We start from the raw sequence: 55,835 nt of genomic DNA on the forward strand, positions 1-55,835 counted from the left end.
GGGTGACGCCGAAGGCGTCCAGCTCCGCGGCCCGCTTGAGTGCGAACTCGCGGCGCCGGTGCAGGTCGGTGATCGGCTCGAGGATCTCGAGCTTGCGCTGTTCGGTGCGCATCGCGGTGTGCGCGGAGTCGAGGTCGTCGAAGTGCTCGATGGCGCGATCGGCGGCGGCATAGGTCGCCGGCCGCTCCAGCACCATCTCCTTGTAGAGCTCGTCGACGCTGCGGACCTGGTTGCCGGCCTGGATCCGGGCGAGCAGCCGCAGCGCCTTGGCGCCGTCTCCGTTGGCGCCGATGCCGAGCCGGGCGTGCAGGACGGCGGCGAACTCGGCATAGGTGCGGTGCACCCGCAGTCCCGGGAAGAGCTTCTTGAGGGTGTTGGCGTGGAACCGGTCGCCCACCGCGACCTCGAGGGCGGCCAGGTCGAGCTGGCCCTCGAGGCTGAGCAGGGCCATCTGCACCTCGCTGGAGCGGGTCGCGCGACGCGGCACGTAGTAGGTCCGAGCGGCGGTGAAGCGGGCGCCCTTGTCGTTGACGAACGTCATCGCGACGGCGCCCCACGTGTCGGCGCCCTTGCCGCGCAGGAGCTGCTCGACGGGACGGCCGGTCTTGGGGTCGTCGACCACGTCGACGGCACCGCGCAGGTACGAGAGCAGGTTGCGCTGGCCCGCGCTGCGGGCCCGGCCGGCGACGGCGTCGTTGGAGGCGCCGTTGAACTTGGTGTCCGACGGCATCATCAGCGCGGTGTAGGCGTCGAGGATGGTCGACTTCCCGACACCGGAGGCGCCGGAGATCATGGTCGCGTCGCCGCCGAGGGGCACCACGGTGACGCCGGCGAAGCCGCCCCAGTTGACCAGCTGCAGGGTGGTCGCCCGCCACTGCACGGTCTCGTCGGAGGGCAGCGCGACGCTCTCCTCGGCGAACAGGCCGTCGCCCGCGGCCGACTCGTCGGTCTCGATGACGCTCACGACTCGTCCTCCTCGTCACTCTCGTCGAACAGCCCCGGCTCACCCGAGACGGCCGGGTCGCCGGTGGCGTACGGGTCCTCGCTGCTGTTCGCCTGCTGCAGCGCGGTGAGCAGCTCGGCGAGCAGCTCCAGCGGCAGCAGCGGCTCGATCGCCTCGCTGATCTCATAGCGCTCGTCGCCGACGGCGCCGATGAGCAGGCCGCTCTTGACGACCGAGGCGAGCGCCGCCCGGGCCCGCTTCTCGTCGCCGGACTCGTCGGTGGCGTGGGTGGGACGGAAGGTCGCGACGTGGTCGACGACGTCCTCGCGGTCGATGAAGATCCGGGTGTCCCCGGCGGCCCGCCCGGCACGGAAGCGGTCGCGCAGGTGGACCAGGACGAGCGTCTCCTCGCGCGACCAGGTCGCATCGTAGAGCAGCGTCGGGAAGCGGGCGCCGGTCTCGGAGACGGCCTGGCGCTTCCAGGCGACCTCCCGGTCGCGGTCGATCATCAGGTCGAGGAAGAGGTCGTTGAGCCGACTGCGGAGGAGACGCTCGTGCTGGACCAGCACGGGCCAGTCGCGCGGGTGGGTGCGGGCGCTGATGAAGCGCTGCTTGAGCAGCGTCACCAGGGTCTGGCGCTGCGCCATCTCCAGGCCGCCCTCGTCACCCTCGAAGAGCGAGACCGAGCCGACGTACTCGTCGACCAGCTCCTCCTCGTCCGCTGTCGTGTCCTCGACGGAGGCCTCGAAGTCGTCGATGCTCATCAGCGCTTCTCGCGATCAAGGTCGGGGTCGGGCAGGGGCGTACGCGGTACGGCGAAGACCCGCGTGGTGCCATCGGGGCGCACCGTCGGGTAGGCCTCGGCGGTCTCCTCGACGTCCCAGTCGCGGGCGGCGGCCAGGTGCAGCAGGCCGAAGATCTCCACGGGGCGGCGCAGCGACGGCTCGAGCTCGGCGAACATCTCCCCCAGCGAGGCCGGCGGGATGAGCGCGTGCAACGCGGTGTCGAGCCGCTCGCGCAGCTCGCCGAGCTGGGGGCCGCCCTGGGCGAGCACGTCGGAGAGGGAGAGCGCCACGTCGGGGTCGGTGGCGGAGATCCGCTCCGGCAGGACGTCGTCGGCGGGGTCGTAGAACCGCTCACGCAGGTGATCGACGCCGGCCCGAGGGGGCAGCAGCGGGACGTCGTGGCTGGCCCGGGGGCCGGTCGTGGCCATCCACGTCATCAGCTCGGACTCGACCTGGCGCAGGGTCTGCTCCAGCTCGCGGTCGCGGGCGGCGTCGTGGGAGACGATGTACTCCTTGAGCGTGGCGGTCACCCGTGAGCGCTGCGACAGCACCCGGTCGAGGCCGTCGCGCACCAAGCGCACCGTGCCGCGCAGCTCGGCGCGGTCGGCCTCGCCGAGCACGCCCTCGGAGGCCGGGTGCTCGAGGAGCGCGTTGAGGTCCTCACGCAGCTGGGTGACCAGGCCGTCGTCGCGCAGCAGCGCGAAGGCGCCCTCGAACGCTCGCCCCTCCTGGGTGGCGGTCATCAGGGCGTCGGCGCGGGCGAGGTAGGCGTCGATCACCTCGCCGGCGGGCCTGTCCTCGGCGCGGAACGCCGACAGGATCTCGGTACGGATCTGGGCGAACCGCTCCTCCACCCGGGCGAAGTCGCTGGGCAGCGCGGAGATCAGCGAGAGCAGCTCGGTGAAGCCCTCGACCATGTAGTCCTGGGTCGCGCCGACCAGCTCGGCGCCGTCGACGAGCCTGTCGCGTTCGGCCTGCAGCCGGGCGATCTCCTCGTTGAGGATCGTGACCCGGGCGGTCCGGTCGGGGTTGGCCTCGGAGTTGAACCGGCGGACGGTGCCGAGGATGGTGGCGATCCGGTGCTCACTCAGCGTCGCGCGGTCACGGGTGAGGCTCTTCACCAGCTCCAGCGCCTGCTGAGCGTGGGAGGTCAGCGTGTAGACCTCGCGGCCGATCTCGTCGAGCGAGCGGACCAGCCACTGCCCACGCATCCAGCGCTGGCAGATCTCGCGGCCCGTGCCCGCCGGGACCTCGGTCTCGCCGGCGAGCCGCATGTCCGCGAGGTGCTCCTCGACCTGGGTGTGCAGCCGCGCGGTCGGGATCGGGTTGTTGTTGCGACCGAAGGCGGCGCGGAAGATCGTGATCACGACCGGGGCCTGGCGCTGGTGCAGCAGCTGGAGGGTGGGCTGCGCGAAGGCGCCCTTGACCCGCGCCAGCTCGGCGGCGATCTGGTTCACGGGCCTCCCCTCGGTGCGTCGGTGCAGAGGGGCAAAGCATGCCAGAGAGCACCGTCAGTTCCGTGGTCGAACCTTCCCCGTCGTCCGTGAGGCGATCCAGGCGCTGTCGCTGTAGCCGTGGTGGGAGCCCCGCACCCGCACGCTGATCCGCTGGCCGATCAGCGCGCGAGTGACCCGCATGCTCGCCCCCGTGGCACCGGGGATCGGGCGGGCGCCGGCGTACCAGCGGTAGGAGAAGGACGTCCCGTACGTCCAGCCGGCCGCCACGGCGCTCAGCCGCCTCCCGACCCGGGCCGTGCCGACGAGGCCGGGCCGCGCGCTGGTGACCGCCGGCGCCGGCTTCGTGCCGTACGGGCGGTCGCTGGCCGGGATGCCGCCCGGCTCGGTGACCTGGCGCAGGCCGATCGGGGCGGCGAGCGTCACCTCGATCGGCGCGTGCATGGCGATCGACGGGCAGTTGTCGACGCCGGGCACGGTGCCGGCGAGGACGGTGATCGTGATCGTCGTCGACGTCTCCTGCGCCGTCGCGGTGGTGCCCTCGCACGAGGGTGCGCCGGTCCAGGCGAAGACGCGGAGGGAGGTGCTGGAGATCGGCTCCCACGCGTCCCAGGCGATCGGGTGCAGATCGACCAGCCCGCCCGGCGGGCTCGCCACCGACGGCAGCGCGGCGCCACCGACCAGTCCGGCCGTCGCGCATGCGAGCGCCAGCGCGGCCTTGCGCAACGTCCCCACGGCTGTCTCCTCGGCTCGGCTCCCTCGATCGTAGAGCCCGGCGCTGGTCGGTCACTCGCGCGACCGCTGCGCCTGCCTCACGCCTCCTGGTTCCCCGTTTGCGGCCGGCTCAGCCCAGCTGGCGGGTGAACTCCTGCGCGGGGACCGGCCTGCTGATGAGGTAGCCCTGGAGCTGCTGGCAGCCGATCGCGGCGAGGATCGCGCGCTGCTCGGGTGTCTCGACGCCCTCGGCGACGACGCAGAGACCGAAGGCGCGGGCCAACGCGATGGTGGCGTGCACGATGGCGGTGTCGCCGGCGTTGCTGCCGAGCCCGGCGATGAAGGACTGGTCGATCTTGAGCGTGGTGACGTCGAAGCGCCGCAGGTAGTCCAGGGACGAGTAGCCGGTGCCGAAGTCGTCGATCGCGATCTTCACCCCGAGGGCCCGCAGCTGCCGGATCACCGTCACCGCCGCCTCGACGTCCTGGGCGAGCTGGGACTCGGTCAGCTCGAGCTCGAGCAGGTCGGCCGGGAAGCCCGTACGGCTCAGCGTCCCCGCCACCCAGTCGACCGCCCCGCGCTGCAGCAGCTGGGCGGCGGCGATGTTCACCGCGACGGTGATGCGCGGCCGACCGGCATCGAGCCATGTCCGGCCCTGACGGCACGCCATCTCCAGGACCCACTCGCCGATCGGCAGGATCAGGCCGGACTCCTCTGCGACCGGGATGAACTCCTCCGGCGAGACCGCCCCGAAGAGGGGGTGGCTCCAGCGCAGCAGCGCCTCGCAGCCGATGACGGCGCCGGTCTTGGCCTCGACCTTGGGCTGGTACGCCAAGGAGAGCTCGCCGTTCGCGACGGCGTCCTGGAGACCGGTCTCCAGCTCCGTGCGTCGCTGGATCGCCTGCGCCATCGCCGGCTCGAAGAGCCGGTAGTCGCTGCGTCCGGCGGCCTTGGCCTGGTACATCGCCATGTCGGCGCCATCGATCAGGTCGGCGACCGTCGTACCGGCGTCCGGGTAGAGGCTCACCCCGACGCTGGTCGTGAGGCGGATCCTGCGGCCGTCCACGACGAAGGGCTCGTTGAACGCCGCGATGATCGCCCGCGCCATCGCGTCGACGCGGTGATCGTCGGCGCCCAGGTAGGCGAACAGGACGAACTCGTCGCCACCCATCCGGGCGGCGAGCTCCTGCGGGATGGGGAGGTGGCGGATCCGGGATGCGACGGCCTGCAGCACCCGGTCGCCGTAGGAGTGGCCGAAGCCGTCGTTGAGGCTCTTGAACCGGTCCAGGTCGAGGCCGAAGACCACGACGCGGCGACCGGTCCGCTCGGCGGCGGCGATCGCGTGGGCGAGTCGGTCGTGCAGCAGGGCTCGGTTGGCCAGGCCGGTGAGCGCGTCGTGGGTCGCCTGGTGGACCAACTGGCGCTGCAGCTCCGCCTGTTCGGCGCGGCCGAGCGCCCGCTGGAGCTCGAACGCCTGCAGGAGCGCCCGCTTGTCGTCGGGCCAGAAGTCCTCGAGATGCCCCACCTCGATCATGCTCTCCCCCTCCGAGCCGTCGCCGCGCTCACGCCTGGTGGCTATGCGGCAGCCACCAGGCCGGTTTGAGGAGATTGCAACCGAACAGTAACGAGAATCCGGCTCATTGACCCGAGTAGGTGGCGTCCGCCTGGGGCGCTGGTCCTGGGCAGTCCCGGGTCAGTGGTGCCCGAAGATGCTGCTGGAGCGGGTGCCCGCGGTGGCGTGCAGGTCGTACGCCGACTCGGCGTGGACGACCAGGTCGATGCCCTGGACCTCGTGCTCGGGGTCGATCCGGAAGCCCATCGCCTTGTCGATCACCAGCCCGAGCACGCCCGAGACCACGAACGCGTAGACCAGCACCACCAGCGCACCGAGCGACTGACGGCCGAGCTGGGTCAGACCGCCGCCGTAGAACAGTCCGTCGACGGCGGTCGGGGCCGCCGAGCTGCCGAGCAGGCCGATCAGGATCGTGCCGACCAGGCCGCCGACGAGGTGGACCCCGACGACGTCGAGCGAGTCGTCGAACCTGAAGCGATACTTCAGCGCGATGGCGCAGGCGCAGACGGCACCGGCGACGAGGCCGACCACGATCGCGCCGAGCGGGGTCACCGAGCCGCAGGACGGGGTGATCGCGACCAGGCCGGCGACCATGCCCGACGCGGCGCCCAGGGATGTGGCGTGCCCGTCGCGCAGCTGCTCGACGACCAGCCAGCTGCCGGCGCCGGCCGCACCCGAGACGAGGGTCGCGGCGAACACCACCGCGGCGCTCTGGTCGGCGCGGAACGCGGAGCCGGCGTTGAAGCCGAACCAGCCGACCCAGAGCAGGCCGGCGCCGAGCATCACCAGGGTCAGGTTGTGCGGACGCATCGCGTCGTGACCGAAGCCGACGCGCTTGCCGAGGACGAGCGCGAGCGCGAGGCCGGAGGCGCCGGAGCAGATCTCGACGGCGGTGCCCCCGGCGAAGTCGACGAGGTGGATCCGGTTGATCAGCCAGCCGCCGACATGGCCCGTACGCGAGCCGTCGAAGACCCAGTGCGCGATCGGGGCGTAGACCAGCACCGTCCAGACCGCGCAGAACACCATCCACGCGCCGAACCGGGCGCGGTCGGCGATGGCACCGGCCACCAGCCCGCCGGTGATCACCGCGAACAGGCCCTGGAAGCAGGCGAAGAGGATCGTCGGCACGCTGAGCCAGTCGTGCTCGCCGCCGACCAGCGACTGCAGACCGAAGTATTGGCTCGGACTGCCGAGCAGACCCCCGCCGAGGTCGTCGCCGAACGCCAGCGAGTAGCCGACCAGCACCCACGCCAGCGTGATCACCCCGAGCGCGGAGAAGGTCATCATCATCATGTTGAGCACGCTCTTGGACCGCACCATGCCGCCGTAGAAGAGCGCCAGGCCCGGGACCATCAGCATCACCAGGGCCGTGGCTGCGAGCAGCCAAGCGGTATCACCAGCGTCGATCACAAGAGGAAGCACGGTGGTCGAGGATCCGTGAGTTTTGTTTCCGGCTGGGTCCGCCTCGTGTTACGGCGAGGTAAACGCACCCTGGACGGCCTCCTCGGTCAGCCCGTAGTCGGCCAGCGCGTAGGCGTGCGCGGGCTTCGCCCTGCCCGTACGGGACTCGGCGTCGATCTCCTTCACGTTGCGCTGCGCCTCGTCGCTCCAGCCGATGCCGAACGCGTCGTAGATCGCGGCCACGGTGCCGACCGGGTCGGCGACGAAGGCGCGGTAGTCGACGTCGACGAACTGGCTCGGCTCGTAGGCCGGACGGGCGGCGGCGAAGGTGCGCCACGATCGGCTCAGCATCTCCAGCTGGGTGCGGCCGATGCCCTCGCCCACGAAGGTGGTCGACGTGCCGGCGGTGGCCTCGGCCGACAGCGAGCAGGCCGACGCGATCGAGGCGACCGGGTCGCGGTGGCAGACCACGACCAGCGCGTCGGGATAGACCGTCATCAGGGCGTCGAGCGCGACCAGGTGCGAGGGGTTCTTCAGCACCCAGCGCTTCTCCGCGTCGTGGAGGCCGACCAGCTGCAGGTTGCGCCGGTGCCGCTCGTACGCGTCGGTCCAGTCCTGCGCCGCCAGCCAGGCGGAGTAGCGCGGGATGCGCGCCAGCGACTCGAAGCCGATCGACTTGCCGGTCTGGCGCAGGATCCGCCAGCACTCCTCCACCGAGGTGGCGTCCATGTAGTGGATCCCCATGAACTCGGGGTTGGCCACGTGGTGCTCCTGGTAGGCACTCTGCAGCGCCCGGAAGATCGGGTCCTCCGCCCACGACTCGCGCGGCGGCCGGGGCTGGGGGAACTCGGTCAGCCACGCCTCCAGCCCCTGGTGGTCGGGGTCGGCGCAGAGCAGCCGGTGCAGGGCGGTGGTGCCGGTGCGCGGGAGCCCGGTGACGAAGATCGGTCGCTCGATCCGTACGTCGCGGTGCTCGGGGTGCTGCGCGAACCGGGCCTCGGTCAGCAGCCGTCCGACCAGGGCGCTCTTCACCTGGGCGCGGTGGAAGGAGTTGCCGTGCGGGGTCAGCCCGGCCTCGGGAGAGGCCAGGTCCTCGACCAGGATCCGCAGGCCCTCCTCGTACGCGGTGTCGCCGAAGTCGCTCAGCCCGGTGGTGCGGGCCGCGGCCTCCTGGATCTCCTCGAAGGTTCCGACGCTGTCACGCTCCCGCATGGAACTCCCCACAGTCGACGTTCATGATCTGCCCCGTGACCGCGGAGGCCAGGTCGGAGGCGTAGAAGAGCGCGGCACGGGCGACCTCCTCGGGGGTCGCGAGCCGCTTGAGGTCGGTCGGCGCGGCCTTCTCGGCATAGACCTCCTCGTGGGTCCGCCCGGACTCGGAGGCGAGCCAGTCGAAGTACGCCTTGTTGACGTCCTCGTAGATGTAGGACGGCGCCACACTGTTGACCCGGATGCCGCGCGGCCCGAGCTCGGTGGCCAGGCTGGAGGCGAGATGGGCGAGCCCGCCCTTGGACAGCTTGTAGCCGGCGAACTCCGGCTGGCTCTGGTAGAGCACGGCGGAGTTGATCATGATGATCGATCCCCCGGGCCGCTCATCGGTCGCGGCGAGGGCCTCGGCGAACAGTGCGGAGAGGCGCAGCGGCGCGAAGACGTTGGTCTCCTGGGCGAGCCGCAGCGCGTCGAGACCGATGGTGGTGAGCGGGTCCATCGGTGGGATGCCGAAGGCGTTGTTGATCAGGCAGTCGACCCGGCCGTACTCGCTCAGGGCCGCCTCGACCAGGCGTGTGCGGTCGTCCTCACTGGTGATGTCGGTGGGTACGGCGAGCGCGCGCCGGCCGTGCTCCCGTACGGCGGCAGCCATCTTCTCCAGGCGCTTCTCGGTGCGGCTGGCGAGCACGAGGTCGGCCCCCAGCAGCGCGGCCTGCTCCCCCAGCGCCCGGCCCAGCCCGGGGCCGACGCCGGAGAGGACGATCACCTTGTCCCTCAGGAGGCCCGCCCCGGAGATCGAGCCACCGGAGATCGAGCCCCCGGAGATCGAGCCACCGGAGATCGAGCCACCGGAGATCGAGCCCCCGGAGATCGAGCCACCGGAGATCGAGCCCCCGGAGATCGAGCTTGTCGAGATCGAGCCCCCGGAGATCGAGCTTGTCGAGATCAACTGATCATCCTTCGGGCGACGGCGCGCTGGCGCGCGGCGATCCGGTCTGCGTACTGCTCGTCGGTGAGCGGCTGGTAGTGCGGGAGGCGCGCGGCCACCTCGGCGGCCTGGACGATCTCCACGCTCGGGCCGGGCACGTCGTCCTCCCTGCCGGCGTCGATCCGCTGCCAGCGCAGCATCATCGGGCCGGTGCGGTGGCCGGTGGTCTCGAGCCAGTTGGCGATCGGCCGAGGAATCCCATCCGGACCGCGCGGAGGCTGCTCGGCGATGACGAAGCGCATCACGCCGTCGGGGTCGGTGAGCGCCTGTGCCTTGGTCAGCGAGGTCTGATGGGTCTCGTAGTCGGTCGAGGCGTACCAGTCCGAGCCGATCTGGATGCCCTGGTAGCCGCAGGCCTCGAAGCGCGGGACCGAGACGATCATCGCCTCGTCGGGGCCGAGCTCGTAGTGACCGATCGAGGAGCGCTGGCTGGCCAGTCCTCCGGGCGTCGAGCGCGGCGCGGTCAGGGTGTTGACCGGCTCCTTGTACTGGAAGAAGTGCGGGAAGGCGATCCAGGTCTGGATGGAGCCGACGAGGCTGCGGGCGGCGACGTCGTACCGCTTCTGGAGGGTCTCGCGGGTGAGCGGCGATCGGGCGCGTCCGCGGGTGTCGGGCCGCTCGATGGTGAGCGTGCCGCGCTCCTCGACGTCCCAGTCGTTGAAGACCTCGCGCACGATCAGCGTCTTGGCGCCCGGCTCGGCGACATGGCGGAGCTCGAAGGTCCCATCGGGTGCGATGTCGAGCCCCCGGTCGTCGAAGGCCAGCAGGTTGGTCGCGGCCGCATCGGCGGAGTACGCGCCACCCATCACCTGGAACGACAGGTCGGCGCTGGTGCCGCGCCGCCCCCGGATCACGTACTCGACGCCCTCCTTGAGGTAGGCGTGGAAGTAGATCGCGTCGGGGTTGTCGAGCCCCTGGCGGGAGAACTGGTGGGTCGGGTTGATGATGAGCGGCTGCTCGAGGTCGTAGTCGAAGGCGGTCTGCAGCGCCATCCGGATCCGGCCGGCGAGGTAGTCGTAGCCCTCGAGGAGGTCCTGCTCGGTCCTGATGAACGGAGCGGACTCGATGAGCTTCTCGGCCTCCGCGATCGCGTCCTGGAGGGCGTCGGTGATCACGGGCCGACCTGCGCGATCACGCTCTCGGCATACCGGTCGAGATGCTCGACCTTCTTCGCCAGCGGCTCCTCGTCGCGGCCGACGATGTAGGGCACCCGGAAGCCGACGATGCAGTCGGTGACGCCCTTCTCCTCGAGCCGCCTGACCCCGTCCGGGGTGTAGGCGTCGTACGAGATGACGTGCACCTCGAACTCGTCCGGTCCGCGGGTGTCGCCCTCCGCCTTGCGGATGTCCGCGAGCCGGCCCAGCAGCCGGTCGAGCTCCTCGCCGTCTCCACCGGCGTGCATCCAGCCGTCGCCGAGGAGGACCGCGCGCCGCAGGGCGGCATCGCTGTGACCGCCGACGAGCAACGGGATCCGCTTCGCCGGAGCCGGGCACTGCTGCAGCGGATCGAAGCGGTAGAACTCGCCCTCGTAGCCGAAGTAGCCCTGCTTGGTGCCCTCGGCGACCGGCGCGGTGAGCCCGCGCAGGATCTCCATGCACTCGTCCATCCGCCTGCCCCGGCGCTCCCACGGCACGCCGAGGGTGGCGAAGTCCTCCGGCCACGGGCTGAGCCCCACGCCGAGGCCGAGCCGGTCGCCCGAGAGCGCGGCCAGGCTGGAGGCCTGCTTGGCCACCAGGACCGGCGGGCGTACGGGCAGCTTGAGCACGAACGGTGTCAGCCGCAGCGTGGTCGTGGCGGCGAAGAGGTGGGCGCACAGGATCATCGCCTCGATGAACTCCTTGCCCTGCAGGAACTCCCGCTCGCCGGTGTCGGTGTAGGGGTAGGTGGAGTCCGACTCCTCGGGATAGATGAGGCTGTCGGCCACCGTCATGCTGGTGTAGCCCGCTGCCTCCGCGGCCTGGGCCAGCGGGGCGTAGTAGGACGCATGGGTCATCGCCTCGGCGTAGGTGAACCGCATATTCGAAGAGTAGAACGTGTTCTAGGTTTGTGCCAGAGTGATCGCCATGCCGCTGCCCTCCGAACGACCGCCGGGTCTCGACTCGCCCTGGACCCGCCGGCTCATCAAGTACGGCGCGAAGGCCAACGCCGCGATCTTCCGCGCGACGAACGGCCGCGTCGGCGGCACGTGGCGGGTCTCGGCCGGCTGGCGCGATCCGGTGCCGATCCTGCTGCTGGAGCACGTCGGCCGCACCAGCGGCAAGCGGTTCACCGCGCCCCTGGTCTATCTCGCCGACGAGGCGCGGCTGATCGTGGTCGCCTCACAGGGCGGCCTGCCGACCCACCCGCAGTGGCTCCGCAACCTGCAGGCCTCCCCCGAGACGACGGTGGTCCTCAAGCGCGAGGGCCGTCGCGCGGTGCGCGCCCGGGTGGCCTCCCCGGAGGAGAAGGCCGAGCTGTGGCCGCGGATGGTGGACCTCTACGCCGACTTCGACACCTACCAGGGCTGGACCGACCGGGACATCCCGATCGTCGTCCTCGACCCGCGCTGACGAAGGAGCCGCTGATGGATCTTCCGGATCTGCTGGACCGCGCCGAGATCACCGACGCGCTGCATCGCTACACCCGCGCGATCGACACCGCGTCCTGGGACGCGCTCGACACCGTCTTCACCCCCGACGCGCGGATCGACTACTCCGAGTCGGGCGGCACCCGGGGCGCCCTTCCCGAGGTGCGGACGTGGCTCGCGGAGAACCTCTACGCCTTCGCGATCCGCACGATGCACACCCTGGGACAGGTCGTCATCGATCCCGCCTCCGATCGGCAGTCGGCCGAGGTGTCGGCCTACTTCGACAACCCGATGGTGATCGCGGACGGCGACGGCGGCGAGCGTGTCGTCGAGGTCGGCGGGATCTACCACCACACCTTCGTCCGTACGCCCGACGGCTGGCGCTCGTGCCGGCTGCGCGAAGAGGTGATCTGGACCCGCGGCTTCTGAGCCCGGCTCCGGCAGGGCGCACAATCGGTCTATGCCGACCGAGCGTGCCGCGAGCCGTACTGCCGTGCTGGTCTGCCAGGGGCGCGCCGTCGCCGACGAGCGGCTGGGCGTGGGGACGTTCTCCGACCCGGTGGCGATCGAGCTGCTGCGCGACGACGAGCGGGCCGTCGTCGAGGCGGTCCGCAGCGGGACGCTGCCGGAGGCTTGGAACGACCGGGTCGCCTACGAGTCGGTGTCGGCGTGCGCCGACGTCGTCGTGCCCCGCACGGTGGCGATCGACGAGGCGATCCGGGTGCACGGGCATCCCCAGCTGGTGATCCTGGGCGCCGGGCTCGACTCGCGCTCGTGGCGGATGCCGGAGCTGGCCGAGGTCGACGTCACCGAGGTCGACCACCCGGCCTCACAGGGCGACAAGCAGGAGCGGATCGGATCGCGGCCCCCGCTCGCACGGACCCACCGCTTCCAGCCGGCGGACCTTGCGATCACCGACCTCGACGAGGCGCTGGAGGCGGCCGGGCACGATCCCGACGCCCCGACGACCTGGCTGTGGGAGGGCGTCGTGCCCTACCTGCGGCGCTCCGACGTGGTGCGTACGCTCCGGGCGCTGGCGAAGCGGTCGGCGCGCGGCAGCACCCTGATCGTGAACTACCAGACCCCATCGCTCAAGGCACGCTCCGGCCGGCTGCTCGCGGGCGCCTTCGCCCGCCTCGGCGGCGCCCCGACGATCACCGCCGGCGAGCCGTGGCGCACTCTGCTCACCCCCGCTGCGATGGCGCACCTGCTCGCCGACGCCGGGTTCGGGCCACAGGTCGACGACGACCTCCTCACCATCTCCGAGACCCTGGGCCTGCGCTGCACGCGACCCACCTCGCTGCGCAACGGCCGCATCGCCGTCGCCGCCCGGCACTGAGGCGGCTCGGCCGATCAGTTGTAGGTGATGCTGACCTTGTCGGTGACCGGGACGGACTGACAGCCCAGGCGGATGCCCTCGTCGAGGTCCTCGGCCTCCAGGACGTCGTTGCGGCGCATCGCCACCTCGCCGCCGAGGAGGCGGAAGGCGCAGGCCGAGCACTCGCCCTCGCGACACGAGTACGGCGCCTTGATGCCCTTGGACTCCAGGTGTTCGAGGACGGTCGTGTCCGGGGACCAGTCGTCGAAGTCGTACGTCTGCCCGTCCAGCTCGGCGCTGAGTCGGACCGGCGCATGGGTCTCGACAGGCTCGACCTCCGGGGCGCGGGTCTCGACAAGCTCGACCTCCGGGGCGCGGGTCTCGACAGGCTCGACCTCCGGGGCCCGGGTCTCGACAGGCTCGACCTCCGGGGCCCGGGTCTCGACAGGCTCGACCTCCGGCGCTTGGGTCTCGACAAGCTCGACCTCCGGAGCACGGGTCTCGACAAGCTCGACCTCAGCGGGGGTCTCGACAAGCTCGACCTCCGGGCCGAACGGGTTGCCGCCGAGCGAGACGAACTTCTCCTGGTGACGGCGCTCGCGCGGGAAGTCGAGCTCGCGCAGCGCCCCGGTCACCAGCTTCATGAACGGGGCGGGACCGCAGACGAACGCGTCGTACGAGGCGAAGCGGCCCGCGAAGGCGCGGAGCTGCTCCTGCGACGGCAGACCCTGGACCGACTCGAGCCAGTGGATCACCTCGAGGCGGTCGGGATGTGCGGCGGCAAGCTCGGCCCAGCGCTCGGCGAAGATCACGGACCGCTCGTCGCGGTTGGCGTAGAGGACCACGATCCGCCCTGTTCCGCGCGCCAGGGCGGTACGGGCGATCGACATGATGGGCGTGACCCCCGAGCCGCCGGCGAAGAGCAGCAGATCGGCATCGAGCGAGGCCGGCGTGAAGATGCCGGAGGGCTCCAGCACGCGCATCGTGTCCCCCGCGCGGAGGTTGTCGCTGATCCACCCGGACGCGTAGCCGTCGGCGGTCCGCTTCACCGTGACCGTCAGCGGCTCGCCGGGCACGCTGCACAGCGAGTAGCAGCGCGCGACGACGCCGGTGCGATCGCTGGGAACGGCCAGGGTGAGGAACTGCCCGGGCCGGAAGTCGAGTCGTGAGTCGAAGACCACCGAGACGGCGTCCTCCGTCTCACGCACGACCTCCAGGACGGTGAGCTCGATCCCGGAGACGGTCTCAGAACCCATCGCCCGCTCCGATCGGCACCTCGCCCGCCCGTACGGCCTGCTCGATCGAGGCCCGCAGCCGCGGGCAGCCGGCGTGCAGCTCGCGGGGCCGGCGAGACATCTCCGGGCAGGCCGCGAGCGCGCCGGCGCTCCACTGGATCGAGGTGTGGTGCTCGGAGTTCTTCTGCACGCCGACCCGCGCGAGGCAGTCCTGGCAGGCGACCTCGGTCAGCCAGCCCGACGTGTAGAGCCGCTGGTCGGCCAGCGTCTCCTCGCTGGTCGGAACGAACGACGCCATCAGTGCTCCGCGCCTTCGAGAGCCGCCTTCTGCCGGAGGTTCTCGGCGACCTCCTCGTGCCAGAACTCGTTGGCCTTGGTGGTGTCGACCTCGAACTCGAAGCGCGCCACCATGTCGGGCGCGATGTCGGCGACGTCGACGTAGAACTGCTCGTACCAGCGGCGCAGCTGGTAGACGGGGCCGTCCTCCTCGCAGAGCAGCGGGTTCTGCACCGGCGCCTTGTTCTGCCAGATGTGCACGTCCTGCAGGAAGCCCTGGCCGAACATCTCGGCGTACTTCTTCGCGATGTACTGGGCGGTCTTGTCGTCCAGCCCCTCGGGCTTCTTGACCGTGATGCCGTACTGCAGGGTGAAGGAGTCGGGGCCGGTGGGCAGGTGGCAGTTGATCAGGATGACCTCGGTGATGAAGCCCTTGTAGTCCACCTCCAGCCAGTTGATCATGTACGCCGGTCCGTAGTAGGTCGCCTCGGACTTGAGGACCATGTCGGCCCCTTCCGCGCCGCCGCCGTAGCCCTCTGTCTTGTCGGGACGGCCGGTGGACTGCATGAACTGGGTGGCCTGGGTGCCCTCGAAGACGTTGCGGAAGCTCGTCGGGAACGCGAAGTGCACGTAGTAGAAGTGCGCCATGTCCACGACGTTGTCGATCAGCTCGCGACAGTGCGAGCCGTTGATCGGGACGCTCTCCCAGAACCAGTCGGTGTAGTCGTCGGTGCCGACGCCGGGCAGCTCGGGCGGCAGCAGGGCATGGTCGGCGGCCGAGCCCTCGGGGTCGTGCCAGAACAGCAGCTGCCCGTTGCGCACGACGGTCTCGTAGCGCTGGGTGCGTGCCCGCAGCGGGACGCGCCGGGCGTACGGGATCTGCTTGCAGCGCCCGTCGGCACCCCAGCGCCAGTCGTGGAACGGACAGGCCACCTCGTTGCCCTTGACCTCGCCCTGGGTGAGGTCGCCGCCCATGTGGCGACAGTAGCCGTCGAGGACGCCCAGCTCGCCGTCTCCGGCCTGGAACACGACGAGCTTGCCGCCGAAGGTCTCGACCGCGTGCGGTCGGCCGTCGCGGTAGGCGTCGGCGAGGCCGAGGCAGTGCCAGCCGCGCGCGTAGCGCTCGGGAGTGGTTCCTCGGTCGAGCGCGCGAGCGCCCGTGTTGGCGACGGTCATCCCTGCTCCGTTCATCTCAGCCTCCCATGGACGCAAATGAGAACATGTTCTAGTTTTATCACATGCGGATCGCCTTGACACCCGAGCAGGAGAGCCTGCGCGCGGAGCTGCGTGCCTACTTCAACGAGCTGGTCACCCCGGAGCGACGGCTCGCCCTCTCCGGCGCTACCGGCGAGTTCCCTTCGACGGACCCACGAGGGCCCGGCAACGGTCTCGGCGCGGGCGGCGAGCACGGCGAGGCCGGCGTCTACCGCGAGGTGATCCGGCAGATCGGCGAGGACGGCTGGCTCGGGATCGGCTGGCCGAAGGAGTGGGGCGGCCAGGACCGATCGATGGTCGAGCAGCTGATCTTCACCGACGTCGCGGCGGTGGCAGGGGTGCCGATCCCCTACCTCACGCTGAACACCATCGGGCCGACGATCATGCAGTACGGCACCGACGCGCAGAAGTCGTTCTTCCTGCCCCGGATCCTGCGCGGCGAGCTGCACTTCTCCGTCGGGTACTCCGAGCCGGGATCGGGCACCGACCTCGCCTCCCTGCAGACCCGCGCGGTGCTGGACGAGGCGGCCGACGAGTGGGTCATCAACGGCCAGAAGATGTGGACCTCGCTGATCCAGTACGCGGACTGGATCTGGCTGGCCTGCCGCACCGAGCCGGATCAGCCGCGGCACCAGGGGCTCTCGATGATCCTGGTCCCGGCCGACGCTCCGGGCGTGACCTACACGCCCGTGCAGACGGTCGCCGGCGTCGGCACCTCGGCCACGTACTACTCCGACGTTCGTGTGCCCGCCGAGAACGTCGTCGGCGGCCGCGGCGGCGGCTGGCGGCTGATCACCAACCAGCTCAACCGCGAGCGGGTCGCCCTGACGTCCTCGGCCGCCACGGTGCACTCCCTGGACCTCGTCCGGTCCTGGGCGGCCTCCACGAGGCGGGCGGACGGCTCGCGGGTGATCGACTCCGAGTGGGTGCAGCTGCTGCTCGGCCGGGCACACGCGCGGATCGAGGCCCTCACCCTGATCCAGTGGAGGCTCGCCGCCGAGATCGACACCATGTCGCCGGCCGACGCCTCCGCCACCAAGGTCTACGGCTCCGAGCTCAACACCGAGATCTACCGCACGCTCATGGAGGTCGTCGGACCGCAGGCGTCGCTGACCGGCGACTCCGCGGGCGCCGTCCTCGCCGGGCGACTCGAGCGCTACGCCCGCTCGTCGCTGGTGATGACCTTCGGCGGCGGCACCAACGAGATCCAGCGCGACATCATCGGCATGGTCGGTCTCGGTCAGCCGGCGGCACGCCGATGACGCCGGCACCGCTCGGGGTGCGAGCGCAGAACCCTAAACCCGCCCACCACGCAGGAGACTGACATGGACTTCACCTTCACCCCGGAGCAGGACGAGGCCGCCGCGCTCGCCGCGAAAATCCTCACAGGCGAGGTCACCCAGGAGCGCCAGCGCGCGGTCGAGGCGTCGGGCTCCCGGCTGGACACACGACTGTGGGCGACCCTGGGCGAGGCCTTCGACTGGGCCGAACTCGACCTGATCACCACCGCGCGCGTTCTGGTCGAGGTGGGCCGCGTGCTCGCACCGGTCCCGCTCGCCACCCACGCCGCCTGCGTCGGGTTTCTCACCTCGATCGGCGTCGACACGCCCGCCGGCCTCTATGCCGCCGCGGTCGCCGAGCCGCTGGCGCACCTGCCCGCCTCCCCCACGGTCGTCGCGGACGAGGGCGGGCGGCTGACCGGGACCAAGACGCTCGTACGGGCCGGCCTGGCCGCCGACGCTCTGCTGGTCACGGCGACCGGCCGGGAGGGAGTCGGGGTCTACCTGCTCGACGCGGCCGCCGCATCGCGGGCCGAGCAGCACACCAGCGACGGCGACGCGACAGCGCAGGTCATCCTCTCCTCGACGCCCGCGACCCGGATCGCCGACGCGGCCGCGGCGGCGCGCCTGGGTGCGCTGCTCACCGCCCTGGCCTGCGCGGAGCAGCTCGGCGTGGTGGAGGGTGCCCTCGCGGAGACGGCCGACTACGCACGTACGCGCGAGCAGTTCGACCGTCCGATCGGCACCTTCCAGGCGGTCTCGCAGCGCCTCGCCGACGGCTACATCGACACCCTGTGCCTGCGGCTGACCACCTGGCAGGCGATCTGGCGCCTCGCCGAGGGCCTGCCCGCCGAGGTCGAGGTCGCCACCGCGAAGCTCTGGGCCGCCGACACCGGCCACCGCCTGGCCCACACCGCCGTCCACGTCCACGGCGGCGTCGGCATCGACCTCGACGGAGTCACCCATCGCTACTTCACCGCCGCGAAGCGGTTCGAGATGGCGTACGGCGGGGCGACCGAGCAGGCTCTGCGGATCGGTCGGGCCCTGGCCGGCCAAGCTTGAGAGGTCACTTCTCGCACGTCGAGGGGTCACATATCGCGGGTCGAGTGGTCGTGGCTGACCACTCGACCCGCGAAATGTGACCCCTCGAGCCGCAGGAAGTGACCCCTCAACCTTGAAGGGTGGTGAGCCGCTTGATCGCCTCGTCGTATTCACTCAGCAGCGAGGCGATGACGTCGGCGACAGGGCGTACGTCGTTCATCCGGCCGACGATCTGGCCGACCGGCATCGAGACGACATCGGGGTCGCCGGCGGCGTTGATCCGGTTGTGCGCGTCGGCGACCAGGAGGTTCTGCAGGGGCATCGGGAGCGGGTCCGGGGCATCCTCGGCCTCCCAGGCGTCGGTCCACTTCGAGCGGAGCAGCCGGGCCGGCTTGCCGGTGTAGATCTTGACCCGCCGGGTGTCGGAGGAGGTGGCGCGGGTGAAGGCCTCGACCCAGCCGGCGTGGCTGTTGAGCTGCTGATACTCCTCGGTGCCGAGCCAGATCGAGCCGGTCCACACACCCTGGCAACCCAGGGCGAGCGAGGCGGCGATCTGGCGACCGGAGCCGATCCCGCCGGCACCCAGCACGGGCACGTCGGGTCCGACCGCGTCGACGATGTCGGGCTGCAGGACCATCGAGGCGACCTCGCCGGTGTGGCCGCCCGCCTCGTACCCCTGCGCGACGATGATGTCGACGCCGTTCGCGACGTGCGAGAGCGCGTGCTTGGCGGCACCCGCGAGCGCGGCGACGGCGATGCCGTGCTCGTGCGCCTTCTCGATGACGTCGACCGGCGGGGAGCCGAGAGCGTTGGCGAGCAGCACCGGGCGGTGCTGCAGCGCGACGTCGAGGTGGGAGCGGGCGACGGAGTGCAGCCAGCCGAGCACGCCCTCGCGCCCCTCGCCCTCCGGCAGCGGCGGCACCCCGAGCGAGAGCAGCGTCTTGTCGACGAACTCCCGATGCCCCTCGGGGATGTAGGAGGACAGGTCGACGGCCGTCCCCTCGGTGGGCACCTTCATCGGCATCACGATGTCGACGCCGTACGGCTTGCCGTCGGTGTTGTCGTCGAGCCAGCTCAGCGTGCGGTCGAGCTCCTCGGCGTCGTTGAAGCGGACGCAGCCCAGCACCCCGAGGCCGCCGGCGCGCGAGACCGCGGCGGCGACGTGCTCGGAGGGGGTGAAGGCGAAGATCGGATACTCGATCCCGAACCGCTCGCACAGGTCGGTCCTCATGCGTTGGCCCCTTCCGTGGAGACGCTCATCGACGCCAGCGCGATCTGCTTGGCCGCGGGGTACTGCGCCTTGCCGGCGGCGTTGCGCGGCACCTCGTCGACCACAGCGAGCAGGCGCGGCAGCTTGTAGCCGGACAGGTGGGCGCGCAGGAACTCGCGCAGCCCGTCGAGGTCGACGTCGGCCCCCTCGCGCAGCTGTACGACGGCAGCGACCGCCTGGCCCCAGCGCTCGTCGGGCACCCCGACGACCAGGGCGTCGTAGACGCTCGGGTGGGCCTTGACCGCCGCCTCGACCTCCTCCGGGTAGACCTTCTCGCCGCCGGTGTTGATGCTGCTCGAGCCGCGCCCGAGCAGCGTGATCCGGTTGCCCTCCTCGATGCGGGCGTAGTCGCCCGGCACCGAGTAGCGCGCGCCGTCGATCTCGATGAAGGTCGCTGCCGACTTGGCCGGGTCCTTGTAGTAGCCGACCGGCACGTGGCCGCCGCGGGCCGTACGGCCGATCCTGCCGATGTCGGTCACCGGGTCGAGGAGCGTGCCGTCGTCGGCGATGATCACGGTGTGCGGACCGAGCCCGATCACCGGGCCGTCGTTGGAGATGGCGCTGGCGTCTTGCAGGCCGGTGCCCTGGAAGCCGGTCTCGGTGGAGCCGACCGAGTCGGTGAAGACCGCGTTGGGGAAGCGCGCCATCCAGCGCTCCTTGACCGCCTTGGAGAAGATCGCCGCCGAGGAGGCGACAGCGAACAGGGTCTGGCCGGAGAACGGGCGGTCGGTCTCGAGGCTGGCCTCATAGGCCTCGATCAGCGGGCGCGCCATCGCGTCGCCGGTCATGAAGACCATGTGCACGCCCTCCTGGTCGACGATCTCCCAGGTGCGCACCGGGTCGAAGCGCGGCTCGAGGATCGTCACCGTGCCGGCGAACAGGTGCATCAGCAGCGAGGCCTGCGCCCCGCCGTGCATCAGCGGCGAGAGCGGCAGCGTGACGAGCCCGGGCTCCTTGGCCTTCTCGGCCTGGTCGAACTCGCTGAGGTACGCGCCCGTCATGAAGTCGATGCCGCCGCCGAGCACGCGCCAGAAGTCCTCGTGGCGCCACATCACGCCCTTCGGGAAACCGGTGGTGCCGCCGGTGTAGATGATGTGGATGTCGTCGTTGCTGCGCGGCCCGAAGTCGCGCGTCTCGCTCTGGCCCGCGAGCGCGTCGGCGAGCAGCGCACCGTCGTACCCCTCGATCAGGCGGGCTTCTTCCTCGGTCTCCTCGTCCAGGACGTTCGGTACGGCGACCACGACGCGCAGCTGCGGCGTCCGGGGCAGCACCTCGGCGACGAGCGGCGCGTAGACGCGGTCGTGGACGAGCCCGACCAGGTCGGCGTTGTCGAAGAGGTACTCCAGCTCGCCGGCGACGTAGCGGTAGTTCACGTTGATCGCGACCGCGCGCACCTTGAAGATCGCCATCAGGGCGATCACGTGCTCGACGCTGTTCTTGGCATAGAGCCCGATGTGATCGCCCGGCCCGATGCCCTGGGCGAGGAAGTAGTGCGCGAGCCGGTTGGACGCGCGCTCCAGCTCGGCATAGGTGACGGCTCGGTCGCCCACCTGTACGGCGGGCTTGTCCGGCGCAGCGTCGACGGCGTGCTCGAAGAGATCGGCGATGTTCAGGGCCACGATCGCGACACTAGAACACGTTTCAGTTTTTCGCTAGCGTCACCCCCATGGCCGATGCACTGGTGGAGCAGGACGGGCACAAGCTCGTCGTCACGATGAACCGTCCCGAGCGCCGCAACGCGCTCTCCCAGGAGATGCTGCGGATCATGGAGTCCGCCTGGGACCGGGTCAACGAGGACCCGGAGATCCGGGTCTGCATCCTGACCGGCGCCGGGGGCTACTTCTGCGCCGGCATGGACCTCCAGAGCCTCGACGCGACCGGCGTCAGCGCCGACTTCGACGCGAGCGTCATCAAGGGACTGCTCAAGGGCTTCCGGCTGACCAAGCCGTTGATCGCCGCCGTCGAGGGCCCGGCCATCGCCGGCGGCACCGAGATCCTGCAGGGCACCGACATCCGGGTGGCCGGCACGTCCGCCCGCTTCGGGGTCGCCGAGGCGCGCTGGTCGCTCTACCCGCTCGGCGGCTCGGCCGTCCGGCTCCCCCGCCAGATCCCGTACACGATCGCGGCCGAGCTGCTGCTCACCGGGCGATCGCTCGACGCGGCCGAGGCCAAGGAGATCGGCCTGATCGGGCATGTCGTCCCGGACGGCGAGGCGCTCACCAGGGCGCACGAGCTCGCCGACATGATCGCCGCCAACGGCCCGCTGGCGGTCCAGGCGATCCTGCGCACCATGCGCGACTCCGAGGGCAAGCACGAGGACGACTGCTGGAAGGACGACGCCCGCGTCGGCGGGGCGGTGTTCACCTCCGACGACGCCAAGGAGGGTCCGCGGGCGTTCCTGGAGAAGCGCGCGCCCGTCTTCCTCGGTCGCTGACCCGGCCGGTCTCGGTGGCGGGGTGCGAGCAGCGAGCCCCGAAATCTAGGCGTGTGTCGCGCGCAGAGCCTTCTTGTCCGGCTTGCCGAGCGCCGTCATCGGGATCGCATCGGCCGGGATGACCCGCTTGGGGACGTGCACCGAACCCTTGCGGACCTTCACCACGTCCTGGATCTCCGCGACGACGGCATCGGTGAGCTCGGCTCCGGGCCGGACGACCACGACGGCGGTCACGGTCTCGCCCCACTTCTCGTCGGGCGTGCCGATGACGGCCACCTGGGCGACTGCGGGGTGGGTGGCGACAGCGTCCTCGACCTCGCGCGGGAAGACGTTGAAGCCACCGGTGACGATCATGTCCTTGGTCCGGTCGACGATGTGCCAGAAGCCGTCCTCGTCCTCGCGGGCGACGTCGCCGGTGTGCATCCAGCCGTCCCGGAACGCGGCGGCGGTCTCTTCCGGCTTGTCGAAGTAGCCGCCGGCGAGCAGAGGGCCGGCCACGCAGATCTCCCCCGGCTCCCCCGGGGCGACGGGCTTGCCCTCCGGGTCGAGGAGCGCCGTGCGGAGGTACGCGGACGGGCGCCCGCACGAGCTCAGTCTCCCCACGATCGGCCTCCCCTCGTCGTCGACATGGTCGTCCTTGGCGAGGTAGCTGATCACCATCGGCGCCTCGGACTGGCCGTAGTACTGCGCGAAGATCGGACCGAACCGCTCGATCGCCTCTGCTAGCCGGACCGGGTTGATCGCCGATGCGCCGTAGTAGACCGTCTCCAGCGAGCCGAGATCGCGGGTACGGGAGTCGGGATGGTCCAGCAGCGCGTACAGCATCGTCGGCACCACCATCAGCGAGTCGATCCGGTGCTCCTCGATCATCCGCAGCACCTCGGCCGGGTCGAAGCGCGGCGCCACGAACAGGGTCCCGCCCTTCAGGACGACCGGGACGAAGAAGGCGGCTCCGGCGTGCGAGAGCGGGGTGCACATCAGGAAGCGCGGCCTGCCCGGCCACTCCCACTCGGCCATCTGGATCTGTGCCATCGTCGCGAACGACTGCGCCATCCCGATCACGCCCTTGGGCTTGCCGGTCGTGCCGCCGGTGTAGGTGATCGAGGTGACGTGATCGGGCGGCAGGAGACGGGCCGCGAGGCGGGCCGGCGCGAAGGTGGCGGCGACCTCCGTCAGGTCGGTCCCCACCCCGTCGAGCCCGTCGGGGACGGGTCCGATGGTCAGCACCCTGGTCAGACCGGGGCAGAGCGTGAGCAGCTGGGCAGCGCGGTCGGCGAAGTACGGGTCGACGATGAGGACGGAGATGCCGGCATCGTTGATGACGTACGCCTGATCCTCGGCGGAGCCGAGCGGATGCAGCGAGGTCCGCCGATAGCCCTGGGTCTGCCCGGCGCCGAGGATGAAGAGCACCTCGGGGCGGTTGGGTGCCAGCAGTGCGGCACCGACCTCCAGACCGGCACCGAGGGACTCGAAGGCCTGGACGTACTGGCTGATCCGCGCCTCCACCTCGGCGCCGGTGAGGGTGGTGTCGCCGAGGTGGATGACCGGGCGGTCGCGGTGGCGTCGCAGCGCGGCGACCATGACGTGACCGTTGTGGGTGCCGAGGCGCAGGGAGTCCATGCGCCCGAGCCTAGCCCGAAACTAGAACGTGTTCTAGGCCTCGTTTCGCACGAATCAGGCGAAGGGGTTGACGCCGGCATCGCCGGTCGCCTCGCGCTCGGCGAGCCGCTCCCGCGCCCAGCGCGGCACGATGAAGAGCCCCTGCGCCTCCACGCTCGCCTCCCACGTGCCGTCGGGCTGCTCGACCAGGATCCGCCCCTCGGCGACCGTCTTGATGCCGGAGTTGCTGGCGACCTCGGCCTCGGCGCGCAGGCGACCCAGCGGCGTCGGCCGGACGTAGCGCATCGACAGCGTGCCCGTCATGCCCGGATGACCCACGGAGGCGGCCGCCTCGCCCAGCATCTGGTCCAGGATCAGCGCGGAGATCCCGCCGTGCACGAAGCTCGGCGGCCCCTCGTACGCCGCGCCGAGGTCGAACTCGGCCCACACCCGCCCGCTCTCGCGCTGCACCGCGAGCGGCGGCGCGACGGGGTTGCGCTGACCGATCACGGCATTGCCCCAGTGGTGCCGCCCGGAGCCGTAACTGTAGGCGACGCCGTACGACGCGGGGAGCTGCTCCTTGCGCAGCCGCGCCGTCAGCGCCTCGATCTCGGCGCGGATCGCATCCTGCTCCTCGAGGTCGATCCGGCTGCGGACGGTCGCATCGATGAGGTCGCGCACCGCGTCGGTGAGTCCGCCCGCGATCTCACGCTCGCGCTCGCTCGCCGGATCGTTGCGGCGCTGGTCGGGTTCAGCCATGCATCGCATCCTGCCGCACGGCGGCGAGGTGGCAGCGGGTGCCCGCGTAGATCGTCGACATGCAGACGTTGCAGTGGATGCATGCCGACGCGGTGGCGCGGTCGGCGGCGATGCGACTCAGCAGGTCGGGCTCCCGCAGCAGGGCGCGCCCCATCGCGACGTACGCGAAGCCCTCGGCCATCGCCTGCTCCATCGCGGGCAGGTCGGTGATCCCGCCGAGCAGGATGAGGGGCAGGTCGAGCGCCGCGCGGAACCTGCGGGCGTGCTCGAGGAGGTAGAGCGGGGTCCACGGGTACTCCTTGAAGAAGGCGTGCCCGCTGGCGCGGATGCCGAACCGCAGGAGCGCAGGCATCGGCATCCGGGCGGCCATCTCCCCGACCGGGGCGCCGCCGCGGAAGAGGTACATGGGGTTCATCAGCGAGGAGCCGGCCGTCAGCTCGAGGGCGTGCAGGTGGCCGTCGGCTTCGAGCATCCGGGCGAACTCGACCGACTCGGGCAGGTCGAGGCCGCCGCGGTAGCCGTCGCGCATGTTCAGCTTGGCCGTCACGGCCATCGGGGCACCCGTCGCGGTGACGGCCTCCCGCACGGCGGCGACGATCCGGCGGGGGAACTCGGCACGGTGGGCGAGGCTGCCACCGAAGCGGTCGGTGCGCTTGTTGAGCCTCGGGCTCAGGAACGCGCTGGCGAGGTAGTTGTGCCCGAGGTGGACCTCGATGGCGTCGAAGCCGGCTTCGGCCGCCAGCGTCGCGGCGCGGCCGTGGTCGGCCACGATCCGGTCGAGATCGGACGCGGTCGGGACACGGTGGAACCGCATCGAGAGGGGACTGAAGCCGCGACTGGGCGCGATCGAGCGGGCGCGGTTGGACGTGCCGTTGGCCACCGGGCCGGCGTGGCCGATCTGGGCACTCACCTTCGCTCCGGTGTCGTGGATCGCGTCGGTCAGCCGGCGCAGGCCGGGGACGGCCTCCGGCCGCCAGTGGATCTGCTCGGCATGGGTCCGCCCCTCGGGCGAGGTCGCGAGATAGGCGACGGTGGTCATGCCGACGCCGCCCTCGGCGACGGCGAGGTGGTAGTCGATGAGCCCGTCGGTGACCAGGCCCTGCGGCGTGGCGCCCTCGAAGGTCGCGGCCTTGATCACGCGGTTGCGCAGCGCGATCGGGCCGAGCATCGCGGGGGCCAGCGGGTCCGGGGCTGCAGGGGCGTCCACGATCGGATTGAACCACGGAACGAGAACGTGTTCTAGTCTGCTCGCCATGGGCGTGTACGTCGTGACCGGGTCCTCCTCCGGCATGGGCAAGGAGGTGGTCGCACGGCTCGAGGCCGTCGGCCATCGGGTGATCACGGTCGACGTCGGGACCGCCGAGGTGGTCGCCGACCTGTCGACGGCGGAGGGTCGCCTGGCCGCGGCCGACGCGGTGCTGGAGCGGTGCGGCGGACGACTGGACGGCGCAGTGCTCGCCGCGGGTCTCGGCCCCTCGTGCGGGAGCGATCGGGCGCGGTTGATCACGCAGGTCAACTACTTCGGCGTGGTCGAGCTGCTGACGGCCTGGCGTCCGGCGCTGGCGGCCTCAGGCTCCTCGAAGGCAGTGGTCTTCGCCAGCAACTCGGCGACCACCGTGCCGATGGTCCCGCGCCGCGCGATCCGGGCGCTGCTGGCAGGCGACGAGGAGGCCGCGGTGGCGCCGTTCCGCCGGATCGGGAAGGCCGGGCCCGCGCTGGCGTACGCCGCCTCGAAGGTCGCGCTCGCCCGCTGGGTCCGCCGCACCGCGGTCACCCCGCGGTGGGCCGGCGCCGGCATCCGGCTCAACGCGATCGCCCCCGGCGCGGTGCTGACGCCCCTGCTGGAACAACAGCTCGCGACGCCCAGCGAGGCGCGACAGCTCCGGTCCTTCCCGGTCCCGATCGGCGGCTACGGCGACCCCGGCCACCTCGCCGACTGGGTCCTGATGATGCTCTCCCCCGCCGCCGACTTCCTGTGCGGCTCGGTGATCTACGTCGACGGCGGCTCGGACGCCTGGTTCCGCGCCGACGCCTGGCCGGCCCCCGTCCGGCGGCGTGACACGCTGCGGTATCTGCGGCGGATGAAGGAGTTCAGGACGCAGCGGCGGCGACCGTGATGGTTCGTCGAGGTATGCAGCCCGACCGACACTTCCCACGGTGAGTTCCGCACGGGAAGTGCGGGTTCGGCTGCATACCTTGCCGAACAGGCACGCCCGGCCGACCATGGCAGCATGCGGGCTCCACGGTCCCTGGAACGGTGCACGATGATCGGCCTCGTCGCGGTCGGCGTGCTCGGCTGCGCAGTCGGCCTGGTGCTCGGGCTGCGCGCCTACCCTCCGACCGCCTGGGCGGCCACCTTCGAGGTCGGGATCCCGGCTGCCATCCTCGGCGCCGTCCTCGGACTCGCGTACGGCGCCGCCGGCACCCTGCTCACCCGATCCCGCCGTCGTCCCTGATCCCGCGCGCCGGATCCATCGCCCAACGAGCCAACTGGTGCGGAATGGCGTGGTGCGCGGGCAGCCGCACGCCGGTTCACACCAGTTGCCGACGGCCGCATCGCCCGGGCACCAAACCACCAGCTACGGACGGTCTCGATACGCCCTCGCCTAGCGGCTCGGGCTACTCGACCAACGTCGCCAGCGGCAGCTATGCGAGCAGCGCGGCCACCTTCCGTACCTCCTCGGGCGACTGCAGCGACAACAGCAGCGTCGTCACGCCGGTGGCCTCCCACGCGGTGACCTTCTCCTTGACCTCCTCGGCGGTGCCGACGATGTGCATGTCATCGACCAGCTCGTCGGGCACCAGCGCGGCAGCCTCGTCCTTCTTGCCGTCGAGGTACAGCGTCTGCACCTCGGCGGCGAGCTCCTCGTAGCCCATCCGCACGAAGACGGCGTTGTGGAAGTTCTGGTCCTTGGCGCCCATGCCGCCCATGTAGAGCGCGACGAAGTGCTTGAGGAAGTCCAGGACACCCTGCTTCTCCTCGGCCGACTCCACGATCTGGAGGTGGCAGGTGGCCGCGATCTCGAAGCTCTCGCGGGTGTGGCGGGCGCCCGGGCGGGCGAAGCCCTCGTCGAGCCACGGCTGGTACATCGCCGCGGACTTCGGGGTGTAGAAGATCGGCACCCAGCCGTCGGCGATCTCGGCGGTCTGCGCGACGTTCTTCGGGCCCTCGGCACCGAGCCAGATCGGGATGTCGGCGCGCAGCGGGTGCACGATCGACTTGAGCGGCTTGCCGAGGCCGACCGACCCCTCTCCGCCGTACGGCAGCGGGTAGTGCGGCCCGTCGTTGGTCACCGGCGCCTCCCGGGCGAGGACCTTGCGGATGATGTCGACGACCTCCCGCGTCCGGGCGAGCGGCTTGCCGAACGGCTGGCCGTACCAGCCCTCGACGACCTGCGGGCCGCTGACGCCCATGCCCAGCACGACCCGTCCGTTCGAGAGGTGGTCGAGCGTCAGGGCGTGCATCGCGATCGAGGTCGGCGTCCGCCCGGACATCTGCACGATCGAGGTGCCGAGGCGCACGCGCGAGGTCTCGCGCCCCCACCAGGCCAGCGGCGTGAACGCATCGCTCCCCCAGGCCTCCGCGGTGAAGATCGCGTCGAACCCGGACTCCTCCGCGGCGGCGACCAGCTCGCCGACTCCGGCAGGGGGCTGAGCGCCCCAGTAGCCCAGCTGCAGACCCAGCTTCATCCTTACCTCCGTTGGTCGAGTAGCGGCCGAGGAACGAGGTCGCGTATCGACACCCGACCATTGCCAGAAATAGTAGAACGTGTTTCACTTTTGCGCATGACGCCCCCCTCCACGGCGGTGCTGCACCAACCGCTGACCCTAGAGTTCGACTACACCCGATCGCTAGGCCCGGTGCTCTCCCAGTACATGTCCGGGCTGGCCGCCAAGCAGGTCCTCGGCGGCGTCCTGTCGGATGGCCGCGTGGCCGTCCCGCCGCCCGAGTACGACCCGCTGACGCACGCCCAGCTGACCGAGATGAGGCCCGTCGCCGACGAGGGCGTCGTGGTGACCTGGTCCTGGGTCGCGATGCCCCTGCCGGACCAGCCGATCGACCACCCGTTCGCGTTCGCGCTCGTCCTCCTCGACGGTGCGGACACCCCGCTGCTGCACGCCGTCGATGCGGGCTCCCCGGACGCGATCCGGACCGGCATGCGGGTCCGCGCCCGCTGGGCCGCCGAGCGCGTCGGCTCGGTCCGGGACCTGGCGTGCTTCGAGCCGGCCTCGGAGGTCGAGCCCGTTGGGACCGTGGGGGTCTCGACAAGCTCGACCTCCGGGGTCTCGACAAGCTCGACCTCCGAGGTCTCGACGTCCGGGGTCTCGACAAGCTCGACCTCCGGGGTCTCGACGTCCGAGGTCTCGACCACCATCACACCCGTCAGACTCGCATACGACTACGCCGCCTCCCCCGAGGAGTCAGCGTTCGGGCGTGGCCTGAAGGAGGGCCGGATCCTGGCGCAGGCCTGCCCGGTCTGCCACAAGGTCTACGTGCCGCCGCGCGGTGCCTGTCCGGTCGACGGGGTGCCGACCAAGGACCCGATCGAGCTGTCCGACACCGGCATCGTCACGACGTTCTGCATCGTGAACGTGCCGTTCCTGGGCCAGCGGATCAAGCCGCCGTACGTCTCCGCGTACGTGCTCCTCGACGGCTCCGACATCGCCTTCCTCCACCTCATCCTCGGCGTCGAGGTGGGCGAGGTGCGGATGGGCATGCGGGTCAAGGCCGTGTGGAAGCCCGAGGGCGAGCGCAGCCACTCCATGGAGACGATCAGTCACTTCGAGCCGACCGGGGAGCCGGACGCCGACTACGAGAGCTATCGGAGGCACCTCTGATGAGAGACGTCGCAGTGGTGGGCTTCGCCCAGCGCCAGATGCGCGAGTTCGACGGCTCGCCGAACTGCATCGAGCTGCTCGTGCCGCTCCTCCAGGAGTTGTGGGAGCAGACCGGCTGGACCAAGGAGGACATCGGGTTCTGGTGCTCCGGCTCATCGGATTACCTGGCGGGACGCTCCTTCAGCTTCGTGACGGCGATCGACGCGCTCGGCGCGGTGCCGCCGATCAGCGAGTCCCACGTCGAGATGGACGGCGCGTGGGCGCTGTACGAGGCCTGGATCAAGATCCAGACCGGCGAGGCCGACACCGCGCTGGTCTATGGCTTCGGCAAGTCGTCGGCGAGCACGCTGCGCCGCACCCTGGCCCTGCAGCTCGACCCGTACACGCTCACCCCGCTGTGGCCCGACACGGTCTCGATCGCGGGCCTGCAGGCCCGCGCCGGCATCGAGCAGGGCGCCTGGAGTGAGAAGGAGATGGCCGAAGTCGCCGCCCGCTCCCGGACGAGCGCGACGAGCAACGAGTACGCCGTGCGCCGCGGCGAGACCAGCATCGACGACGTCCTCGCCCAGGACCTGTTCGCCGACCCGCTGCGGCGTTGGGACTGCGCCCCGGTGACCGACGGCGCCGCCGCCATCGTCATCGCCGCCACCGACGCGCTGCCGAGCACCGACAAGGTGGGCCGGCCCGCGGTGATCAGCGGGATCGCGCACAGCGTCGACAGCCCGAGCCTGGGCCTGCGCGACCTGACCCGCTCCCCCAGCGCCGCCCGCGCAGGTGCCGCCGCGGGAGCCGGCGCCGGCGGCCTCGGCGACGTCACCGTGGCCGAGCTGCACGCGCCGTTCAGCCACCAGGAGCTGATCCTGCGCCGCGAGCTCGGCCTGGGCGACGACGTCGCGATCAACCCGTCCGGCGGAGCGCTCGGCGGCAACCCGATGTTCAGCGCCGGCCTGATCCGGATCGGCGAGGCCGCCACCCGGATCTGGTCCGGCGAGGCGGACAAGGTGCTGGCGCACGCGACCAGCGGCGCCGCGCTCCAGCAGAACCTGGTGTGCGTGATGGCCTCTCGACAGGCTCGATGACCGGAGGATGAGATGAGCAAGACACCCGCAGCCGTGGTCGGCGTGGGCCAGACCCACTACCGCGCCAAGCGCGACGACGTCTCGATGCCCGGGCTGCTGCGCGAGGCGATCGACCGCGCCCTCGCCGACGCCCAGCTCACCTTCGCCGACATCGACGCGGTCGTGGTCGGCAAGGCGCCGGACTTGTTCGAGGGCGTGATGATGCCCGAGCTCTTCCTGGCCGACGCGATCGGCGCGAGCGGCAAGCCGATGATCCGGGTGCACACCGCCGGCTCGGTCGGCGGCTCGACAGCGATCGTGGCGGCCTCGCTCGTCCAGTCGGGCGTACACGAGCGCGTCCTCACCGTGGCCTTCGAGAAGCAGTCGGAGTCCAACGCGATGTGGGCGCTGTCCATCCCGGTGCCGTTCACGATGCCGGTGCACGCTGGCGCCGGCGGCTTCTTCGCCCCGCACGTGCGCTCCTACATCCGGCGCTCCGGCGCCCCGACCGAGGTCGGCGCGATGGTCGCCGCCAAGGACCGCCGCAACGCGCTGAGCAACCCGTACGCCCACCTCCGCAACCCGGACACCACCGTCGAGACGGTGCTCGCGTCGCAGGTGCTGTGGGACCCGATCCGCTACGACGAGACCTGCCCGTCCTCCGACGGAGCCTGCGCGATGGTGATCGCCTCCGAGGGGGCGGTGAAGGCCTCCGGCGTCACCAACCCGGCCTGGATCCACGGCCAGGTGATGCGCTCGGAGCCGCTCGCGTACGCCGAGCGCGACCAGGCCAACCCGTGGGCCGGTCGCGACGCCGCGGCCTACCTGTGGCGCTCGACCGGCGTCTCGGATCCGCGCACCGAGATCGACTGCGCCGAGATCTACGTGCCGTTCTCGTGGTTCGAGCCGATGTGGCTGGAGAACCTCGGCTTCGCCGGCGAGGGCGAGGGCTGGAAGCTCACCGAGAAGGGGGTCACGGCCCTCGACGGCGATCTGCCGATCAACATGTCGGGCGGGGTCCTCTCCTCGAACCCGATCGGGGCCAGCGGCATGATCCGGTTCGCCGAGGCCGCGCTGCAGGTGATGGGCGAGGCCGGCGAGCACCAGGTCGACGGGGCCCGTCGGGCGCTCGGGCACGCGTACGGCGGCGGATCCCAGTTCTTCGCGATGTGGGTGGTGGGTTCGGCGCCGCTCTAGTGGGAACCTCGACGGTGTGACCACAGACGCTACTCCCATCGTCATCGTCGGCGGCGGCCTGGCCGCCGGCACCGCCATCACCTCGCTGCGCGAGAAGGGGTACGACGGCCCGCTGGTCGTCTTCGCCGCCGAGGCACACCTGCCGTACGAGCGCCCGCCGCTCTCGAAGGGCTACCTGATGGGCAAGGACCCGGCCGAGAAGGCGCTGGTCCACGACGCGGCCTGGTATGCGGAGCACGACGTCGACGTCCGCACCGGCGTACGGGTCGAGGCGATCGACGTCGACGCCCACACCGTCACCGCGGGCGGCGAGAGCCTCGCGTACAGAAGCCTGCTGCTCGCGACCGGCGCCTCTCCCCGGCGCCTTCCGCTCGCCGACGAGGCGGGCGTGCCGGTGACCTACCTGCGCACTCTCGAGGACTCGACCGCGCTCAAGACCGAGCTGCGCGAGGGTCGGCGGATCGGCGTGATCGGCGGGGGCTGGATCGGCCTGGAGGTGGCGGCTGCCGCACGCGGCGCGGGTGCCGAGGTGACGGTGCTGGAGATGGCCGCCCAGCCGCTGCTCGCCGTGCTGGGCGCGGAGGTCGCCACGATCTTCGCCGACCTGCACCGCAGCCACGGCGTCGACCTGCGCACCGGGGTGAAGGTCGTCGCGATCGAGCGGACCGGGACGGGCGGTGCGCGCATCGGGCTCGAGGGCGGCGACGCCGTCGAGGTCGACCATCTGGTCGTCGGCGTCGGCGCCGTACCGGCGGTCGAGCTGGCCGAGGCCGCCGGGATCGTGGTGGGCGACGGCATCCGCACCGACGCGCACCTGCGTACCTCCTCACCCGAGGTCTACGCAGCCGGCGACGTCGCGAACGCCGACCACCCGGCGCTGGGGCGCCCGGTCCGCGTCGAGCACTGGGACACCGCCATCAAGCACGGCGAAGTGGCCGCCGCCAACCTGCTCGGCGGCGACGAGGTCGCCGACGCGCTGCCGTACTTCTTCACCGACCAGTACGACCTCGGCATGGAGTACGTCGGCAACTCCGGGCCGGACGGGTTCGACCGGGTCGAGATCCTCGGCGACGTCGCCGGGCTCACCTTCAAGGTCTGGTGGCTGCGCCGCGACGAGGCGAGCGGTCAGGACCGGGTGGTGGCGGGCATGCACGTCAACGACTGGGACGCCATCGACGAGATCCGGGCGACGGTCGGCACCCTGCGCTGACACCCGGCCCCACCCCCGAACCCCCGAATTTGCAGCTAGGACCGCCGAGTTTGCAGGTGTACCTGCAAACTCGGCGGTCCTAGCTGCAATCTCGGCGGGGGAACAACCGCCGGACCCGCGAGGGGGATGAAGCGAGTCCGACGGCCGCTCCTCGGCCCGTCACCCTCCGCGATAGGTGACGGGCAGCTCCTTGATCCCGTTGATCCAGGCGTGCCGCAGCCGGCGCGGCTCCCCGTTGGGCCGGATGTCGGGCATGCGGTCGGCGATCTTGTCGAAGATGATCTCGATCTCGAGGCGAGCCAGGTTGGCGCCGATGCAGTAGTGCGCCCCGTGCCCGCCGAACGCGAGGTGCGGGTTGGGGTCTCGGGTGATGTCGAACTTGTCGGGGTTCTCGAAGACATCCTCGTCGTGGTTGCCGCTGGCGTAGAAGAGGCCGACCCGGTCGCCCTTCTTCACGTCGATGCCGCAGATCTCGACATCGTTGATGGCGGTGCGCTGGAAGACCGTCACCGGGGTGGCCCAGCGGATCACCTCGTCGACCATCGTCGAGGGCCGGTCCCGCTTCCACAGGTCCCACTGCTCGGGGTTGTCGAAGAACGCCTTCATGCCGTGCGTGATGGCGTTGCGGGTGGTCTCGTTGCCGGCCACCGCGAGCAGGATGACGAAGAAGCCGAACTCGTCGTCATTGAGCGCGCCGTGACCGTCGACGTCGGCGTTGACGAGCTTGGAGATGATGTCGTCCTGGGGCTCGAGCTTGCGCTCGGCGGCCAGGCCCATCGCGTACCCGAGGATCTCGGCGGCCGCCAGGGCGGGATCGGCGTCGTACTCCGGGTCGTCGTAGGCCAGCATCTGGTTGGACCAGTCGAACAGCTTGCGCCGGTCCTCCTGCGGTACGCCGAGCAGCTCGGCGATCGCCTGCAGCGGCAGCTCGGCCGCGACGTCGAAGACGAAGTCGCCCTCTCCCTTGGCCAGCGCCTCGTCGATGATCTGGTCGGCACGCTCGACGAGGGTGTCGTGCAGGGCGTTGATCGAGCGCGGGGTGAAGCCCCGGCTGATGATCTGGCGCAGCTTGGTGTGGTCCGGCGGGTCGTGGTGGATCAGCATGGCCCGCTGCAGCTCGACCTGCTCGCGGGTCATGTCCGCGGCGAACCGGATGATCACGCCGTTCTCCGCGGTGGAGAAGTCCTTGTTGTTCTTCGAGATCGCGGCGATGTCAGCGTGCTTGCTGATCGCCCAGAAGCCGGTGTCGAGGAAGCCGGCCCGAGCCTCGGGCAGCTGCTCGACCCACCACACGGGGGCCGTCTTACGAAGCTCGAGAAACTCCTGCAGCGGCACGCGCTGCTCACCGATCTCGGGATCGGTGGGGTCGAAGCCGACGGGGAGTGCTGTCACCAGAGTGCTCCTCACGCACGAATTGAAACACGTTCTAGTTATCGTGACATGACCGAGCTGCCCCGACAACCCTTTCGGCCTCATGCTTGCCAAAAAATAGGAACACGTTCTACTTTTGCAGACATGGGCACCCCTGTGATCGTCGACGCTGTCCGCACCCCGATCGGCAAGCGCCGTGGCGGGCTCGCCGGAGTCCACCCCGCCGTCCTGCTCGGAGCCACCATGGTGGAGGTGATCAAGCGCGCAGGCGTCGACCCCGATCTCATCGATCAGGTCGTCGGCGGCTGCGTCACCCAGGCGGGCGAGCAGTCCAACAACATGGTCCGGCGCGCGTGGATGCACGCGGGGCTGCCGAACCGCACCGGCTCCACGGTGATCGATGCCCAGTGCGCGTCCGGCCAACAGGCCGCCCACCTGGTCAACGCGCTCATCGCCGGCGGGGCCGTGAAGGCGGGCATCGCCTGCGGCGTCGAGTCGATGTCACGCCTCCCCCTCGGCGCGAACGTCCCCGACGGGGCGGGCGACCCGCGACCCGCGGACTGGTCGATCGACCTGCCCAATCAGTTCCAGGGTGCCGACCGCATCGTCGCGAGCCGTGGCTTCTCGCGCGCCGAGGTCGACGCGTTCGGACTCTGGTCGCAGCAGAAGGCGCGAGCCGCCCAGGACGCGGGCCACTTCGAGCGCGAGATCTTCTCGCTCGAGACACCGGTGCTCGACGAGACCGGCAAGGCCACCGGCGAGCTGCGTACGGTCGCGCGCGACGAGGGCATCCGCGACACCTCCCTGGAGAAGCTCGCTGCACTCAACCCGGTGCTGCCCGACGGCACCCACACCGCCGGCACGTCCTCGCAGATCTCCGACGGCGCCGCCGCGCTGCTGATCATGGACTCCGACCTGGCCGCGTCGCTCGACCTCAGGCCCCGGGCCAGGATCGTCACCTCGTGCCTGGTCGGCGCCGACCCCTACTTCCATCTCGACGGCCCGGTGCAGGCCACCGAGCAGCTGCTCGCCGACTCCGGGATGAGCATCGGCGACCTGGACCTGTGCGAGGTCAACGAGGCCTTCGCCGGCGTGGTGATGTCGTGGGCGAAGGTCCACGCCGTCCCCGAGGACAGGATCAACGTGAACGGCGGCGCGATCGCGCTCGGCCACCCGGTCGGCGCCACCGGCGTCCGGCTCATCACCACCGCGCTGCACGAGCTGGAGCGGCGCGACGCCAGCACCGCCCTGATCGCGATGTGCGCCGGCGGAGCCCAGGCATCGGGCACCATCATCGAGCGGATCTGAGGAACCCATGGCGAAGGAAGCGATCGTGACCGAGGCCGAGTACGTCGTCGTCGGGGCAGGCAGCGCCGGCTGCGCGGTCGCCGGCAAGCTGGCCGCGGCCGGCAGGACCGTCGTCCTCATCGAGGCGGGCAAGAAGGACCAGCGCAACATCCTGGTCACCAAGCCCGGCATGATCGGGCCGCTGCACGCCGAGCCCAAGCTGAAGAAGCTCGTCGACTGGGGCTACCACACCGTCCCGCAGTCCCACGCGCTCGACCGCGAGCTCCCCCAGCCGCGCGGGAAGGTGGTCGGCGGCTCCAGCTCGATCAACGGCCTGCTCTGGGTGCGCGGGAACCGGGCCAACTACGACTCATGGGCCGACGAGATGGGCGAGGCCGGCAGCGCGTGGAACGCCGATGCCGTCAACGCGCAGTACCAGGGGATCGAGGACTTCGAGGACGGTGCCTCCGACTTCCGCGGCGCCGGCGGCCCGATCAAGGTCACCCGTCACACCCAGCCGACCGAGGCCTCGACGATGTTCAAGGAGGCGGCCGCCCAGACGCTCGACGTCAAGGTGCTGGCGGACTACAACGCCGGCGAGCAGGAGGGCTTCTCCACCTTCCAGCAGAGCGCCTACCGCGGTCAGCGCTACTCCGCCGCGAAGGGCTACCTGCACGAGCGCGACCTGCCGACGCTCTCGATCCTGACCCAGGTCCAGGCGACCCGGGTCGTGCTGGACGGCACCCGGGCGACCGGCGTCGAGGTGGTCGACGGGAGCGGCCGGCGACAGGTCGTACGCGCGACGACGGAGGTCGTGCTCTCGGCCGGCGTCTTCGGCTCCGCCCAGCTGCTCCAGCTCTCGGGGATCGGTCACGCCGCCGAGCTCGCGAAGCACGGCATCAGCACCGTGGTCGAGCTGCCGGTCGGCGACAACCTGCACGACCACATGTTCGTACCGACGACGTTCGAGATGCCCTCGGCCCTGCACCACGGCACGGCGGGCTACTTCGCCAAGGGCTTCGTCAAGGAGATGACGCGAGGCGGGTCGTTCCTGGAGAACACCGTCTTCGAGACCGTCGGGTTCGTCCGTACGTCCCAGGCCGGCAACGTCCCGGACCTACAGCTGCACGTGCTTCCGTGGGCGTACCCCTCCCCGAACCAGGACGCCCCGATCCGGCACGAGGTCGACAAGCGCTCCGCCCTGACGATCATGTCCTCGCTCATCTACCCGAGGTCGCGCGGCACGCTGCGGCTGCGCTCCGCTGATCCGCTGGCCGAGCCGTTGATCGACTTCAACTACCTCGCCGAGCCGCACGACCGACAGGTCCTGCTCGAGGGCATCGCGATGATCCGCGACATCATGGCCAATCCGCTGCTGAAGAGCCACGTGAAGTCGGAGATCCACCCGGGCGCCGCCATCGACATGGAGGCGATGAAGGCCGAGATCCCCAACCGGGCGACCTCGATCTACCACGGTGTCGGCACGTGCCGGATGGGCGTCGACGAGCGGGCGGTCGTCGATCCGCAGCTGCGGGTGGTCGGGATCGACGGCCTGCGGGTCGCCGATGCCTCGATCATGCCGTCGATCATCGGCGGCAACACGAACGCGCCGTCGGTCATGATCGGCGACAAGGCCGCCGACCTCATCCTCGCCGGATCGAACAACGGAGCCTGATCATGGCCGCTGCACTGCCCACCTCCATCACGCCGTCCCTGCTGGCGGAGCTCGTCGAGCGGGTTCCGTCGACATCGGGCGGGACCTGGAAGCTCACCGAGGTCTACTCCGGCGAGGTGCTCGTCGAGCTCCCCCAGTCGACACCCGCCGACGTCGCCGAGGCCGCCGCCGCCGCGCGGGTGGCGCAGCTGGCCTGGGCGGCGACGCCCCTCAAGGAGCGGCTCGCCGTCTTCGAGCGCGCCCACGAGCTGATCCTCCAGAACCAGCACACCATCGCCGACCTCATCCAGGCCGAGTCGGGCAAGTCCCGCCGGATGGCGTTCGAGGAGGCGTGCGATCCGGTGATGGTGATGTCGCACTACCTCAAACGCGCCCCCAAGGTTCTCGCGCGCCGGCGCCACGCGGGCCCGGTGCCGGTGCTCTCGCACTCGACCGAGGTGCACGTGCCGCGCGGGCTGGTCGGGATCATCGCGCCCTGGAACTTCCCGTTCGCCACCGGGCTCTCCGACGCCGTACCGGCGCTGATGGCCGGCAACGCCGTCCTGCTCAAGCCGGACAACAAGACCGCCCTGTCGCCGCTGTACGGCATCGCGCTGCTGGAGCAGGCCGGGCTGCCGCACGGACTCTTCCAGGTGGTCTGCGGCGAGGGCCCCGAGGTGGGGCCGACGCTGATCGACAATGTCGACTACGTGATGTTCACCGGCTCCACCGGGACCGGGCGGTTCATCGGTGAGCGCTCCGGGCGCAACCTGATCGACTGCTGCCTCGAGCTCGGCGGCAAGAACCCGATGATCATCCTCGACGACCTCGATGACGCGGCGCTCGACGAGAACATGTCCGGGATCCTGTTCGCGGTCTTCGCCAACACCGGCCAGGTCTGCATGCACATCGAGCGGATCTACGTGCCCGAGGCGATGTATGCGACATTCCGCGACCGGTTCGTCGCCGCGGCCTCCGCGCTCGAGCTGGGTGCGGCGTACGACTTCGGCCCGGAGATCGGCGGGCTGATCTCGCCCGATCACCTGGCTCGCGTGCAGTCGCACGTCGAGGATGCGGTAGCGCGCGGAGCTCGGGTGCTGTGTGGGGGCCGCGCGCGACCCGACCTCGGGCCGACGTTCTTCGAGCCGACCGTGCTCGAAGGGGTCACCACGGAGATGCTGCACGGCACCGTCGAGACCTTCGGCCCGGTCGTCGCGCTGCACCCCTACCACTCGCTGGACGAGGCGATCGCCCTGGCCAACGACACCGACTACGGCCTCAACGCCTCGGTCTGGGGCCGCGACATCAAGCGTGCTGTCGCCGTCGCGGACCGGATCGAGTCTGGCAACGTCAACATCAATGACGGCCTCGCCACCGCGTACGCCTCCAAGGGCAGCCCGTCCGGCGGGTTGAAGACCTCCGGCGTCGGCGCCCGGCACGGCGACCAGGGGCTGCTGAAGTACACCGACGTGAAGAACATCGCGGTGCTCAAGAAACAGGTGATGCAGCCCCAGGGCAAGCAGACCTATGCCGACTACGCCAAGCAGATGCAGACGTCGCTGAGGTGGATGCGCAAGCTGCGTCTGCGCTGACTCGGCCCTCCCGCACCGCCGACTCGGCCCTCCCGCACCGCTGCGTAGCCTCGGGTCGTGCCCCGGACCGACATCACGACCGCGTACGACGTACGCGCCGACGAGTACATCGAGAAGCTGGGCTCGCTCGATCAGATGGCACTCCGCGATCGGGAGTCGATCCGGACATGGCGCGACAACGTCGCCGGACCGCTCCTCGATGCGGGCTGCGGCCCGGGTCACTGGAGCGAGCTGCTGTGTGACCGCGGGCGACACGAGGTCGTCGCGATCGACGGCTCACGCAGCTTCGTGGCGGCGGCACGTCGCCGCTTCCAGCATCCTCGGTTCGTCCGCGGCGACCTCGCCGCGCTCCCACTCCGCTCCGGATCGATGGGCGGCGTGCTGGCGTGGTACTCCGTCATCCACACCCCGCCGATCGACCTCCCCGACCAGCTGGGTGAGCTCGCCCGGGTCCTGACGCCGGGCGGCTCGCTCCTGCTCGGCTTCTTCGACGGCGCGGCCGGGACAGCGTTCGATCACGCCATCACCACGGCGTACTTCTGGTCCGCCGAAACGCTGGGCGACCTGCTCGCGCCGCACGGGCTCGCCGTCGAGCGCTCCGAGTCCCGCCAGGATCCGGGCGTGCGACGCCATGGCTCGCTCGTCGCCGTACGCCGGCCCGGCGCCTGATCCTGTCGCACGTGCCCGAGGGCCAAGTCGAGCGTGCCCGAGGGCCAAGTCGGGCGTGCCCGAGGGCCGAGTCGGGCGTGCCCGAGGGCCGAGTCAGGTGCCGTAGACGGGCTCGGGGGTGGGTGCTTCTGCCAGCAGCTCCTGCAGCGCCGCCCCGACCTCGGCCGTCTCCCACCGGCGGCCGAGGTCTCGGGTGGGGCCGTGCGCCCAGCCGTTCTCGACCGTGATCCGGCCGCCGTCGATCTCGATGACCCGGCCGGTCACCGGCCCGGCCTCCTCGGAGGCGAGCCAGGCGACGATCGGCGCGTTGTCCTCCGGGAGCGCCATCGCGGCCAAGGAATCCGCGTCGAAGCCGCTGGCCGTCATCCGGGTCTTCGCGACCGGGGCGATCGCGTTGACCGTGACGCCGTAGCGAGCCAGCTCGGCCGCGGCGACGAGGGTCAGGCCCGCGATCCCGGCCTTGGCCGCCGAGTAGGTGGCCTGACCGATGGAGCCCTGCAGCCCCGCACCGCTCGAGGTGTTGATCACCCGCGCGATCGGCTGTCGGCCGGCCTTCGACTCCTCGCGCCAGTAGGCACCGGCGTGACGCAGCGGGGCGAAGTGACCCTTGAGGTGGACCCGGATCACGGCGTCCCACTCCTCCTCGGCGGTGTTCACCAGCATCCGGTCGCGGACGAAGCCCGCGTTGTTGACCAGGATGTCCAGCCGCCCGTACGCCTCGACCGCCTGTCGCACCATCGCCTCGGCCTGCCCGAAGTCCGCGACGTCGGCACCGTTGACCACGGCATCGCCCCCGCCGGCCAGGATCTCGGCCACCACCTCGTGCGCCGGCGAGTCCTCCTTCTCCCCCGCGATCGAGACGCCGAAGTCGTTGACCACGACCTTCGCGCCCTGACGGGCCAGCTCCAGTGCGTGCGCGCGGCCGATGCCGCGGCCGGCGCCGGTGACGATGGCGACCCGGCCTTCGAGGATGGGTGACATTGCTGCTCCTTCGATCGGGGCGTCTCGACAGGCTCGACGTCCGGGGCTCTCATTCGACGGGCTCGACGTCCGGGATTCTCAGTCGATGTGCAGGAAGACCGGCGGCTCCCCGCCGCCGTCGCAGGCGAGGCTGGCGCCGGAGACGTACGACGCGAGGTCGCTCACCAGGAACGCGGCCACGCGGCCCACCTCGAGCGGGTCGGCCATCCGGCCGAGCGGGATGGTGCGCTCGATCGCGGCGACCCGCTCGTCGCTGCCGTAGTGGTCGTCGCTGTGCTCGGTGCGGCACAGGCCGACGTCGATGGCGTTGACCCGCACGCGCGGTCCCCATTCCATCGCCAGCGAGCGGGTGAGCGAGTCGAGGCCGGCCTTGGCGGCTCCGTACGCGGCGATCGTCGGCGCGGGACGGTGCGCGGAGATCGAGGAGATGTTGATGATCGCGCCGCCGCCGGGCTGCTGCTGCATCACGGCGTTGGCGGCCTGGGCGACCAGCAGGGGCGAGAGCAGGTTGAGCTCGACGATCTTGGCGTGGAACCGCGGCGACGCGGTCGCGGCCTCGGCTGCCGGCGCACCGCCGGCGTTGTTGACCAGGATGTCGAGCGAGCCCGCCTCGCGGGTGATCGTGGCGATCATCGCGCCGACGGCGTCGGCGTCCCGGATGTCGCAGACCAGGTGGCGCGGTTCCTGCGGCTTCGAGGCACGCGGCGCTCGCACCTCGACCTCCGGGGCGCTGCGAGAGCAGACGTAGACAGTCGCGCCGGCGTCGGCGAGGACAGCGGCGATGCCGGCGCCGATGCCGCGGGTGCCGCCGGTCACCAGGGCGACACGACCGGTCAGGTCGAGCGACAGCGCCATCACAGCCCTCCTCGGAGACGTCGGAATCTGTACCAACCAAGCGATTGCTAGGTTACCAAGCAAGCGTTAGGTTTTGTCCATGCCGATCACCTCCGAACTGCGTGACGACGGCATCCGTCTGATCACGCTGGACCACCCGCCGGTCAACGCCCTGACCGTCCAGGGCTGGCTCGACCTGGCCGCCGCCCTCGATGCCGCCAGCGCCGACGACGAGACCAAGGTCGTCGTGCTGCGAGCCATCGGCAAGGGGTTCAACGCCGGCGTCGACATCAAGGAGATGCAGACGACGAGCGGCTTCGAGGCGCTCATCGGCGCCAACCGCGGCTGCTACGCGGCCTTCAAGGCGGTGTACGAGTGCGCGGTCCCGGTGATCGCGGCCGTCAACGGCTTCTGCCTCGGCGGCGGGGTCGGGCTGGTCGGCAACGCCGACGTGGTCGTGGCCAGCGAGGACGCCTACTTCGGCGTGCCCGAGGTCAACCAGGGCGCGCTCGGGGCGGCCACCCACATGGCCCGCCTCGTCCCCCAGCATCTGATGCGCACGCTCTACTTCACCGCTCGCACGATCACCGCCTCCGAGCTGCTCACCCACGGCTCGGTCTATGCCGTCGTAGCGCGCGAGCGACTCGACGAGACGGCCCTCGAGCTCGCCGCGGAGATCGCGAGCAAGGACACCCGGGTCATCCGCGCAGCGAAGGCCGCGCTCAACGGGATCGACCCGATCGACGTCAACAAGAGCTACCGGTTCGAGCAGGGCTTCACCTTCGAGCTCAACCTCGCCGGTGTCTCGGACGAGCTGCGGGACGTGTTCGCGGGGACGACCAAGGCGGTCTCGACAGGCTCGACCTCCGGACGGGTCTCGACAGGCTCGACCTCCACCGGCTCGACCTTCGAGGAGTCGGTGTGAGCATGCGACCCCGGGACAAGCGGATGACCCTGGACGACGTCGTCGGTCGGCTCGAGAGCGGCATGACGATCGGCATCGGCGGGTGGGGCTCGCGGCGCAAGCCGATGGCGCTCGTACGGGCCATCCTGCGCTCCGACCTCACCGACCTCACACTGGTCAGCTGGGGCGGGCCCGACGTGGGGCTGCTGGCGCGGGCCGGGCGGATCCGCAAGCTGGTCTACGCGTTCGTCTCGCTGGACTCGATCCCGCTCGAGCCGCACTTCCAGGCCGCGCGGCAGAACGGGACGATCCCGGAGATTGTCGAGCTCGACGAAGGCATGTTCCAGACCGGTCTGCGCGCCGCGGCCCAGCGGCTGCCGTTCCTGCCGACGCGGGCCGGACTGGGCTCCGACGTGCTGGTCAACAACCCCTGGCTGCGGACGGTGGAGAGCCCCTACCCCGGTCCCGACGGCATTCCCGAGACGCTGGTCGCGATGCCTGCCCTCGAGCTCGACGCAGCCCTGCTGCACCTCAACCGCGCCGACATGCACGGCAACGCGACCTACCTCGGCCCCGATCCCTACTTCGACGACCTGTTCGCGATGGCCGCCGCACGCACCTACGTCTCGGTGGAGCAGGTCGTCGACACCGCCGGGCTCACCGCGGGCCCCTCACCGGTGCCCGTGCAGCGGCTGCTGCTGAGCCGGATCCAGGTCGACGGCGTGGTCGAGGCGCCGGGCGGTGCGCACTTCACCTCGTGCACTCCGGACTACGAGCGCGACGAGCGGTTCCAGCGGGCGTACGCCGAGGCGGCCAAGGACGACGACGCGTGGGCGGCATTCGAGCAGCGGTTCCTCTCCGGCGACGAGGCGGCCTACCAGGCCGCGGTGAAGGAGCTCGGGAATGAGTGAGGCGACCCGCTCCGAGGTGGTCGCTGCCGCGATCGCCGACTGCTGGGCCGAGGACGGCGAGATCTTCGCCTCGCCGATGGGGCTGCTGCCGACGCTCGGCGCGCGGCTGTGCAAGATGACCAGCAACCCCGATCTGGTGATCTCGGATGGGGAGTCGGTCTTCCTCGCCGCGCCGCCACCGCTGGGCTCGGGCGCGGGCGCGGCGGAGGGCTGGATCCCCTTCCTGAAGGTCTTCGACGTGGTCGCGAACGGACCGCGCCACGTCATGATGGGCGCGACCCAGCTCGACCGTACGGGCAACCAGAACATCTCCGCGATCGGCCCGTTCGCCCAGCCCAAGCGCCAGCTGCTCGGGTCCCGCGGCGCTCCCGGGAACACGGTCAGCAACCGCACCTCCTACTGGGTGCCCAAGCACTCCGTCCGGGTCTTCGTGGACCAGGTCGACATCGTCTCCGGCGTCGGCCGGGCCCGCGCCGAGGCGGCCGGGCCCGCGGCGACCCGCTTCCACGACCTGCACCGGGTCGTCACGGATCTGGCCGTGCTCGACTTCGACGGCCCCGGCGGCACGGTGCGGTTGCGCAGCGTCCACCCGGGGGTGGTGGTCGACGAGGTGGTCGCGGCGACCGGCTTCGCGCTCGCGATGCCGGGCGAGGTGGCCACCACCCGCGAGCCGACGTCGACCGAGCTGATGCTGATCCGCGACGTCCTCGATCCGGGGCGGCTGCGGGAGAAGGAGGTCCCGTCGTGATCGAGCAGTTGCTCGCCACCCCGCTGACCGAGCTGACCGGGGTGCGCCACCCGGTGGTGCAGACCGGCATGGGCTGGGTCGCCGGCCCGTCGCTGGTCAGCGGCACCGCCAACGCCGGCGGTCTCGGCATCCTCGCCTCGGCGACGATGACGCTGGCCGAGCTGGAGAAGGCGATCGTCGAGGTCGGCTCGCGCACGACGATGCCGTTCGGGGTCAACCTGCGCGCGGATGCCGGCGACGCCGCCGACCGCTGCCGGCTGCTGATCGATCACGGTGTCAAGGTCGCCTCCTTCGCGCTCGCCCCGAAGCCCGAGCTGATCGCGATGCTCAAGGAGCACGGGATCGTGGTCATCCCCTCGATCGGGGCGCCCAAGCACGCGGTCAAGGTGGCATCGTGGGGAGCCGACGCGGTGATGATCCAGGGCGGCGAGGGCGGCGGCCACACCGGATCGGTGCCGACCACGCTGCTCCTCCCCTCGGTCCTCGACGCGCTCGACGCGGCCGGCACGCCGATCCCGGTCGTCGCCGCCGGCGGGTTCTTCGACGGCCGCGGGCTGGCCGCGGCACTCTCGTACGGCGCCGCGGGCATCGGGATGGGCACCCGCTTCCTGCTGACCGCGGACTCGCGGGTGCCGCAGGCGGTCAAGGAGCTCTACCTCGCAGCCGGCCTGGACGGCACCGTCGTCACGGCCAAGGTGGACGGGATGCCGCACCGGATGCTCCGCACCGAGCTCGTGGAGTCCGTCGAGGAGTCATCGGTGCTGCGCCGCGCCGTGCCGACGCTCCGGCGCACGCTGGAGTTCAAACGGGCCTCCGGGATGACCTGGCAGCAGCTGATCGCCGACGGGCGGGCGATGAAGCACGCCCAGGGCCGCTCGCTCGCCCAGCTCGCTCTCGCCGCCAACACACCCACGATGCTGCGCTCCGGCCTGGTCGAGGGCGACACCTCCGCCGGCGTGCTGGCGGCCGGCCAGGTCGTCGGGCTGCTGAGCGACCTGCCGAGCTGCGAGGAGCTGATCGATCGGGTCGTCACGGAGGCGGCCGCACGGCTGCGGCATGCGGGTGCGGCGGTGGTGGTGGTGGTGGGGTAACACGGTGTCCACGCAGGTAGCAGCGGGACGCAACCGGCTGCTACCCACCGCGAACACCGTGTTACCCCTCCCGAACGTCGTGTTACCCCTCCCGCGGGGCGACGACGATGCCGGGTGAGGCGACTCACGCGTCCGACGATGCCAACCCCCGCCCCACCGACCGCTAGAGTCGCAGCATCGACTCGTCATGCTCTCGCCGCGAGTTGTCCGCATGTCGAAGGTCGTCGTCCTAGACGAGATCCTCCATGCGCAGCCCCGCCAACCTGGCGATCCGGCTGTTCGGCGAGACGCATACAGAGAGATAACGCGTGTCCAACTTCGCCAGCCTCGGCCTGCCCTCCGACCTCGTCGAGGTGCTTGCCGGCCTCGGGATCACCGAGCCGACGCCCATCCAGGCCGCCACCCTTCCCGACTCCCTCGCCGGCCGTGACGTGCTCGGTCGCGGGCGCACCGGCTCCGGCAAGACGTACGGCTTCCTGCTGCCCGTCATCGCCCGCCTCGCCGCCTCCGGCCGCAAGCCGCGCCGCGGTGCTCCGCGCGCCCTGATCCTGGCTCCGACCCGCGAGCTGGTCACCCAGATCGAGGCCGCGGCCGCGCCGCTGGCCAAGGCCGCCGGCCTCACCACCCGCACCGTCTTCGGCGGCGTCGGCCAGGGCCCGCAGGTCACGGCGCTGGCCAAGGGCGTCGACATCGTCATCGCCTGCCCCGGTCGCCTCGAGGACCTGATCGGGCAGAAGCACTGCACCCTGTCCGACGTCGAGATCACCGTGCTCGACGAGGCCGACCACATGGCCGACCTCGGCTTCCTGCCGGGCGTACGCCGCCTGCTCGCCGCGACCCCGAAGGACAGCCAGCGGCTGCTCTTCTCCGCGACCCTCGACAAGGCGATCGACGCGCTGGTCAAGCAGTTCCTGAGCAACCCGGTCACCCACCAGGCCGACTCCGCGCAGTCGCCGGTCGCGACCATGTCGCACCACGTGCTCCACATCGAGCGCGACCAGCGGGTCGCGATCCTCACCGACCTGGCCTCGGCGCCGGGGCGCACGGTCATCTTCACCCGCACCAAGCACGGCGCGAAGGCGCTCGCCCGCCAGCTCAACAAGAACGGCGTCCCCTCGGTCGACCTGCACGGCAACCTGTCGCAGAACGCCCGTACGCGGAACATGGACGCCTTCCACAGTGGCGAGGCGACCGCGCTGATCGCGACCGACATCGCGGCCCGTGGCATTCACGTCGACGACGTCGCGCTCGTCATCCACGCCGACCCGCCGTCCGAGCACAAGGCGTACCTGCACCGCTCGGGCCGGACCGCCCGCGCCGGCAACGAGGGCACCGTCGTCACCCTGATGACCAGCGACCAGGTCAAGGACGTCCGCGACCTCACCAAGGCCGCCGGCATCAAGCCGCAGACGACCCGCGTCGACTCGGCCTCGCACCCGATCCTGGTCAACCTCGCCCCCGGCGAGCGCACCCGTCCGGGCGGCTTCGAGCCGGCCATCAGCCAGCCCGAGCGTCGCCCCGCCGGCGAGGGCACCGGTACCCGCAAGTCGCGTCCCGGCTCGCGTGCCCGCAAGCGTCAGGCCAGCGACGGCTCCGCCCCTTCGCAGGGCGGTCGCAGTGGCGCCTCGAAGCAGGGCCAGCCCAAGCAGGGCGGCTCCGGCAACGTCGGGCAGTCCCGTCGCGGTCAGGGCCAGTCGCAGGGTGGCGCGCCGAAGTCCGGTGGCCAGGGTGGTCAGCGCCGTCGCTCCGGCGGCTCCGCGCAGGGCGGGCAGGCTGGCGGCGGGTCGCACAGCGCGGCCAGCTTCAGCTCCGGCCGTCGCTGATCCAGGCTGGGATTTAATCGCTGGCCGCAGTCGGCTGGTGATTGCTACGTTGTCCGAGCCGGACACGAGATCGAGGAGGTGAGCCCATGAAGTCAGCACTGTGGGCGCTCCTCGCGGGAGTCACGGTCGGGCGATAGGTCGTCCGGGAGCGTCCACCTCGACCTCCCGAAAGGCACGACCGTGCACCTCACCTCCGAGCGGCGTCTCGACGACACCCTCGTCGAGCGCGCCCTCACGCTGGGCGAGATCCCCGGCTTCCTCTGGACGCCGGCCTCCCCCGATGCGTCGGTCCCGCTGATCCTGCTCGGCCATCCCGGCGGGCTGGTCACGATGTACCCACGCCTGCTGGCTCGGGCCCGACAAGCGGCCGCCGACGGCTTCGCCACCGTCGCCATCGAGCTCCCCGGCAGCGGGTCGCGACCGCCGATCCCCGTACTGGATGAGGCGCGCGCCGACCTGCGTCGCGCGTTCCAGGCGGGCGGGCCGGTCCCCGACGAGGTCGTCGACCGGCTCGTCCTGCCCCTGGTCGAGCAGGCGGTCCCCGAGTGGCGGGCCGTCCTGGACGCCGCGCTGGCCCTGCCCGAGATCGGCGGGCCGGTGGGCTTCTCGGGTGGTGTCACCGCCATCGCCGTACGCCTCGCGCTGGTCGAGCCGCGTATCGCCGCGGCCGGCCTCTTCGCCGGCAGCCTGCTCCCGCGTGCCACGTTCGAGGACGCCCGTCGCCTCACCATCCCGGTGCATGTGCTGCTGCAGTGGGACGACGCAGGGAACGACCGGCAGGCGGCGCTCGACCTGTTCGATGCCTTCGGGTCCGAGGAGAAGACGCTGCTCGCCAACATGGGCGGGCACACCGGCGTGCCACCGCACGCCGGCACGGACGCCGCTCGATTCTTCGTGCGGCACCTGCATCCGGCGGACTAGGGCCGCACGACCGTGCCGGAGGGCCGAGTCGACCGTGCGAGAGGGCCGAGTCGGACGTGCCGGAGGGCCGAGTCGACTAGAGCCGCTCGACGATCGTCACGTTCGCCTGGCCGCCGCCCTCGCACATCGTCTGCAGCCCGTAGCGACCGCCGGTCCGCTCGAGCTCGGCGAGCAGCGTGGTCATCAGGCGAGCGCCGGTGGCGCCGATCGGGTGTCCCAGCGAGATGCCGCCGCCGTTGACGTTGACCTTCTCGTGCGGCGCCCCGGTCTCCTTCATCCAGGCGAGGACGACCGGCGCGAAGGCCTCGTTGCACTCGAAGAGGTCGATGTCGTCGACCGACATGCCGCTCTTGGCCAGCGCGTGCTGGGTCGCCGCGATCGGGCCGGTGAGCATCCAGACCGGGTCGTCGCCCCGTACGGAGAGGTGGTGGATCCGGGCGCGCGGCGTCAGCCCGTGCTCGGCGACGGCCCGCTCGGAGGCGATCAGCAGGGCCGCGGAGCCGTCGGAGATCTGCGAGGCGACGCCGGCGGTGATCCGCCCGCCCGGAGCCAGGGGCTGCAGCGCCGCCATCTTCTCCAGCGATGTCTCCCGTGGGCACTCATCCGTCGCGAAGACCGTCCCGTCGGGCAACGTCACCGGAGCGATCTCGCCGGTGAAGCGTCCCTCCGCGATGGCGGTGCGGGCCCGCTCGTGGGAGGCGTACGAGAACGCCTCGAGCTCCTCGCGCGACAGGTCCCATCTCCCGGCGATGAGCTCGGCACCGCGGAACTGGCTGACCTCCTCGTCGCCGTAGCGCTTGGCCCAGCCGAGCGCGCCGGAGAAGACGTTGTCGAAGCCGAACTGCTGCCCCACCAGCATCGCCGAGGAGATCGGGATGGCCGACATGTTCTGCACGCCTCCCGCCACGACCAGGTCCTGCGTCCCGGACATCACGCCCTGGGCGGCGAAGTGGACCGCCTGCTGGGCGGAGCCGCACTGCCGGTCGATGGTGACCCCCGGAACGTGCTCGGGCAGACCCGCGGAGAGCCAGGCGAGCCGTGCGATGTCGCCGGCCTGCGGGCCGATCGTGTCGCAGCAGCCGAGGATGACGTCGTCGACAGCGCCCGGGTCGACCCCGGTCCGGTCCATCAGCGCGGCCAGCGAGTGCGCACCGAGGTCGAGCGAGTGCATCGCGGCGAGCGAGCCGCCCCGCTTGCCCACGGGCGTGCGGACGGCGTCGACGATGAAGGCTTCGGGCATGTGCGTTCTCCTTAGGAGGCGATCCCGTCGAGCAGGATGGTGAGGTACTGATCGGCGACCTGGTCATGGCTGAGGTCGCCGCCGGGGCGATACCAGCGCACGGCGACCCACACCGTGTCGCGGACGAACCGGTAGGCCAGCTCGATGTCCAGGTCGGCGCGGAGCGCACCGGAGTCGATGCCCTCGCGCAGCAGCGTCATCCACACGTCGCGCGACTGCCTGTTGCGATCGGCGAGGTAGGAGAATCGCTCGAGCCGGCCGAGCTGATCGGCCTCGTTCTGGAAGATGGCGACCTCGGCGTGGTGCTCGTCGATCGCCGCGAACGAGAGGCGTACGGCGGCCTCGATCTTGGCGCGTGCCGGCTGGTCGCTCGCCAGGATCGCGTCGTAGGAGGCGAAGAGCTCGCTCTGGAAGCTCTGCAGCAGCTCGTCGACCATCGACTCCTTGGAGTCGAAGTGGTGGTACAGGCTGCCCGAGAGGATCCCGGCGGCGTCGGCGATGTCGCGCACGGTGGTGTTGCGGAAGCCCTTCTCGGCGAAGAGCTCGCCGGCGATGCGGAGCAGCTCGGTCCGGCGTGCTCCGCCGGTCGAGCCCGTCGATGCCTCAGGCGTGCTGGCTGCTGACACTGATCACTTCTCCGGTCAGGTAGGACGAGTAGTCGGACGCGAGGAAGACCATCACATTGGCCACCTCCCATGGTTCGGCGGCCCGGCCGAACGCCTCGCGCGAGGTCAGCTCCTCGAGCAGCTCGTCGGAGGTGACCTTGGCCAGGAACGGGTGCATCGCCAGCGACGGCGCTACCGCGTTGACCCGGATGCCGTACGCGGCGAAGTCCATCGCGGCGCACCGGGTCAGCGCCATCACGCCGGCCTTCGCGGCGGCGTAGTGGGCCTGGCCCTCCTGGGCGCGCCATCCGATCACCGAGGCGTTGTTCACGATCACCCCGCCCGTGCCGGCGGCCTGCATCCGCTGCCCCGCGGAGCGCACACATCGGAACGTGCCGGTCAGGCTGATGTCGATCACCCGCGACCACTGCTCGTCGGTCATCTCGAGCACGCTGGCGGTGCCGCCGAGCCCGGCGTTGTTGATCATGATGTCGACGCCGCCCCAGGCATCGGCCGCATCGAGCAGGGCGTCGACCTGGTCCTGCCGGGTCACGTCGGAGACGAGCGTCCGGACGCGGTCCGGGCCGAACTCCCCCGCCAGCGACTCCTGCGCCTCGGCGAGGCGCCGTTCGTGGGTGTCGCCGACGACCACGCCGCGGGCGCCCTCCTCGAGGGCACGGCGTACGACGGACGCACCGATCCCGGCGCCGGCTCCGGCGGTGACGACGACCACCTTGTCGCTCAGCAGGCCGTGACCGGCCACGTAGTCGGGTGCGGGATGCGCGGGGGCGGGACTCATGCGGTCACCTTCGGTTCGCGGGGCAGGCCGAGCACCCGCTCGGCCAGGATGTTCTTCTGGACCTCGTCGCTGCCGCCGTAGATCGTGTCGGCGCGGGAGAAGAGGAAGAGCCGCTGCCAGCGGTCGAGATCGCCGGCAGGGTCGGTGGCGGGGTCGGTGATCAGGCCGCCAGCGCCGACGACCCGCATCGCGACCTCGCCGAGACGACGGTGCCAGTTGGCCCAGACCAGCTTCCCGATCGAGGGGGCCTGGCCGTCGGCGAGGCCACGGACGACGTTCGCGCGCATCACCCGCAGGTCGACGTACGCCCGAGCCAGGCTGTCGGCGATCACCGGGTCGTCGATGGCACCGTTCGCACGGGCGAGGTCGAGGAGGTCGTCGAGCTCGCGGGCGAAGCCGACCTGCTGGCCGAGGGTGGAGCCACCGCGCTCGAAGCCGAGCAGCGCGGTCGCGACCCGCCAGCCGTCGCCGGGCTCCCCCACCACCAGGTCGGCCGCGGTGCGGGCCCCGGTGAAGAAGACCTCGTTGAACTCCGATCCGCCGGTGAGCTGCTCGATCGGACGGACCTCGATGCCGGGCTGGTCCATCGGCACGAGGAGGAACGACAGGCCCTCGTGCCGTGCGGTTCCCGGGGTGGTCCGGCAGAGCACGAAGATCCAGTCCGCCTCGTGCGCGAGCGAGGTCCAGATCTTCTGGCCGTCGACGACCCACTCGTCCTCACCGGAGGTCGAGCCCCCGGAGGTCGAGCCCCCGGAGGTCGAGCTTGTCGAGACCAACCGGGCCCGGGTCGACACGGACGCCAGGTCGGAGCCGGCGCCGGGCTCGGAGTAGCCCTGACACCACAGCTCGGTGACCGAGCGGATGCCGGGCAGGAAGCGGGCGCGCTGCTCGTCCGAGCCGAGCGCGATGAGGGTCGGGCCGAGCAGCTCCTCGCCGAGGTGGTTGACCCGGGCGGGGGCGTCGGCGCGGGCGTACTCCTCGTGGAAGACGACCTGCTCCTCCAGGGTCAGTCCCCGTCCGCCGTACTCCTGCGGCCAGCCGACACAGGTCCAGCCGTGCTCGGCCAGATGGCGGTTCCACGCGAGTCGCTCCGCGAACCGCTCGTGCTCGCGACCCGGCCCGCCGACGCCGCGCAGCGAGGCGAACTCGCCGCTCAGATGCTCCTCGAGCCAGGCGCGCACCTCCGCTCTCAGGGCGTCGGTGCCGGCGTGGCTCATGGAGTGTTCCTTTCCGGGTCGGTAGCCGCTACCGTAGCCTACCAAGCACTTGCTTGGGAGGTCAGTTTGATCGAAACCACTCCCGCAGCCCTCCGGGCCGCGGCCACGAAGCACGGCGACAAGGCTGCCTACGTCGAGAGCACCGCCGCCGGGAGCGACCGCGTGCTCTCCTTCGCCGAGCTGCTCGCCGAGGTGGAGGCCACCGCCGCCGGGTACGCCGCCCGCGGCGTCGCGCCCGGCGACCGGGTGTGCGTGTGGGCGCCCAACAGCATCGATTGGGTGATCGCGGCCCTCGCCACGCACTACGCCGGGGCGACGCTCGTGCCGATCAACAGCCGCTACACCGGTCACGAGGCGGCCGACATCGTCGCCCGCACCGGCGCCACGCTGGCCGTGGTCGCCGACGGCTTCCTCGGCCGCCGACAGGTCCAGGAGCTGACCGCCGGCGCCGACCTTCCCGACCTGCGCGAGATCATCGACCTGCGCGCACTCACCTCGATCCAGCGACGCGACGAGACGGCACTCATCGGCGCCCGGGCACGGGCCGACGGCGTCGGGCCCGACACGGTCGCCGACATCCTCTTCACCTCCGGCACGACCGGCCGCGCGAAGGGCGTGCTCAGCGCGCACTGCCAGACCGTCGGCGTCGCCCGCGCCTGGGGTGAGCTGGGCGGCGTCGGCGCCGCGGACCACTACCTCGTGATCAACCCGTTCTTCCACTCGTTCGGCTACAAGGTCGGCATTGTGACCGGGCTGCTCAGCGGCGCGACGCTGTACCCGGTGGCGACGTTCGACGTCGACGCCACGATGGAGCTGATCGAGCGCGCACGGATCAGCGTCCTCCCGGGCGCGCCGACCATCTATCAGTCGCTGCTGACCGCGCCCCACCGCGCCGAGCACGATCTCTCCTCGCTGCGGCTGGCCGTCACAGGTGCGGCCGTCGTGCCGACGGTGCTGATCGAGAGGATGCGTGCGGCCGCGCCCGAGGGTCTCGGCATCGACACGGTCGTCACCGCGTACGGGATGACGGAGGCGGTGGTCGCCACGATGTGCCGCGACGGCGACAGCGCCGAGACGGTCGCCACCACCTGCGGGCGGCCGATCCCGGGCATGGAGGCGCGCATCGCCGCGGTCTCGACAGGCTCGACCTCCGGGGGCTCGACCTCCGGGGGCTCGACCTCCAACGTGGCGGGCGAGCTGCTGCTGCGCGGCGCGTACGTGATGCTCGGCTACCTCGACGACCCGGAGGCGACCGCAGCGGCGATCGACGAGGACGGCTGGCTGCACACCGGCGACGTCGGCACGGTCGACGAGGACGGCAACCTCCGCATCACCGACCGCCTCAAGGACATGTACATCTCCGGCGGGTTCAACGTCTATCCGGCCGAGGTGGAGCAGACCCTGGCCCGGCTCGACGGCGTCGGCGACGTCGCGGTGATCGGCGTGCCCGACGAGCGGATGGGCGAGGTCGGGCGAGCGTACGTGGTGGTCTCGACAGGCTCGACCACCGAACGCTCGACCACCGAACGATCGACCACCGAAGGCTCGACCACGGAACGCTCGACGTGTGGGCCGAGCGAGGACGACGTCCTGGCCTTTGCGCGCGAGCGGCTGGCCAACTTCAAGGTGCCCCGATCGGTGGTCTTCGTGGACGCGCTGCCGCGCAACCCGTCGGGCAAGGTGCTGAAGAACGAATTGAGGAGCTCATGACGGGGTCTGAGTCGGAAGTCGTCACCTACGACGTACGGGACCGGGTCGCCTGGGTGACGCTGAACCGCCCGGAGTACCGCAACGCGCAGAACTCTGCCGTCACGTACGCCCTCGACGCCGCCTTCACCCGCGCGGTCGACGACGACGGCGTGGCGGTGATCGTGCTGAGCGGCAACGGCGATCACTTCTGCGCCGGCCACGACATCGGGACGCCCGGCCGCGACGTCGACGTCGAGTTCGAGCGCAAGGCCGTCATCCACTGGACCCACGTCGGACAGGAGGGCGGCGACCTGCGCTGGGCGCGCGAGTCCGAGGTCTACCTCGGCATGTGCCGGCGCTGGCGCGAGATCCCGAAGCCGATGATCGCGATGGTGCACGGCGCCTGCATCGCGGGCGGCCTGATGCTGGCCTGGTCGTGCGACTTCATCATCGCCTCGGACGATGCGTTCTTCTCCGATCCGGTGGTGCGGATGGGGATCCCGGGCGTCGAGTACTTCGCGCACCCGTGGGTGATGAACCCGCGCGCCGCCAAGGAGCTGCTCTTCACCGGGGATCGCTTCTCCGCCGTACGCGCGCAGGCGCTCGGCATGGTCAACCAGGTCGTCCCGCGCGCGGAGCTGCACGAGACCGTCGCCGCGATGGCCGGCCGGATCGCGCAGATGCCGCGCTTCGGGCTGGCGCTGACCAAGAAGGCGGTCAACCAGGCCGAGGATCTCCAGGGGATGCGGGCCGGGATGGACTCGGTCTTCGGGCTGCACCACTTCGCGCACGCGCACAACGCGGAGACCGCCACCGACCCGCTCGGCGGGCTGGACGCGAAGTCGATGGCGGCGGCGAACAAGGCGGTCTCGACGGGCTCGACCACCGGGGCCTCGACAAGCTCGACCACCGAGGTCTCGACAGGCTCGACCACCGGGGCCTCGACGGGCTCGACCACCGGGGCCTCGACAAGCTCGACCACCGAGGTCTCGACGGGCTCGACCACCGAGGTCTCGACAGGCTCGACCACCGGGGCCTCGACAAGCTCGACCACCGGGGAGGCGAGGTGAATCTCGACCTCTCGTCCGGCGAGATGGCGTTCCGCGACGAGGTGCGGGCGTGGCTGGCCGAGCACGTACCCGCCGAGCCGCTGCCGTCGATGGACACGACGGAGGGTTTCGAGGCGCACCGCGCGTGGGAGGCGACCCTGGCCGGGGCCCGGCTCTCGGTGGTGTCGTGGCCACGTGACTTCGGCGGGCGCGAGGCCTCCCTGGTCGAGTGGGTGATCTTCGAGGAGGAGTACTACCGCGCCGGTGCGCCCGGTCGGGTCTCGCAGAACGGCATCTTCCTGCTCTCCCCGATCCTGTTCGAGCACGGCACGGCCGAGCAACAGCAGCGCTACCTGCCCTCGATGGCGACCGGCGAACGGATCTGGGCGCAGTGCTGGTCCGAGCCCGGCGCGGGCTCGGATCTGGCCGCGCTGCGGTCGACGGCGACGCGGGTCTCGGCGAGCCCGACCAGCGGGCAGAGCGGATGGCTGCTCAACGGGCAGAAGACCTGGTCGTCTCGGGCGACGTACGCACACATGGGGTTCGGCCTGTTCCGGTCGGACACGAGTGCGGAGCGGCACCGCGGGCTGACGTACTTCCTCTTCCCGCTCGACGCGCCGGGGGTCACGGTGCGGCCCATCGAACAGCTCGACGGCGAGCCCGGCTTCGCGGAGGTCTTCTTCGACGACGTCTTCGTGCCGGACTCCGACGTGCTGGGTGCCGTCGGCGACGGCTGGCGGGTCGCGATGAGCACCGCCGGCAACGAGCGCGGGCTGTCGCTGCGATCGCCCGGGAGGTTCTGCGCGGCGGCGGATCGGCTCGTCGCGCTGTACGCGCGGGCGGCCGGTCTCGATACGCCGCCGCTCGTGCCTCGCGACGGCTACTCGACCAACGAGACGGTCGGTCTCGATACGCCGCCGCTCGTGCCTCGCGACGGCTACTCGACCAACGACGACGCGGGAGCCCGCGTATCGAGACCACCGGACGGCGTCGGCGATCGCGTCGCGGACGCCTGGATCCGCGCGCAGGCGTACCGGCTCTACACCTGGGGCACCGTCACCCGGCTGGCCTCGGGCGCTGACGTCGGCGCGGCCGGATCGGTGAACAAGGTCTTCTGGTCCGAGCTCGACATCGACCTGCACGAGACGGCCCTCGAGCTGCTCGACGCCGAGTCGGAGCTGGTCTCGACCTGGACCGACGGACACCTCTTCGCACTCGCCGGGCCGATCTACGCGGGCACCAACGAGATCCAGCGCAACATCGTTGCGGAGCGGATTCTGGGGCTGCCCAAGGAGGCGCGGGGATGAGGTTCGAGCCGACCGCGGACCAGCGCGACTTCCGGGCCGCTCTCGACGATCTGCTCGCCTCCGCCGACACGGTCTCGGCGGCACGGGCCTGGGCCGAGGGTGAGCACGCGCCCGGCCTGGGCGTCTGGAAGCGGCTCGCCGACCTGGGCGTCAACGGGTTGCTCGTCGAGGGCGGGACGCACGCCGACCTCGCGGTGGCGCACGAGGCCCTCGGCTTCCACCTCGCGGTGGGACCGTGGATCGAGGCGGCGGCGCTGTCGCCATCGCACGGCGATCGGATCGCGGCCGGCGAGCTGCTGACGGTCGCGGCGCCCGGGGTCAGTTTCGCCCTCGACGCGGATGTGGCGGATCTGGTCGACGGTACGGCCGGCGAGCGACTCGAGTCGGTCGATGCCACCCGCCGGTTGTTCCGGGTCTCGACAGGCTCGACCTCCGGGGGCGGCTCCGAGTCCGGGGGCGGCTCCGAGTCCGGCGCGCGCACACCTCGACCGACGGCCACCGCAGACTTCGACGTCGCCGCCCTGGCGTGTGCCGCGCAGCTCCTCGGTGCCGGCGAGCGGGTGCTGGCCGACACGGTCGCCTACGTCCAGCAGCGCCAGCAGTTCGGGCGTGCGATCGGCTCGTTCCAGGCGGTGAAGCACCAGCTCGCCGACGTACGGATCGGGCTCGACTTCGCCCAGCCGCTGGTCCTCGGTGCGGCGCTGGCCGTCGCGGCGGGCTCGACCACCGCCGGACGCGACGTGTCGGCGGCGAAGGCGTACGCCTCGGATGCCGCATGG

52 protein-coding genes (2 of these 52 cut by a window edge) are annotated in these 55,835 nt (G+C 71.1%); 26 read left to right on the plus strand and 26 right to left on the minus strand.

The features are described from left to right. From ACZ5L9_RS18870 to ACZ5L9_RS18915, 10 genes are all read right to left on the minus strand, one after another. Positions 1 to 964, minus strand: partial view of an ATP-binding protein gene (locus ACZ5L9_RS18870; RefSeq protein ID WP_464530871.1) — the 5' portion only. Its footprint begins 2,498 nt before the window's first position; the window shows 964 of its 3,462 coding nt (coding positions 1–964); its start codon is at positions 962 to 964; its stop codon lies off the left edge, out of view. After that, complete coding sequence (locus tag ACZ5L9_RS18875; protein ID WP_464530874.1) at positions 961 to 1,707, minus strand: DUF4194 domain-containing protein; 747 nt, start codon at positions 1,705 to 1,707, stop codon at positions 961 to 963. The genes ACZ5L9_RS18870 and ACZ5L9_RS18875 overlap by 4 nt, the downstream gene beginning before the upstream one ends. Beyond that, complete coding sequence (locus ACZ5L9_RS18880; RefSeq protein WP_464530876.1) at positions 1,707 to 3,185, minus strand: DUF3375 domain-containing protein; 1,479 nt, start codon at positions 3,183 to 3,185, stop codon at positions 1,707 to 1,709. Before ACZ5L9_RS18880 ends, ACZ5L9_RS18875 begins: the two co-directional genes overlap by 1 nt. Before the next feature lie 54 nt (positions 3,186 to 3,239). Beyond that, positions 3,240 to 3,917: a hypothetical protein gene (locus ACZ5L9_RS18885; protein ID WP_464530878.1), complete on the minus strand. Its 678-nt coding sequence runs from the start codon at positions 3,915 to 3,917 to the stop codon at positions 3,240 to 3,242. A gap of 109 nt (positions 3,918 to 4,026) precedes the next feature. After that, positions 4,027 to 5,430, minus strand: a complete 1,404-nt coding sequence (locus tag ACZ5L9_RS18890) for a putative bifunctional diguanylate cyclase/phosphodiesterase (RefSeq protein WP_464530882.1) — start codon at positions 5,428 to 5,430, stop codon at positions 4,027 to 4,029. Between the two features lie 159 nt (positions 5,431 to 5,589). Beyond that, on the minus strand, positions 5,590 to 6,879 hold the full coding sequence (locus ACZ5L9_RS18895) for an ammonium transporter (protein ID WP_464530885.1): 1,290 nt from the start codon (positions 6,877 to 6,879) through the stop codon (positions 5,590 to 5,592). Between the two features lie 60 nt (positions 6,880 to 6,939). Continuing rightward, entirely contained in the window at positions 6,940 to 8,082 is a 1,143-nt protein-coding gene (locus ACZ5L9_RS18900; protein WP_464530889.1) for a sulfotransferase family protein, read from the minus strand. Beyond that, positions 8,069 to 9,028: an SDR family oxidoreductase gene (locus ACZ5L9_RS18905; protein WP_464530892.1), complete on the minus strand. Its 960-nt coding sequence runs from the start codon at positions 9,026 to 9,028 to the stop codon at positions 8,069 to 8,071. The genes ACZ5L9_RS18900 and ACZ5L9_RS18905 overlap by 14 nt, the downstream gene beginning before the upstream one ends. After that, positions 9,025 to 10,182, minus strand: a complete 1,158-nt coding sequence (locus ACZ5L9_RS18910; protein ID WP_464530894.1) for a hypothetical protein — start codon at positions 10,180 to 10,182, stop codon at positions 9,025 to 9,027. Before ACZ5L9_RS18910 ends, ACZ5L9_RS18905 begins: the two co-directional genes overlap by 4 nt. Beyond that, on the minus strand, positions 10,179 to 11,084 hold the full coding sequence (locus tag ACZ5L9_RS18915; protein WP_464530897.1) for a TIGR03619 family F420-dependent LLM class oxidoreductase: 906 nt from the start codon (positions 11,082 to 11,084) through the stop codon (positions 10,179 to 10,181). The genes ACZ5L9_RS18910 and ACZ5L9_RS18915 overlap by 4 nt, the downstream gene beginning before the upstream one ends. A gap of 46 nt (positions 11,085 to 11,130) precedes the next feature. Here ACZ5L9_RS18915 and ACZ5L9_RS18920 point away from each other — a divergent pair, with 46 nt between their 5' ends. From ACZ5L9_RS18920 to ACZ5L9_RS18930, 3 genes are read left to right on the plus strand one after another with little or no spacing between them, the layout of a single operon-like run. Further along, positions 11,131 to 11,616 (plus strand): nitroreductase/quinone reductase family protein, encoded by a 486-nt coding sequence (locus ACZ5L9_RS18920; protein WP_464530903.1) that lies wholly within the window; start codon positions 11,131 to 11,133, stop codon positions 11,614 to 11,616. A gap of 14 nt (positions 11,617 to 11,630) precedes the next feature. Next, the gene (locus tag ACZ5L9_RS18925) at positions 11,631 to 12,062 is read left to right on the plus strand and encodes a nuclear transport factor 2 family protein (RefSeq protein ID WP_464530906.1); all 432 of its coding nucleotides are present in this window, start codon (positions 11,631 to 11,633) and stop codon (positions 12,060 to 12,062) included. A 31-nt stretch (positions 12,063 to 12,093) separates the two neighbouring features. After that, a complete protein-coding gene (locus ACZ5L9_RS18930) occupies positions 12,094 to 12,972 on the plus strand; it encodes a class I SAM-dependent methyltransferase (RefSeq protein WP_464530909.1) in 879 nt (292 codons plus the stop codon). Between the two features lie 14 nt (positions 12,973 to 12,986). Here the strand turns inward: ACZ5L9_RS18930 and ACZ5L9_RS18935 are convergent, their stop codons facing one another. From ACZ5L9_RS18935 to ACZ5L9_RS18945, 3 genes are read right to left on the minus strand one after another with little or no spacing between them, the layout of a single operon-like run. Then, positions 12,987 to 14,207: a 2Fe-2S iron-sulfur cluster-binding protein gene (locus ACZ5L9_RS18935; RefSeq protein WP_464530913.1), complete on the minus strand. Its 1,221-nt coding sequence runs from the start codon at positions 14,205 to 14,207 to the stop codon at positions 12,987 to 12,989. Next, complete coding sequence (locus ACZ5L9_RS18940) at positions 14,197 to 14,484, minus strand: hypothetical protein (RefSeq protein WP_464530917.1); 288 nt, start codon at positions 14,482 to 14,484, stop codon at positions 14,197 to 14,199. The genes ACZ5L9_RS18935 and ACZ5L9_RS18940 overlap by 11 nt, the downstream gene beginning before the upstream one ends. Then, entirely contained in the window at positions 14,484 to 15,638 is a 1,155-nt protein-coding gene (locus tag ACZ5L9_RS18945) for a Rieske 2Fe-2S domain-containing protein (protein WP_464530921.1), read from the minus strand. The genes ACZ5L9_RS18940 and ACZ5L9_RS18945 overlap by 1 nt, the downstream gene beginning before the upstream one ends. 62 nt (positions 15,639 to 15,700) lie before the next feature. Here ACZ5L9_RS18945 and ACZ5L9_RS18950 point away from each other — a divergent pair, with 62 nt between their 5' ends. After that, a complete protein-coding gene (locus ACZ5L9_RS18950; RefSeq protein WP_464530925.1) occupies positions 15,701 to 16,939 on the plus strand; it encodes an acyl-CoA dehydrogenase family protein in 1,239 nt (412 codons plus the stop codon). 63 nt (positions 16,940 to 17,002) lie between these two features. Next, on the plus strand, positions 17,003 to 18,019 hold the full coding sequence (locus tag ACZ5L9_RS18955) for an acyl-CoA dehydrogenase family protein (RefSeq protein WP_464530928.1): 1,017 nt from the start codon (positions 17,003 to 17,005) through the stop codon (positions 18,017 to 18,019). Positions 18,020 to 18,125: 106 nt separating this feature from the next. On the opposite strand, the gene ACZ5L9_RS18960 is transcribed toward ACZ5L9_RS18955, so the two are convergent. Together ACZ5L9_RS18960 and ACZ5L9_RS18965 are read right to left on the minus strand one after the other, a co-directional pair. Next, entirely contained in the window at positions 18,126 to 19,229 is a 1,104-nt protein-coding gene (locus ACZ5L9_RS18960) for an NAD(P)H-dependent flavin oxidoreductase (RefSeq protein WP_464530931.1), read from the minus strand. Then, complete coding sequence (locus tag ACZ5L9_RS18965) at positions 19,226 to 20,887, minus strand: acyl-CoA synthetase (protein ID WP_464530934.1); 1,662 nt, start codon at positions 20,885 to 20,887, stop codon at positions 19,226 to 19,228. The genes ACZ5L9_RS18960 and ACZ5L9_RS18965 overlap by 4 nt, the downstream gene beginning before the upstream one ends. Before the next feature lie 47 nt (positions 20,888 to 20,934). On the opposite strand from ACZ5L9_RS18965, the gene ACZ5L9_RS18970 reads away from it, so the two are divergent. Beyond that, positions 20,935 to 21,702 (plus strand): crotonase/enoyl-CoA hydratase family protein, encoded by a 768-nt coding sequence (locus ACZ5L9_RS18970; RefSeq protein ID WP_464530937.1) that lies wholly within the window; start codon positions 20,935 to 20,937, stop codon positions 21,700 to 21,702. Between the two features lie 45 nt (positions 21,703 to 21,747). Here the strand turns inward: ACZ5L9_RS18970 and fadD8 are convergent, their stop codons facing one another. The 3 genes from fadD8 to ACZ5L9_RS18985 are packed head-to-tail and all read right to left on the minus strand — an operon-like array spanning position 21,748 to position 25,267. Continuing rightward, a complete protein-coding gene (gene fadD8, locus ACZ5L9_RS18975; RefSeq protein ID WP_464530940.1) occupies positions 21,748 to 23,322 on the minus strand; it encodes a fatty-acid--CoA ligase FadD8 in 1,575 nt (524 codons plus the stop codon). A gap of 54 nt (positions 23,323 to 23,376) precedes the next feature. Continuing rightward, positions 23,377 to 24,060, minus strand: coding sequence for a PaaI family thioesterase (locus tag ACZ5L9_RS18980; protein WP_464530942.1), 684 nt, complete (start codon positions 24,058 to 24,060; stop codon positions 23,377 to 23,379). After that, the gene (locus ACZ5L9_RS18985; RefSeq protein WP_464530944.1) at positions 24,053 to 25,267 is read right to left on the minus strand and encodes an NADH:flavin oxidoreductase; all 1,215 of its coding nucleotides are present in this window, start codon (positions 25,265 to 25,267) and stop codon (positions 24,053 to 24,055) included. The genes ACZ5L9_RS18980 and ACZ5L9_RS18985 overlap by 8 nt, the downstream gene beginning before the upstream one ends. Before the next feature lie 46 nt (positions 25,268 to 25,313). On the opposite strand from ACZ5L9_RS18985, the gene ACZ5L9_RS18990 reads away from it, so the two are divergent. Both ACZ5L9_RS18990 and ACZ5L9_RS18995 read left to right on the plus strand, forming a co-directional pair. After that, positions 25,314 to 26,177 carry an SDR family oxidoreductase gene (locus tag ACZ5L9_RS18990; protein WP_464530947.1) on the plus strand — a complete coding sequence of 288 codons (864 nt, stop codon included), beginning with the start codon at positions 25,314 to 25,316 and terminating at the stop codon, positions 26,175 to 26,177. A gap of 147 nt (positions 26,178 to 26,324) precedes the next feature. Further along, entirely contained in the window at positions 26,325 to 26,516 is a 192-nt protein-coding gene (locus ACZ5L9_RS18995) for a hypothetical protein (RefSeq protein ID WP_464530950.1), read from the plus strand. A gap of 190 nt (positions 26,517 to 26,706) precedes the next feature. Here ACZ5L9_RS18995 and ACZ5L9_RS19000 read toward each other — a convergent pair whose 3' ends face one another. Further along, entirely contained in the window at positions 26,707 to 27,750 is a 1,044-nt protein-coding gene (locus ACZ5L9_RS19000) for an LLM class F420-dependent oxidoreductase (RefSeq protein ID WP_464530952.1), read from the minus strand. Between the two features lie 96 nt (positions 27,751 to 27,846). On the opposite strand from ACZ5L9_RS19000, the gene ACZ5L9_RS19005 reads away from it, so the two are divergent. The 4 genes from ACZ5L9_RS19005 to ACZ5L9_RS19020 are packed head-to-tail and all read left to right on the plus strand — an operon-like array spanning position 27,847 to position 32,364. Then, positions 27,847 to 28,899 (plus strand): Zn-ribbon domain-containing OB-fold protein, encoded by a 1,053-nt coding sequence (locus tag ACZ5L9_RS19005; protein WP_464530955.1) that lies wholly within the window; start codon positions 27,847 to 27,849, stop codon positions 28,897 to 28,899. Further along, positions 28,899 to 29,978: a thiolase domain-containing protein gene (locus ACZ5L9_RS19010; protein ID WP_464530958.1), complete on the plus strand. Its 1,080-nt coding sequence runs from the start codon at positions 28,899 to 28,901 to the stop codon at positions 29,976 to 29,978. Before ACZ5L9_RS19005 ends, ACZ5L9_RS19010 begins: the two co-directional genes overlap by 1 nt. A 12-nt stretch (positions 29,979 to 29,990) precedes the next feature. Further along, positions 29,991 to 31,154 carry a thiolase domain-containing protein gene (locus ACZ5L9_RS19015; protein WP_464530962.1) on the plus strand — a complete coding sequence of 388 codons (1,164 nt, stop codon included), beginning with the start codon at positions 29,991 to 29,993 and terminating at the stop codon, positions 31,152 to 31,154. Between the two features lie 16 nt (positions 31,155 to 31,170). After that, on the plus strand, positions 31,171 to 32,364 hold the full coding sequence (locus ACZ5L9_RS19020; protein ID WP_464530965.1) for an NAD(P)/FAD-dependent oxidoreductase: 1,194 nt from the start codon (positions 31,171 to 31,173) through the stop codon (positions 32,362 to 32,364). A 159-nt stretch (positions 32,365 to 32,523) separates the two neighbouring features. Here ACZ5L9_RS19020 and ACZ5L9_RS19025 read toward each other — a convergent pair whose 3' ends face one another. Beyond that, complete coding sequence (locus ACZ5L9_RS19025) at positions 32,524 to 33,756, minus strand: cytochrome P450 (protein WP_464530969.1); 1,233 nt, start codon at positions 33,754 to 33,756, stop codon at positions 32,524 to 32,526. Positions 33,757 to 33,879: 123 nt separating this feature from the next. On the opposite strand from ACZ5L9_RS19025, the gene ACZ5L9_RS19030 reads away from it, so the two are divergent. The 4 genes from ACZ5L9_RS19030 to ACZ5L9_RS19045 are packed head-to-tail and all read left to right on the plus strand — an operon-like array spanning position 33,880 to position 38,937. Then, the gene (locus tag ACZ5L9_RS19030; RefSeq protein WP_464530971.1) at positions 33,880 to 35,043 is read left to right on the plus strand and encodes a steroid 3-ketoacyl-CoA thiolase; all 1,164 of its coding nucleotides are present in this window, start codon (positions 33,880 to 33,882) and stop codon (positions 35,041 to 35,043) included. 7 nt (positions 35,044 to 35,050) lie between these two features. Next, positions 35,051 to 36,697, plus strand: a complete 1,647-nt coding sequence (locus ACZ5L9_RS19035; RefSeq protein ID WP_464530973.1) for a GMC family oxidoreductase — start codon at positions 35,051 to 35,053, stop codon at positions 36,695 to 36,697. A gap of 2 nt (positions 36,698 to 36,699) precedes the next feature. After that, positions 36,700 to 38,268 (plus strand): succinic semialdehyde dehydrogenase, encoded by a 1,569-nt coding sequence (locus ACZ5L9_RS19040; protein WP_464530976.1) that lies wholly within the window; start codon positions 36,700 to 36,702, stop codon positions 38,266 to 38,268. A 57-nt stretch (positions 38,269 to 38,325) separates the two neighbouring features. Further along, positions 38,326 to 38,937, plus strand: a complete 612-nt coding sequence (locus tag ACZ5L9_RS19045; RefSeq protein ID WP_464530980.1) for a class I SAM-dependent methyltransferase — start codon at positions 38,326 to 38,328, stop codon at positions 38,935 to 38,937. Positions 38,938 to 39,030: 93 nt separating this feature from the next. On the opposite strand, the gene ACZ5L9_RS19050 is transcribed toward ACZ5L9_RS19045, so the two are convergent. Further along, the gene (locus tag ACZ5L9_RS19050; protein WP_464530984.1) at positions 39,031 to 39,918 is read right to left on the minus strand and encodes an SDR family oxidoreductase; all 888 of its coding nucleotides are present in this window, start codon (positions 39,916 to 39,918) and stop codon (positions 39,031 to 39,033) included. A gap of 78 nt (positions 39,919 to 39,996) precedes the next feature. Continuing rightward, positions 39,997 to 40,773 (minus strand): SDR family oxidoreductase, encoded by a 777-nt coding sequence (locus ACZ5L9_RS19055; RefSeq protein ID WP_464530986.1) that lies wholly within the window; start codon positions 40,771 to 40,773, stop codon positions 39,997 to 39,999. 79 nt (positions 40,774 to 40,852) lie between these two features. On the opposite strand from ACZ5L9_RS19055, the gene ACZ5L9_RS19060 reads away from it, so the two are divergent. The 6 genes from ACZ5L9_RS19060 to ACZ5L9_RS19085 all read left to right on the plus strand — a co-directional run bounded on the left by ACZ5L9_RS19060 (position 40,853) and on the right by ACZ5L9_RS19085 (position 47,150). After that, positions 40,853 to 41,677: an enoyl-CoA hydratase family protein gene (locus ACZ5L9_RS19060; protein ID WP_464530989.1), complete on the plus strand. Its 825-nt coding sequence runs from the start codon at positions 40,853 to 40,855 to the stop codon at positions 41,675 to 41,677. Between the two features lie 2 nt (positions 41,678 to 41,679). Then, a complete protein-coding gene (locus tag ACZ5L9_RS19065) occupies positions 41,680 to 42,567 on the plus strand; it encodes a CoA transferase subunit A (RefSeq protein WP_464536924.1) in 888 nt (295 codons plus the stop codon). Next, complete coding sequence (locus ACZ5L9_RS19070; protein WP_464530991.1) at positions 42,560 to 43,315, plus strand: CoA-transferase subunit beta; 756 nt, start codon at positions 42,560 to 42,562, stop codon at positions 43,313 to 43,315. Before ACZ5L9_RS19065 ends, ACZ5L9_RS19070 begins: the two co-directional genes overlap by 8 nt. Continuing rightward, a complete protein-coding gene (locus ACZ5L9_RS19075) occupies positions 43,312 to 44,406 on the plus strand; it encodes an NAD(P)H-dependent flavin oxidoreductase (RefSeq protein WP_464530993.1) in 1,095 nt (364 codons plus the stop codon). The genes ACZ5L9_RS19070 and ACZ5L9_RS19075 overlap by 4 nt, the downstream gene beginning before the upstream one ends. A 308-nt stretch (positions 44,407 to 44,714) precedes the next feature. Then, the gene (locus ACZ5L9_RS19080) at positions 44,715 to 46,229 is read left to right on the plus strand and encodes a DEAD/DEAH box helicase (RefSeq protein ID WP_464530995.1); all 1,515 of its coding nucleotides are present in this window, start codon (positions 44,715 to 44,717) and stop codon (positions 46,227 to 46,229) included. Positions 46,230 to 46,409: 180 nt separating this feature from the next. Further along, positions 46,410 to 47,150 carry a dienelactone hydrolase family protein gene (locus ACZ5L9_RS19085; protein WP_464530997.1) on the plus strand — a complete coding sequence of 247 codons (741 nt, stop codon included), beginning with the start codon at positions 46,410 to 46,412 and terminating at the stop codon, positions 47,148 to 47,150. A gap of 76 nt (positions 47,151 to 47,226) precedes the next feature. On the opposite strand, the gene ACZ5L9_RS19090 is transcribed toward ACZ5L9_RS19085, so the two are convergent. From ACZ5L9_RS19090 to ACZ5L9_RS19105, 4 genes are read right to left on the minus strand one after another with little or no spacing between them, the layout of a single operon-like run. Beyond that, positions 47,227 to 48,390, minus strand: coding sequence for an acetyl-CoA C-acetyltransferase (locus ACZ5L9_RS19090; protein WP_464531001.1), 1,164 nt, complete (start codon positions 48,388 to 48,390; stop codon positions 47,227 to 47,229). 11 nt (positions 48,391 to 48,401) lie between these two features. After that, positions 48,402 to 49,016, minus strand: coding sequence for a TetR/AcrR family transcriptional regulator (locus ACZ5L9_RS19095; protein ID WP_464531003.1), 615 nt, complete (start codon positions 49,014 to 49,016; stop codon positions 48,402 to 48,404). Then, complete coding sequence (locus ACZ5L9_RS19100) at positions 48,994 to 49,794, minus strand: SDR family oxidoreductase (RefSeq protein WP_464531007.1); 801 nt, start codon at positions 49,792 to 49,794, stop codon at positions 48,994 to 48,996. The genes ACZ5L9_RS19095 and ACZ5L9_RS19100 overlap by 23 nt, the downstream gene beginning before the upstream one ends. After that, positions 49,791 to 51,011 carry an acyl-CoA dehydrogenase family protein gene (locus tag ACZ5L9_RS19105; RefSeq protein WP_464531009.1) on the minus strand — a complete coding sequence of 407 codons (1,221 nt, stop codon included), beginning with the start codon at positions 51,009 to 51,011 and terminating at the stop codon, positions 49,791 to 49,793. Before ACZ5L9_RS19105 ends, ACZ5L9_RS19100 begins: the two co-directional genes overlap by 4 nt. Positions 51,012 to 51,077: 66 nt before the next feature. Between ACZ5L9_RS19105 and ACZ5L9_RS19110 the strand changes: the two genes are divergently transcribed. The 4 genes in view from ACZ5L9_RS19110 to ACZ5L9_RS19125 are tightly spaced (each overlapping or abutting the next) and all read left to right on the plus strand, a layout consistent with a single transcriptional unit that may run on beyond the window. Next, entirely contained in the window at positions 51,078 to 52,721 is a 1,644-nt protein-coding gene (locus ACZ5L9_RS19110; protein WP_464531013.1) for an AMP-binding protein, read from the plus strand. After that, the gene (locus ACZ5L9_RS19115; RefSeq protein ID WP_464531015.1) at positions 52,718 to 53,770 is read left to right on the plus strand and encodes an enoyl-CoA hydratase; all 1,053 of its coding nucleotides are present in this window, start codon (positions 52,718 to 52,720) and stop codon (positions 53,768 to 53,770) included. The genes ACZ5L9_RS19110 and ACZ5L9_RS19115 overlap by 4 nt, the downstream gene beginning before the upstream one ends. Next, entirely contained in the window at positions 53,767 to 55,056 is a 1,290-nt protein-coding gene (locus ACZ5L9_RS19120) for an acyl-CoA dehydrogenase family protein (RefSeq protein WP_464531022.1), read from the plus strand. The genes ACZ5L9_RS19115 and ACZ5L9_RS19120 overlap by 4 nt, the downstream gene beginning before the upstream one ends. Beyond that, on the plus strand, positions 55,053 to 55,835 hold the 5' portion of the coding sequence (locus ACZ5L9_RS19125) for an acyl-CoA dehydrogenase family protein (protein ID WP_464531025.1). The gene runs 159 nt beyond the window's last position; 783 of the gene's 942 nt are visible here — the first part of the coding sequence; its start codon is at positions 55,053 to 55,055; the stop codon falls past the right edge of the window. Before ACZ5L9_RS19120 ends, ACZ5L9_RS19125 begins: the two co-directional genes overlap by 4 nt.

It is taken from the genome of Nocardioides sp. JCM 18998, assembly GCF_055391535.1.

Excerpts from the sequence above, each read along its gene's own strand:
- ACZ5L9_RS19040 (WP_464530976.1), top strand. The coding sequence starts at position 36,700 with ATGGCCGCTGCACTGCCCACCTCCATCACGCCGTCCCTGCTGGCGGAG.
- ACZ5L9_RS19090 (WP_464531001.1), bottom strand. The coding sequence starts at position 48,390 with ATGCCCGAAGCCTTCATCGTCGACGCCGTCCGCACGCCCGTGGGCAAG.
- fadD8 (WP_464530940.1), bottom strand. The coding sequence starts at position 23,322 with ATGGACTCCCTGCGCCTCGGCACCCACAACGGTCACGTCATGGTCGCC.
- ACZ5L9_RS18925 (WP_464530906.1), top strand. The coding sequence starts at position 11,631 with ATGGATCTTCCGGATCTGCTGGACCGCGCCGAGATCACCGACGCGCTG.
- ACZ5L9_RS18875 (WP_464530874.1), bottom strand. The coding sequence starts at position 1,707 with ATGAGCATCGACGACTTCGAGGCCTCCGTCGAGGACACGACAGCGGAC.
- ACZ5L9_RS18990 (WP_464530947.1), top strand. The coding sequence starts at position 25,314 with ATGGGCGTGTACGTCGTGACCGGGTCCTCCTCCGGCATGGGCAAGGAG.
- ACZ5L9_RS19005 (WP_464530955.1), top strand. The coding sequence starts at position 27,847 with ATGACGCCCCCCTCCACGGCGGTGCTGCACCAACCGCTGACCCTAGAG.
- ACZ5L9_RS18945 (WP_464530921.1), bottom strand. The coding sequence starts at position 15,638 with ATGACCGTCGCCAACACGGGCGCTCGCGCGCTCGACCGAGGAACCACT.
- ACZ5L9_RS18915 (WP_464530897.1), bottom strand. The coding sequence starts at position 11,084 with ATGCGGTTCACCTACGCCGAGGCGATGACCCATGCGTCCTACTACGCC.
- ACZ5L9_RS18940 (WP_464530917.1), bottom strand. The coding sequence starts at position 14,484 with ATGGCGTCGTTCGTTCCGACCAGCGAGGAGACGCTGGCCGACCAGCGG.
- ACZ5L9_RS19115 (WP_464531015.1), top strand. The coding sequence starts at position 52,718 with ATGACGGGGTCTGAGTCGGAAGTCGTCACCTACGACGTACGGGACCGG.
- ACZ5L9_RS19070 (WP_464530991.1), top strand. The coding sequence starts at position 42,560 with ATGAGTGAGGCGACCCGCTCCGAGGTGGTCGCTGCCGCGATCGCCGAC.
- ACZ5L9_RS18920 (WP_464530903.1), top strand. The coding sequence starts at position 11,131 with ATGCCGCTGCCCTCCGAACGACCGCCGGGTCTCGACTCGCCCTGGACC.
- ACZ5L9_RS18970 (WP_464530937.1), top strand. The coding sequence starts at position 20,935 with ATGGCCGATGCACTGGTGGAGCAGGACGGGCACAAGCTCGTCGTCACG.
- ACZ5L9_RS19105 (WP_464531009.1), bottom strand. The coding sequence starts at position 51,011 with ATGAGCCACGCCGGCACCGACGCCCTGAGAGCGGAGGTGCGCGCCTGG.
- ACZ5L9_RS19010 (WP_464530958.1), top strand. The coding sequence starts at position 28,899 with ATGAGAGACGTCGCAGTGGTGGGCTTCGCCCAGCGCCAGATGCGCGAG.
- ACZ5L9_RS19030 (WP_464530971.1), top strand. The coding sequence starts at position 33,880 with ATGGGCACCCCTGTGATCGTCGACGCTGTCCGCACCCCGATCGGCAAG.
- ACZ5L9_RS18935 (WP_464530913.1), bottom strand. The coding sequence starts at position 14,207 with ATGGGTTCTGAGACCGTCTCCGGGATCGAGCTCACCGTCCTGGAGGTC.
- ACZ5L9_RS19065 (WP_464536924.1), top strand. The coding sequence starts at position 41,680 with ATGCGACCCCGGGACAAGCGGATGACCCTGGACGACGTCGTCGGTCGG.
- ACZ5L9_RS19035 (WP_464530973.1), top strand. The coding sequence starts at position 35,051 with ATGGCGAAGGAAGCGATCGTGACCGAGGCCGAGTACGTCGTCGTCGGG.
- ACZ5L9_RS18930 (WP_464530909.1), top strand. The coding sequence starts at position 12,094 with ATGCCGACCGAGCGTGCCGCGAGCCGTACTGCCGTGCTGGTCTGCCAG.
- ACZ5L9_RS19000 (WP_464530952.1), bottom strand. The coding sequence starts at position 27,750 with ATGAAGCTGGGTCTGCAGCTGGGCTACTGGGGCGCTCAGCCCCCTGCC.
- ACZ5L9_RS18950 (WP_464530925.1), top strand. The coding sequence starts at position 15,701 with ATGCGGATCGCCTTGACACCCGAGCAGGAGAGCCTGCGCGCGGAGCTG.
- ACZ5L9_RS19100 (WP_464531007.1), bottom strand. The coding sequence starts at position 49,794 with ATGAGTCCCGCCCCCGCGCATCCCGCACCCGACTACGTGGCCGGTCAC.
- ACZ5L9_RS18955 (WP_464530928.1), top strand. The coding sequence starts at position 17,003 with ATGGACTTCACCTTCACCCCGGAGCAGGACGAGGCCGCCGCGCTCGCC.
- ACZ5L9_RS18980 (WP_464530942.1), bottom strand. The coding sequence starts at position 24,060 with ATGGCTGAACCCGACCAGCGCCGCAACGATCCGGCGAGCGAGCGCGAG.
- ACZ5L9_RS18995 (WP_464530950.1), top strand. The coding sequence starts at position 26,325 with ATGATCGGCCTCGTCGCGGTCGGCGTGCTCGGCTGCGCAGTCGGCCTG.
- ACZ5L9_RS18960 (WP_464530931.1), bottom strand. The coding sequence starts at position 19,229 with ATGAGGACCGACCTGTGCGAGCGGTTCGGGATCGAGTATCCGATCTTC.
- ACZ5L9_RS19055 (WP_464530986.1), bottom strand. The coding sequence starts at position 40,773 with ATGGCGCTGTCGCTCGACCTGACCGGTCGTGTCGCCCTGGTGACCGGC.
- ACZ5L9_RS19050 (WP_464530984.1), bottom strand. The coding sequence starts at position 39,918 with ATGTCACCCATCCTCGAAGGCCGGGTCGCCATCGTCACCGGCGCCGGC.
- ACZ5L9_RS18900 (WP_464530889.1), bottom strand. The coding sequence starts at position 8,082 with ATGCGGGAGCGTGACAGCGTCGGAACCTTCGAGGAGATCCAGGAGGCC.
- ACZ5L9_RS19060 (WP_464530989.1), top strand. The coding sequence starts at position 40,853 with ATGCCGATCACCTCCGAACTGCGTGACGACGGCATCCGTCTGATCACG.
- ACZ5L9_RS19015 (WP_464530962.1), top strand. The coding sequence starts at position 29,991 with ATGAGCAAGACACCCGCAGCCGTGGTCGGCGTGGGCCAGACCCACTAC.
- ACZ5L9_RS18890 (WP_464530882.1), bottom strand. The coding sequence starts at position 5,430 with ATGATCGAGGTGGGGCATCTCGAGGACTTCTGGCCCGACGACAAGCGG.